Below are 56,005 nucleotides of genomic sequence, written 5' to 3' on the forward strand. Positions count from 1 at the left end.
GGCGGCTGGTACACCGAGATCCTCGCCCCGCTCACCCGGGCAAAGGGCAGCTATTACGCGGCAGTGGGCCCCGATTTCCCCAATGGCGGCAAGGCGGTCGAAACACTCAAGGCCAAGGACACGGCGCTCTACGGCCATGCCCAGCTCGTCGCCTTCCCTGCCCAGGCCGGCCAGCCCAAGGTGCCGGACGGCACTGCCGACGTCGTGCTGACCTTCCGCAACGTCCATAACTGGCGGATGGGCTACAAGCGCGGCAACGTGGATTACTCGCCCGAGGCGTTCGCCCAGATGTTCGCGATGCTCAAGAAGGGCGGCACGCTCGGCATCGAGGATCATCGCCTGCCCGAGAGCGCCAGCGCCGAGCGCGAGAAGACCAGCGGCTATATCAAGGTCTCGACCGTGCGCCGGTTGGCCGAGCAGGCCGGCTTCAAGTTCGTCGGCGCGTCGGAGGTCAACGCCAATCCGCGCGATACCGCGGACTGGCCCCAGGGGGTGTGGACGCTGCCGCCGAGCTACACGCTCAAGGACGTCGATCGCGCCAAGTACGCGGCGATCGGCGAGAGCGACCGGATGACGCTCAAGTTCCGGAAACCATGAGCAGATTCCACCGAAGCGGTTTCGACTCAACGCAGGATTAACCAATTCGGATTAGGCACTGGAACGTGCCGCGCCGAATTCGAACCCTTTTGTCGGTCCTCCGCGAGGAAGTGGACAGCTATGCCGCGACCAGCGAGGAGATCGCTGCGCGCACCAATCTGCTCGCGCTGAACGCCGCGATCGAGGCCGCCCGCTCGGGCGAGGCCGGGCGCGGCTTCTCGGTGGTGGCGCAGGAAGTGAAGGCGCTGGCCCAGCAGGCGCGCGGCGCATCGATCGAATTCCGCTCCGAAGTGCGCGAGCGCCTCGCCATGGGGGCGGGCATCGCCGATGAGATGGTCAGCGAGATCGAGGGCACCCGCCTGGTCGAGCTCGCCCAGGCGCTGATCCAGAATGTCAGCCGCCATCTCTATGGCCGCAGCATCGACCTGCGGGTGATGGCATCCGATTCCGAGGTGATCGCCGCGCTGGAAGATCCCTCGCCCGAGACGATCGCCGCCGCCGATGCGCGGCTGGCGATGCTGACCGGCATCTCGCCTTATTATGTCAACGCCTTCCTCGCCAACCATGAGGGCAAGGTGATCGCCGCGTCCGATCCGCATGCGCGGGTGCGCGGCGTCGACCTGGCGAACGCGCCGCAATATCTGAACGCGATGCGCAGCCACCGCCGCGACGAATGGTTCACCGACGAAGTGTGGCTCAATCCCTATTCGGACCACCGCGCGGTGCTGGTCTTCGTCAACGGCGTGCGCCCGCGCGGCCGCGACGGCCGGCCACTCGGCGCCTTCTATCTCGAATTCGACTGGGAGGGGCACATCCCCGCCATCATCTCGGACCGCTCGCTGTTCGGCGAGCGCGACTGGGGGCGGACGAGCATCTCGATCGTCGACGAGCAGGATCGGATCGTCGCGAGCTCCTCGGGCAAACGCCACGGCGAGCATGTCGCGCTGCCGCCCAATGCGGTGCGGGGTGCCGAGGTGCGCGGCGACAGCACGATCGCCTTCGCCAGTGCCACCGATTATCACGGCTTCACCGGCCTCGGACTGCGCTGCGTGATCGAGCAGAAGATGCCGACGCTGGAGGAAATCCGCGCGGCATTGGGTGGGCTGCGGGGGCGGGGTTAGTTCTAGAAAGCTCCCCTCCCTTCCAGGGAGGGGAAGCGATGATTATTTCGCCAGCTTCTCGATCTTGTCCTGCAGCCGGGCCAGCTCCGCCTTCAGCGCGGCGACGTCATCGCCCTCGCTGGCAGCCGGAGCAGCGGTCGGCGCGGCAGCCGCGCCCGGAGCACCCGGCGTCGCGCCAGGCTTGAACGCCTGGGTCGCCGCCTCGAAGATCTCCATGTTGCGCTTGGCCATCTCGGCGAAGGGCGAGTTGGCGAAGGCACCCTCGACCGCCGACTTGAACTGCTGCTGGTTGCGGCGGAAGCTCTCCATCGAGGCTTCCAGATAGCCCGGCACCATCGCCTGCATCGAATCGCCGTAGAGCGCGATCAGCTGGCGCAGGAAGTTGACCGGCAGCATGGTCTGTCCGCGCTGCTCCTCTTCCATGATGATCTGGGTGAGGACATTATGGGTGATGTCCTCCTCGGTCTTGGCATCGACGACCTTGAAATCGCGCCCCTCGCGCGTCATCGCGGCGAGATGGTCCAGCGTGATGTAGGACGAGGTTTCGGTGTTGTAGAGACGCCGGTTCGCGTACTTCTTGATGATGACCGGTCCCGTACCAGCAGCGCTTTTCTTCATCTAAGGCCCCCAGGTGAGTGAAACATATCTATCATCGTTTCATTCTGCGGCGCAACACGGACCGCGCCCCCTTCCGCTGTTCCTCTCGCTGTTGCGCAGCGAGACCGCAGCATCGCCCGAGCGGCGCGCCGCCGCGCTGGCCGGACTGAAGGCCTATCAGGAGGCGGAAAGGCCGCCCGAGCGCGCGCTCAAGCCCGCAATCGCCACGGCCGGCCGCGCGTCCCTGCGCGACTATGGCGGCGACGGGCCGCCGGTCGTCTTCGTCCCCTCGCTGATCAATCCGCCCTTCATCCTCGATCTTGCGCCGGGCAATTCGCTGCTCGAATGGCTGGCGACTCAAGGGCTTCGGCCGCTTCTTGTAGACTGGGGCACGCCTGATCCGACGGATCGCGACCAGGGCGTGGACGCGCATATCACCGCGCTGCTGCTCCCGCTGCTGGATGCGCTCGACGAACCGCCACTGCTCGCCGGCTATTGCCTGGGGGGCACGCTGGCGATGGCCGGCGCGGCGCTGCGGCCGGCGCGCGGGCTGGTGACGATCGCCGCGCCCTGGCGCTTCCGCCGCTATGGCGATCTCGCGCGCGCAGCCATTGCATCGCAATGGGAAGCCGCCCAGCCCGCCTGTGCGCAGCTCGGGCTGGTGCCGATGGAAGTGCTGCAGGCGGGCTTCTGGCAGCTCGATCCCGCCCGCACCATCGCCAAGTTCGAGCGATTCGCCCGAATCGAACCGGACAGCGACCAGGCCCGGGCGTTCATCGCATTGGAGGACTGGGCGAATGCCGGCGCGCCGCTGACCTATGCCGCGGGCGCGCAGATGTTCGAGCGCTTCTTCAAGACCGATCGCCCCGGAAGCGGCCGCTGGTGGGTGGAGGGAACGCGCGTCCTGCCCTCCCGCCTCGCCTGCCCCGCGCTCGAACTGCTCTCGACCACCGACCGGATCGTCCCCGCCGCCACCGCCGCGAACCTGCCCGAGCGGAGGAGCCTCGCACTCGGCCATGTCGGGATGATCGTCGGCGGGCAGGCGCGGGCAATGGTGTGGGAGCCCTTGCGCGACTGGCTTCTTGCCGCAGCGCACCCTAAATAGCCGCCAAACAACAGAACCACCCGCAGGAGTCCCGAGCATGGCCAACCCGAACGACGTCGTCATCATCGCCGCCAAGCGCACCCCGGTGGGCGCATTCCTCGGCGCATTTGGCAGCACCCCCGCGCACGAGCTGGGCCGTGTCGCGATCGAGGCCGCGCTCGAGCAGGCCGGCGTGAAGGGCGAGGAAGTCAGCGAGGTCATCCTCGGCCAGGTGCTCACCGCCGCCCAGGGCCAGAACCCCGCCCGCCAGGCCTCGATGGCCGCCGGCGTGCCCAAGGAAGTGCCGGCGTGGAGCGTGCAGCAGGTCTGCGGCTCGGGCCTGCGCGCCGTGGCGCTTGCCGCCCAGGCGATCCAGACCGGCGATTCGACCATCGTCGTCGCCGGCGGCCAGGAGAGCATGTCGCTCGCCAACCACGCCCAGGCGCTGCGTGCAGGTGCGAAGATGGGCGACGTCACCCTGGTCGACACGATGATCAAGGACGGCCTGACCGACGTGTTCAACGGCTATCACATGGGCATCACTGCCGAGAACCTGGCCGAGCAGTACCAGGTCACCCGCGTCGAGCAGGACGAGTTCGCCGTCGCCTCGCAGAACAAGGCCGAGAAGGCGCGCGCTGAGGGCCGGTTCAAGGACGAGATCGCCCCGGTGACGATCAAGGGTCGCAAGGGCGACACCGTCGTCTCCGACGACGAATATATCCGCGCCGGCGCCACGATCGACAGCGTTTCGGGCCTGCGCCCGGCGTTCAAGAAGGACGGCACCGTCACCGCCGCCAATGCCTCGGGCCTCAACGACGGCGCTGCAGCATTGGTCGTGATGCGCCGCGACGAAGCCGAGAAGCGCGGCGCATCGATCCTGGCGACGATTCGGAGCTGGGCGACCGCCGGCGTCGACCCTTCGATCATGGGAATCGGCCCGGTCCCGGCGTCGAAGAAAGCGCTCGAGAAGGCCGGCTGGAGCATTGCCGATCTCGACCTGATCGAAGCCAATGAGGCGTTCGCGGCGCAGGCGCTTTCGGTCGGCAAGGAGCTTGGCTGGGACGCCAGCAAGGTCAACGTCAATGGCGGCGCGATCGCCATCGGCCACCCGATCGGCGCCTCGGGCGCGCGCGTCCTGACCACGCTGATCTACGAGATGCAGAAGCGCGATGCGAAGAAGGGCCTCGCCACGCTCTGCATCGGCGGCGGTATGGGAATCGCCATGTGCGTCGAGCGCTGAGCGGCTTTCGCTGTGTATCGAAATGTTTCTGACGCAGCATGCCTTAGTGTGTTGATGCACTAGGTCACATTCTGAATGTTACATTAACCCGGCCATGCTTGAAATTTAGCGCGCCTGACAGTCTCTTTTCTGCAACAGTGACAATTGAATTACGCCGGGCAATGTTTCCCTCTCTTGCAGTGCGGAAACATGTCCGTCTCACTGTGTCCTTCGGGCATCCCGCCCGGAGGGGCATATCAATGAAACTCACCCGCCTACTTGGCGCGACCGCACTCGCGGGCTCCCTTCTTACCGTGCCGGGCATGGCCTGGGCGCAGGAAACCACAGAAGCCTGCACTCCCGGCACCGAGAACTGCCCGCCGACCGACGAAACGATTGTCGTTACCGGTTCGCGTATCCGCCAGCCCAACCTCGAAACCATCAGCCCGGTCACCACGATGACCGCTGAAGACCTCGCGGTCAGCGGCAGCGCCAGCATCGGCGACAAGCTCAACGAACTTCCGGCGCTTCGCTCGACCTACAGCCAGGCGAACTCGACCCGCTTCATCGGCACCACCGGCCTGAACCTGCTCGACCTTCGCGGCCTCGGCATCGAGCGCACCCTGGTGCTCGTCAACGGCCGTCGCCACGTCACGGCGCTTCCGGGCAGCTTCCTTGTCGACGTGCAGACCATCCCCAGCGACCTTATCGAGCGCGTGGACGTGATCACCGGCGGCAGCTCGGCCGTTTACGGTTCGGACGCGATCGCGGGCGTGGTCAACTTCGTCCTCAAGGATAACTTCGAGGGCATCAAGCTGAACGCCCAGAACGGTATCTCGAACCACGGCGACCGCAACATCTACTTCGTCTCGGGCACCGCCGGCACCAACTTTGCCGGTGGCCGTGGCAACATCGCCGCCAACTTCGAATATACCCACGCTGATGCGCTCTATAACAACCAGCGCGACGACATCACCGGTGCCTATTCGGGCCGCTGCCAGATGCAGCTGAACGATTTCACCACGGGCGAGCCGCAAAGCGGCGACGGCGTGCCGGACAGCATCTATCTGTGCGGCGTCCGCAACAACAACATCTCGACCGGCGGCACGATGCTCGCCAACCTGTCGGCCGCGAACTGCCAGAACGCAGCCTATGGCCCGAATGGCGCGAACGCCGCGATCGGCGCCGCACGCTGCCTCAATCCCGGCACGATCTACGGTCAGCCGCGCACCTTCCGCTTCAGCCCGTCGGGGCAGCTGCTGGAAGACGTGCCCTCGCTCGACTTCCGTCCCTACGGCTCGGGCAACGTCATCAGCAACCCGAACTCGGCGGTGCCGGGCACCACGCTGCGTGAAACCGGTCAGCTGGCTCCGGGCCTCGATCGCTACAACGCCAACGCGCTGTTCAAGTTCGAGTTCTCGCCGGCCCTCGAGGTCTTCGCGGAAGGCAAGTACGTCCACCTGAAATCGATCCAGGAAGGCCAGCCGAGCTTCTACCAGTCGATCGCCAACACGATCGGCCTGCCGAATCTCACCTGCGACAACGCCTTCCTGACGGCGGCCAACCTCGCCTCGCTCCAGGCGATCGGCTATTGCTCGGCCGGTGCGACCAACACCCAGTCGCTGCCGCTGGGCCGCTTCAACGTCGACTTCGGTGGCCGTAGCGAGATCGTCACCCGCGATACCTGGCGCATCGTCGCCGGCCTCCGCGGCAACTTCAACGACGACTGGCACTATGAGCTCTCGGCAACCTATGGCGAAGTCAAGATCCGCCAGGACGAGCACAACGACCTGGTGATCGCCGACACCGCCGGTAATCTCGACGGCTTCTCGCTCGCTTACGATGCGGTCCGCAATGGCGCTGGCCAGATCGTTTGCCGCGTGAACCAGGTGACCGTGACGCGTTCGGACTGCGTGCCGATCAACATGTTCGGCTATGGTGCTCCGAGTGCTGCCGCGCTCAACTTCGTCAACACCACTTCGTGGGTGAAGAGCAACGCGAGCGAACTCGACATCCTCGGTTACGTCTCGGGCGACAGCTCGCAGGTGTTCGAGCTTCCGGGTGGTCCGGTCGCGTTCGTGCTCGGCGGCGAATATCGCCGTGAGACCGCGTACCAGGTTGCCGATCCGCGCTCGGCCGCAGGCGGCACCTTCTTCAACGCGTTCTCGGAGTTCGATCCGCCCGCGTTCGAAGTGAAGGAAGTCTTTGGCGAGCTTTCGATCCCGCTCCTCAAGGACCTGCCGTTCGCGCGCGAACTGACGATCACCGGCGCGGCCCGTTACTCGGACTACAATACCAGCGCCGGCAGCACCTTCGCGTGGAACGCAGGCGGCACCTGGAGTCCGGTCCGGGACTTCCGCTTCCGCGTGAACTATTCGCGCTCGGTGCGTGTGCCGACGCTGGACGACCTTTACTCGTCGGCCTCGCAGAACTTCGCGTTCCTGCAGGATCCGTGTGATGCCCTCTACATCGGCAATGGCACCACCAACCGCGCCACCAACTGCTCGGCGCAGGGCATTCCGGTCGGGTTCATCAACGCTCCGGCGCGCGCGGCCAGCACCGGCTATCTCTCGGCAGGCAACCCGAGCCTGAGCGAAGAGCAGTCGAGCAGCTGGACGATCGGCGGCGTGTTCACTCCGTCGTTCATGCCGGGCTTCACCTTCACCGCCGACTATTACAACATCACGCTGAATAACCGTATCGAAGTCCTCGGTGCGCAGACCATCCTCAATCAGTGCTACGATCTGCCGCAGCCGAATGAGTATTGCGGCCTGCTCACTGCCCGTAACGCGGACTTCACCTTCCAGGATCCGGCCCTCACCTCGGCCGGCATCAACTTCGCGAAGGGCACCGCACGCGGCATCGACTTCGAGATGAACTACGCCAAGAAGTTCGACGACTTCTGGTCGTTCAACTTCCACGGCGTGCTCACCTATGTGATCGAGCGCGACAACTATGTCAGCCCGACCAACCCGACGATCAAGGATCAGCAGCTCCAGGAGCTGGGCGATCCGCAGTGGGCGGCCAATGCCACCTTCCTCGTCGGTGCCGGCCCGGCGACGCTCCGCTGGAACGTCAACTATATCGGCAAGCAGACGATCGGCGCGTACGAGAACTATTTCCCGCTCCAGGGCCGTCCGCCGCAGAATGCGGACGCCAACTTCCCGATCTGGTATCAGGATGTGTTCTACCATGCCGTGAAGCTGGACATTAAGGCGAACAAGCAGTTCACCTTCTACTTGGGCGTCGACAACCTGTTCGACACCAAGCCGCCGCTCGGCGAGCTCGGTGTGGCGGGCGGTTCGCCGTTCGACGCGATCGGCCGTTACTTCTATGCCGGCGTGAAGATCGGCCTCTAAGCCGATCCGCTACGACACAAAAAGGAAGGGGGCTGCTTCGGCGGCCCCCTTTTTTGTCCCGTATCCGTGCATGAAGGCGTGATGCCGCCCGGCAATAGCGAGCCCGTCGTCAGCCGGCGTCGATCGCTTCGAACATGGTAGTCACGGCACGGCGCTCACCCTCGTCCAACTCGGGACGCCAGATGTCGAAGATCAGCACCACGCGATCCTCGCCGCTGTCATTCCATGCTTCATGCTCGATCGTGTCATCGAAGATCAGGAGCTTGCCGACTTCCCATTCGCGGACTTCGTTGCCGACGCGGAAGCCGCAGCCCGGCGGCACGATGAGCGGCAGATGGCAGATCAGTCGCGTGTTGATCATCCCGTGATGCGGCTCGATCCGCGCGCCCGGCTGGAGCAGCGAGAACAGGATCGACGGCGCGCGCGTGGTGATGTGCGGCATCGGCACCTGCTCGAGTGCGGCAAAGGTCTGTGGAAACCGGTCGCGCGCGCCCGGCGTCGCTGCACCATTCTCCCACAGATAGAGCGTGCTCCAGGCAGGATTGTCGAGCAGTCCATGAAAATCATAGCTCGGCCGGTCGATGCGTGACTGGAGATACGGGCGAAAGCCGTCCTTTCCGGCCAGCGCGGCGTCAAGCTCGGTGCGGATCGCGCCCGCTGCAGCTTCCAGCGCCGCCGCCCAGGCGAACTGCTCGCGCTCGTAAAACTGGATTTGCGGCAAACCGGGGAAATAATAGGCGCTCGGCTGCTGGAGATAGATCTGCTTCTCCTCGCTCAGAATGCCCAGCGATTCCTCGAACCGGCGCGACCGGCGGGCCGCATCCAACCCGGCGGCATCGAGGCGGCTGGCCAGTCGCCGCCGAAACTCGCTCGAAATCGCACGTGCACGCTCGCCTCCGCGGCGCACCTCCGCTGCCAGATCGGCTGGAATCCCTTGCGTCGCCTCAGCCAGCCGGGTTGCCTTCAGATAGAAGCTCGATGCGCCCCGCGCGTCACCCAGCCCGTCGCGCGCGTCACCCTTGAGCACCAGCGCGCGCAGATTCGAGCCGTCGCGCGCCAGCACCGCATCGCTCGCCTGCTCTACCTCCGCCCAATCGCGGAGCTGCGCGGCAGTGTGCGCCAGCAACAGCCAGATCTGTGCATTGGCCATTCCGGTCCGCGTGACCTGCCGAAAGGCTTCACGGGCGCTCTGCAGGTTGCCGGACTGAAGCGCAGCGGCTCCCTGACGGACGATCTTCTCGGCTTCGGCTATGCTGGTCATCGCCGAGGCTTACCATGCCCGCCCGGCAGGGCAACGCCGCAGAGCGGCTCAGCGCCAGATCCGGTCGTAGCGCGGGCCGAGCCCGGTCAGCAGCTCGTATTGCGACAGCCCGCTCAGCGCCGCCGTCTCGGGCAGCGCATAGGACATCGCCACCCAGTCGCCTTCGCGGAGTCCCGGCAGCGCCGTCACGTCGATCGCGGTCAGGTCCATCGAGACGCGGCCGATCAGCGGCAGCGTGACGCCTTCCGCCCGCGCCAGCCCCTTGCCCGAGAAGCAGCGCAGATAGCCATCGGCATAGCCGAGGTTGAGGATCGCCACCTCGGTATCCGCCGGCGCGGTCCAGGTCGCATTGTACCCCACGCTCTCGCCCGCCCGCACCGTGCGGCGCTGGAGGATCTGCGCCTCGGGCGTCGCCACCTGGCGGATCGCGTCATGCCCGGGCCGCTGCCAGCCGCCATAGAGCGCGATGCCCGGCCGGGTGAGATCGAAGGCATAGTCGGCGCCGAGCGCGATGCCCGCCGAATTGGCCAGGCTCATCCGCTTCGCCTGGGTCTTCCCCTTGAGCGCGCCGAACGCCGCAAGCTGCCGTGCGTTGAGCGGCACGTCCTCGTCGGCGGAGACGAGATGGCTCAGCAGCGTCTCGATCGCCAGCCCGTCGAGCAGCCCCGCGCCGATCTCCTCGGCCGAGACGCCGAGCCGGTTCATGCCGGTATCGACCATCACGTCGCAGGGCCGCCCGGTCGGCTTCCAGCGCATCACCTGCTCCGCCGTGCTCAGCACCGGCCGGGCACAGGTCGCGTCGAGCGGATCGTCGGCGCGCAGCCCGTGCAGCACCGAGACCGTCAGCCCGAGATCGGCCAGCGCCTCGGCCTCGGCCCAGGTCGCGACGAAGAAGTCGCGGCACCCCGCCCCGGCCAGCCGCTGCGCCACCCCGCGCGAACCCAGGCCATAGCCGTTCGCCTTGATCGCGGCGCCGCACGCGGCGTTGCCGCTCAGCTTCGCCAGGTGCCGCCAGTTCGAGACGAGCGCGGCGCTGTCCAGCCGCAGGCGCAGGGGTGCAGTCATGTCCCTGCGGTTACAGGGTGCGCCCCCGGGCCGCAATGGCCCCGACCCATTCAAAGATGGTGATGGACCTTGCGCGGCGGTTTCACCGTCTCCTGCAATCCCAGCGCGGTCACCACCAGCGCCATCGCCACCACGGCGATCGTGTACCAGAGGCCCGCATAGGGATCGCCGGTCCGCGCGACGACATATTGGCTGATGAAGGGCAGGAAACCGCCGAAATAGCCGGTGCCGAGGTGATAGGGGATCGACATCGACGAATAGCGGATTCGGCTCGGGAACATCTCGCTGAGCAATGCCGCCACCGGGCCATAGGTCGCCCCCGCCAGCGCCATCAGCCCCAGCATCGCCAGCACGATCACCGCGATATTGCCCGCCGAGGGCACGATCCGCTCGAGCCGGTACCCCGCCGCCTCCAGCGTCGCGTCGAGCCCGGCCGGGCGCATGTCCGGCACCGGCACGCCGCCGATAGTGACCACCACCGCATCGGCCTTCATCGTCTTGTAGGCGATGCCCTTCTTGGAGAGATGGTCGAGGATCTGGCCGCAGGCATCGGCCTGCTTCGCGGCGAAGGGATCGTAGTTGCAGTTCGGGCCGCGCACCACGACCGGCGCCCGCTTGGCCGATTCCGCCAGCCCCGGATTGGCCGCCCCGCCGATCGTCCAGAACAAGGGGAAGAGCAGCACCAGGGTCAGCGCATAGCCGATCACGATCGGCTTCTTGCGCCCGATCCGGTCGGAGAGATGGCCGAACAGCACGAAGAAGCAGCAGCCGACCAGCGCCGCTCCGCCGCAGATCAATTGCGCAGTGGTCGGGTCCATCCGCATCGGCCCGGTGAGGAAGGACAGCACCGAGAACATCGAGGTGTACCAGATCACCGTCAGCCCCGCCGCGATGCCGAACAGGGCGACGAACAGGCGCGGCAGATTGCCCGGATAGGTGAAGCTCTCGAGGAACGGGTTGCTCGCGGTCTCGCCGGCTTCCTTCATCGCCTTGAACACCGGGCTCTCGGACAGCTTGAGGCGCATCCACAGCGACACGGCGAGCAGCAGGATCGAGAAGAGGAAGGGCAGCCGCCAGCCCCAGGCCTCCCAGGTCGCGGCCGGCATCGGCGTCTTGAACGCGAGCACCACCGCCAGGCTCAGGATGAAGCCGCCGACCACGCTCGCCTGGATGAAGCTGGTGTGGAAGCCGGCACGCCCGCCCGGCGAATGCTCGGCGACATAGATCGCCGCGCCGCCATATTCGCCGCCCAGCGCCAGCCCCTGCGCCACCCGCATGATCAGGATCAGCACCGGCGCGGCCACGCCGATCGCGGCATAGCCCGGCACCAGGCCGATCCCGGCGGTCGCCAGGCCCATCACGGTGATGGTGACGAGGAAGGTGTATTTCCGCCCCATCCGGTCGCCGAGATAGCCGAACAGCACCGCGCCCAGCGGCCGGAAGCCGAAGCCGACCGCGAAGGCGGCCCAGGCGAGCAGGCTCGCCAACACGTCGTTGCCGGCCGGGAAGAAGGTATGCTGCAGGATGCCGGTGGCGGTCAGCGTCCCCCAGATGAAGAAGTCATACCATTCGAAGATCGTGCCCAGCGACGAAGCGCCGATCACCAGCCGGATGTCCTTGCCCGTCGGCTCGCTCGCGCCGTCCGCCATTTGGGTGCCCTCTTCCCCTGAATTTGGGGCCAAGCTTAGCGGCTCAGGGCTAGGCGGCAAGACAGGTCCGGAAAGGTCCTATTGCCAGATCAGCATCGCCGCCGCCGCCGCGCCCATCACCAGCGTCGCCGCCCAGCCGAGCCAGAGCATCGGACCCTTGATCCGGAACTCGCCCATCAGGCTCTTGCGGGTGGCGATGATCATCATCACCGCCATGATCGGCACCGCCGCGAAGCCGTTGACCACCGCGCTCCAGAACAAGGCCTGGATCGGCGGGATGTCCGACCAGTCGAGCGCGATGCCGAGCAGCGTCGCCAGCGCGATCACCCCGTAGAAGCCCGGCGCCTCGCTCACCTTGTGCTCCAGCCCGCAGCGCCAGCCGCGCGCGTTGCTCACCGCGAAGCCCGCCGAGCCCGCCAACACCGGCACCGCGAGCAGGCCGGTCCCGATGATGCCGATCGCGAACAGCGCGAAGGCGAAGTCGCCGGCCACGGGCTGCAACGCCTTGGCCGCATCGGCGGCGGTGTCGATCTGGGTGACGCCCTGCTGGTGCAGCGTCGCCGCCGCCGCGATCATGATCGCCAGCGCGATCACGTTGGAGAAGGCCATGCCCACCAGCGTGTCGATCCGCATCCGCTTGATCTCGCGCGGCGCCTGGTCGGGCGCCTCGTTCAGCGGCTTCGCCTCGTCGTCGTCCTCGATCTCCTCCACCTCCTGCGCGGTCTGCCAGAAGAAGAGATAGGGGCTGATCGTCGTCCCGAAGATCGCCACCACCGTAGCGACCGCCTGCGGCCCGCTGAGCTTGGGCACCACCAGTCCGGTGGCCGCCGCCGCCCAGTCGACCTTCACCACGATCACCACCGCGGCATAGGCGAGCAGCGACAGGGTCAGCCACTTCAGCACACGCGCATAGCGGTGATAGGGCACGAACACCTGCAGCATCAGGCTGGCGAAGGCGAAGAAGATCGTGAACCAGTGGTCGCCCCATCCGGCGACCAGCTGCGCGGCATCGCCCATCGCGGCGATGTCCGCGCCGATGTTGATCGTGTTGGCGACGAACAGGATGGTGACGAGCAGGGTCAGCAGCCAGCGCGGCATCACCTCGCGCATGTTCTCGGCCAGGCCCTTGCCGGTCACCCGCCCGATATGCGCGCTCGCCAGCTGCACCGCCGACATCAGCGGATAGGTGAGCAGCATCGTCCACATCAGGCCATAGCCGAACTGGGCGCCGGCCTGGGAATAGGTGGCGATGCCGCTGGGATCGTCGTCCGCCGCCCCGGTGATCAGCCCGGGGCCAAGTTGCTTGGTTACCGAGGTTTTTTCGCTGTTCTTCTCGGTCATGCGGGCTCCGGGGATCGTGTCGATCGCACAACCTTATCGATTGCCCGACGTTCCCCGATCAACCCAGATTAAAGTGCTAGCACCCGCGCCGCACCGATCCGGACCCAATGCCGATTGCACCGTTTCGCGGAACCGGAGAGCCTCTCCACCGCAAAAGGGGGAGAGGCACATGTCCAGCGACAATCCGAGCTATCCGATCAGCACCAGCGCCGCGAGCTGGTTCGACAGCAGCCACGCGCTGCACATCCGCGTCTATTCGAGCGACGGTTACACGATCAGCGAGCGCTGCAACGACGGCCAGGGCTGGGTCGCCGGCGCCACCTTCCCGGGCTCGCAGTCCTCGGTCACGGTGTGGCAGGATTCGGCTGGCGAGCATATCCGCCTCTATGTGACCAATGAGAACGTCACGACCGAATATTGCAGCGATCCCGGCACTGCGGGCTGGACCAAGGGATCGTATACGCAGCCGTGATTCTCCCCGCCCATTCCATGTGCTCCTGCGAAAGCAGGAGCCCAGGGTGGCGAAGTACCGAACGGCCCTAGGCTCCTGCTTTCGCAGGAACACGGTGCTCCCCGATCCGATCTCAATCCAGGTTCGGCCGCAGATAGCGCGTCGCCAGCGCGACATCGATCCCGCGACGCGCCGCATAATCCTCGAGCTGGTCCTGCCCGATCCGCGCCACGCCGAAATACTCGGCCTGGGGGTGCCCGAAATAGAAGCCGGAGACCGCCGCGGTCGGCAGCATCGCGAAGCTCTCGGTCAGCGAGATGCCGGTCCTGTGATGCGCGTCGAGCATCTTGAACAGGATCGGCTTCAGGCTGTGCTCGGGGCAGGCGGGATAGCCCGGTGCCGGGCGGATGCCGCGATACTGCTCGCGGATCAGCGCCTCGTTGTCGAGCTGCTCGCCCTCGGCATAGCCCCATAGCGAGGTGCGGGTGAACTGGTGCAGGCGCTCGGCAAAGGCTTCGGCGAGACGGTCGGCCAGCGCCTTAAGCAGGATGTCCGAATAATCGTCGATCGCGTTCTTGAAGCGCGCGAGGTGCGGCTCGATGCCGTGGATCGAGACCGCGAAGCCACCGATCCAGTCGCCCTGGGTGTCGATGAAATCGGCCAGGCACATGTTCGCCCGGCCTTCCCGTTTCGCGATCTGCTGGCGCAGCATCGGCAGCGTGACATGCTCCTCGTCGCCGACATGGACGATGACGTCGTCGCCCTTGCGCCGGCACGGCCACAGCCCGGCGACGCCGCGCGCAGTCAGCCACTTCTCGGCGATAATCGTGTCGAGCATCTTCTGCGCGTCGGCGAACAACGACGAGGCGCTTTCGCCCACCACTTCGTCGGTCAGGATCGCCGGATAGTTACCCGCCAGTTCCCAGGCGCGGAAGAACGGCGTCCAGTCGATATACTGGCGCAGGTCCTTCAGGTCCCAGTCGTCGAAGCTATGCACGCCCGGCATGCGCGGCTTGCCGGGCTTGAGGCTCATGTCCGCCTCGAAGGCGTTGTCGCGCGCCTTGTCGATCGGCAGCAGCTCGCTCTGCCCGCGGCCCGCGCGCGCCTGGCGCACCTGCTCATATTCGGCCGCGACCCTGGCGACATAATCGTCGCGCTGCGTGTCCGAGACGAGCGCCGTCGCCACGCCCACCGCGCGCGACGCGTCGAGCACATGCACCACCGGCCCCTTGTACATCGGCTCGATCTTGAGCGCGGTGTGGACGCGGCTGGTGGTCGCGCCGCCGATCAGCAGCGGCATCGTCATGTTCGAGCGCTGCATCTCCTCGGCGACGGTCACCATCTCGTCGAGGCTCGGGGTGATCAGGCCGGACAGGCCGATCATGTCCGCGTCATTCTCGTTGGCGGCCTTGAGGATGTCCGACCAGGGCACCATCACGCCCATGTCGATAACTTCGAAGCCGTTGCACTGCAGCACGACGCCGACGATGTTCTTGCCGATATCGTGCACGTCGCCCTTCACGGTCGCCATGATCACGCGGCCCTTGGCCTTGGACCCTTCCGACTTCTCCGCCTCGATATAGGGCATCAAATGCGCGACGGCCTTCTTCATCACGCGCGCCGACTTCACCACCTGCGGCAGGAACATCTTGCCCGATCCGAACAGGTCGCCGACCACGTTCATGCCGTCCATCAGCGGGCCTTCGATCACCTGGATCGGGCGCCCGCCCGCGGCGAACACCGCCTGGCGGCATTCCTCGGTATCCTCGACGACATGCGCGTCGATGCCCTTGACCAGCGCATGCTCGAGCCGCTTCTCGACTGCCCAGCCGCGCCACTCCGCCGCCTGCTTCTCCGCCACCGCATCGGTGCCGCGGAACTTCTCGGCGAGCGCGACCAGCCGGTCGCCCGCCTCGGGATCCTTGTTGAGAATCACGTCCTCGCAGGCCTTGCGCAGCTCGGGCTCGATCTGGTCGTACACGTCGAGCTGGCCGGCGTTGACGATCGCCATGTCCATGCCCGCGGGGATGGCATAGTACAGGAACACCGAGTGCATCGCCTTGCGCACCGGCTCGTTGCCGCGGAACGAGAAGCTCAGGTTCGATAGGCCGCCCGAGATATGGCAATGCGGGCAGCGCGCCTTGATCTCGCGGCACGCCTCGATGAAGTCGACGCCGTAGTTGTTGTGCTCCTCGATGCCCGTCGCCACCGCGAAGACATTGGGATCGAAGATGATGTCCTCGGGCGGGAAACCGATGCCGACCAGCAGCTTGTAAGCGCGCTCGCAAATCTCGACCTTGCGCGCCTGGGTGTCGGCCTGGCCGGTCTCGTCGAACGCCATCACCACCACGGCGGCGCCGTACGCCATGCACTTGCGGGCATGCTCGAGGAACTGGTCGACGCCTTCCTTCATGCTGATCGAGTTGACGATCGGCTTGCCCGACACGCACTTGAGCCCCGCCTCGATCACGTCCCATTTCGAGCTGTCGACCATCACCGGAATCCGCGCGATGTCGGGCTCGGCCTGGATCAGCTTGAGGAAGGTGGTCATCGCCTCGTGCGCGTCGAGCAGGCCCTCGTCCATGTTGACGTCGAGCACCTGCGCGCCGGCCTCCACCTGCTGCAGCGCCACCTCGACGGCGGCGGCATAATCCCCGTTCATGATCAGCTTCTTGAAGCGCGCAGAGCCAGTGACGTTGGTGCGCTCGCCGATATTGACGAAACTGGTGGAGGAGGCGGTGGTCATTGGTCTTCTTCTTCAGCTCCCCTTCCGCTTGCGGGAGGGGTCGGGGGAGGGGCAGTAACATCTCGGGCGGAGCAGAGGAGGACAGCCCCTCCCCTAGCCCCTCCCGCAAGCGGAAGGGGGACTAGGCCGCCATCGTGAACGGCTCGAGCCCGGCCAGCTTGGTCCGCACCTCCGGCTTCGGGATCGGCCGCGCAGGCAGACCCGCAACGGCATCGGCAATCGCCTTGATATGCGCCGGGGTCGAGCCGCAGCAGCCCCCCAACACATTGACCTGCCCGGCATCGGCCCATTCCTTGACGAGGCCCGCGGTGGTCGCCGGCGCCTCGTCATAGGCGCCCAGCTCGTTGGGCAGGCCGGCATTGGGATAGACCATGATCAGCGTGTCGCAATTCTGCGACAGCGTCTTCACGTGCGGGCGCAGCTGCTCGGCGCCGAACGAGCAGTTCAGCCCGATCGTCACCGGCCGGGCGTGGCGCACCGCGTGCCAGAAGGCCTCGACGGTGTGGCCCGAAAGATTGCGCCCCGAAAGATCGGTCAGGGTCATCGACAGCATGATCGGCAGGTCGCGGCCGAGATCATTGGCCGCCTCGATCGCCGCCATGATGCCCGCCTTGGCGTTGAGCGTGTCGAACACCGTCTCGATCAGCACGAAGTCGATCCCGCCCTCGACCAGCGCGTCGATCTGCTCGCGATAGACGTCCTTGAGGTAGTCGAAGTCGATCTCGCGATAGCCCGGATCGTTGACGTCCGGGCTCAGCGACAGCGTCTTGTTGGTCGGCCCCAGCGCGCCGGCGACGAAGCGCGGACGGCCATCCCTGGCCTCGAACTCGTCGGCGATGCGGCGGGCGAGCTTAGCGCTCTCGACATTGATCTCGCGCACCAGATGCTCGGCGCCGTAATCGGCCTGGCTGATCCGGTTGGCCGAGAAGGTGTTGGTCTCGGCAATGTCGGCGCCCGCCTCGAAATAGGCGCGGTGGATGCTCTCCGGCACCTCGGGCTTGGTCAGCGCGAGGATGTCGTTGTTGCCCTTCTGGTCGTGGCTGAGCCCGAGATCGCCGGCATAGGCGGCCTCTTCGAGCTTCCAATTCTGGATCTCGGTGCCGAACGCCCCGTCGGTGATCAGGATGCGCTTGGCGGCCTCGGCCAGCAGTTTCTCGCGTGCAGTCATCATAACTTCCTTCTTCCTCCCCTTCCGCTTGCGGGAGGGGTCGGGGGAGGGCCTGTACTCTTAGGCGGGAGGGACAGCCCCTCCCCTAGCCCCTCCCGCAAGCGGGAGGGGAATAAGGAAATCTACGCCCCAACCAGCGCCGGCACCTTCGGCCGCACGCCCAGCAGATGGCAGATCGCGTAGCTCAGCTCGGCACGGTTCAGCGTGTAGAAGTGGAACTGGCGCACCCCGCCCGCATAGAGCTTGCGGCACAGTTCTGCCGCGAGCGTCGCCGCGACCAGCTGGCGCGCGGCAGGATGCGCGTCGAGCCCCTCGAACAGCCGGCCCATCCAGGCCGGCACGTCGGTGCCGCACATCGCCGACATGCGCTGGACGCTGGCGAAGTTCATCACCGGCATGATCCCCGGCACGATCTCCGCGTCGATCCCGGCCTTGGCGCAATCGTCGCGGAAGCGGAAGAAGGTCTCGGGCTCGAAGAAGAACTGGGTGATAGCGCGCGTGGCGCCCGCATCCATCTTGCGCTTGAGGTTCTCGATGTCCGCGCTTGGATTGGGCGAGTCCGGATGGCATTCCGGATAGGCCGCGACCGAGATCTCGAACGGATGCAGCTTGCGCAGTCCGGCGACGAGGTCGGCGGCATTCTCATAGCCGCCCGGATGCGTCGCATATTTCTCGCCGGCGCGGGGCGGATCGCCGCGCAGTGCCACGATGTGCCGCACGCCCGCCGCCCAATATTCCTGCGCGACCTGGTCGATCTCTTCCCTGGTCGCCTCGACGCAGGTGAGGTGCGCCGCCGCCGGGATGCCGGTCTCGCGCGCGATCCGCGCCACCGTGTTGTGGGTGCGCTCGCGGGTCGAGCCGCCGGCGCCATAGGTGACCGAGACGAAGCGCGGCCCCAGCGGGCTCAGCGTCTCGATCGACTCCCACAAAGTCTCCTCCATCTTCTCCGTCTTGGGCGGGAAGAATTCGAAGCTTACGTCGATATCGCCCGCCACGTCCGCGAAGAGCGGCGCCGCCAGCGGGTCAAGGATAGTCATGCGGCCCTCACCTTTTCATTCACCTGCCCGGTCTTGCGACCGAGCCACAATTTCACCGTCAGCTCGCCGCCCTCCAGCGTCTCGACCTGGACGGGCGCGAGTCCATGCGCCTCGAACCAGCCGAGCACCTGCTCGTCGGAGAAGCCGAGGCGGGTATGCGCGTCCTTGCTGCGCAGCTCCTCGCGCTCGTGCGGCGCGAAATCGGCGATCAGCAGCCGGCCGCCCGGCGCGAGCACCCGCGCCGCCTCGCCGATCGCCGCGCCGGGCTGCTGCGCGAAATGCAGCACATGGTGCAATATGGCGAGGTCCGCCCCGCCATCCTGCAGCGGCAGCGCATAAAGGTCGGCCTGGCGCAGCTCGGCATTGGCCAGCCCGCGCTCGGAAAGTTTGGCGCGCGCCAGCCGCAGCATCTCGCTCGACCGGTCGATGCCCAGCGCCCGCTCGGCCCGCGGCGCGAACAGTTCGAGCATGCGGCCCGTGCCGGTGCCGATATCGACCAGGCAGCCGACCGCGGCCTCGCCCAGCGCCCGCGACATCGCCGCCTCGACTTCGCTCTCGGCGACATGGAGCGAGCGGATCGCATCCCATTCGCCGGCATTGCTCTCGAACCAGTCCGCCGCCGCCGTGGCGCGATCGGCCCGGACCGCCGCCAGCCGGGCCTCGTCGGCGACCATCCAGTGATCCGCCTCGTCCCAGCGGTCGAGCGCGGCCAGCACCGGCTCGACCTTGCGCTCGGCACCGAGCCCGACGAACACCCAGCTACCTTCCTTGCGCCGCTCGAGCAGCCCGGCGTCGCACAGGATCTTCACGTGCCGGCTGACCCGCGGCTGGCTCTGCCCGAGCACCTGCGCCAGCTCGCCCACGCTCAGCTCCATCGAGCGGACGAGCGCAAGGATGCGCAGCCGCGTCGAATCGGCAAGGGCACGGAAGATGGCGAGAGCCTGCTGCATGGCGGTTATAGATATAAAGATATCTTTATATGAGGTCAACGCATCGCATGCGCCTTGCACGCGACTCCGCGCCCGATTAGCCCTGCGCGGGAGCAATTACGGCAAAAGGGACGCATCCATGCGCAAGATCTTCCTCCCGCTCGCGGCGGTCGCGCTGCTCGGCCTGTCGGCCTGCGGCAACAAGGCGAAGAACGAAGCCGCCGAGGCCAATGAATCGGTCGCCGGCGACAGCAACACGATGGGCGAAGCGGTCAGCGACGTGAACGCCGCCGAGAATGCAGCCTTTGGCGCCGCCGAGAGCAATTACGACCAGGCCGTGCCGGTCGGCAACGCCGCGGGCGAGGGTTCGGGCGACGAAGGCTCGGGCGACGAATAAGCCCATGCGCCTGGCCTCGCTCCTCCTGCTCCTCGCACTCGCGGCCTGTGGCGGCGGCGAAGGCTCCGATGACAGCCATGGCGGGTTGAGCGCCAGCCAGTCGCGCGATCTCGATGCGGCGGCGGCCGCAACCGACATCAACGCCAGCAACGGAAACCAGCAATGAGCAACCAGCGGGACCTTGGCGCGAGCGGCATCGAGACGCCGCCGCTGATCCTCGGCGGCAACGTCTTCGGCTGGACCGCCGACAAGGCGACCAGCTTCGCGGTGCTCGACCGCTTCGCCGAAGCCGGCGGCGCGCTGGTCGACACCGCCGATGTCTATTCGGCCTGGGTGGCGGGACATCAGGGCGGCGAGTCCGAGACGATCATCGGCGAATGGCTCCGGCAGTCGGGCAAGCGCGGCCAGGTGAAGATCGCCACCAAGGTCGGCATGCTCGACGGCGAAGGCGGCACCAAGCTCGCCCCGGCGCGCATCGCCGCCGCCTGCGACGCCAGCCTCAAGCGCCTCGGCGTCGAGACGATCGACCTGTATTTCGCCCATCAGGACGATGAGGACGTGCCGCAGGAGGAAGTCCTCGCCGCGTTCGACAGGCTGATCCAGGCCGGCAAGGTCCAGGCGATCGGCGCCTCGAACTTCCATGCGATGCGCCTCAAGTCCGCGCTCGACATCGCCACCCGCGACGGGCTGCCCCGCTACCGTGCGCTGCAGAACGAGTACCACCTGCTCAGCCGCCACAAGTACGAAGGCGAGCTGCAGGACCTATGCGTCGAGTATAATATCGGCTGCGTGCCCTTCTACGGCCTCGCCTCGGGCTATCTCACCGGCAAGTACCGCTCGGAAGCGGACCTCGGGAAGAGCGTGCGCGGCGGCCGGATGACTGCCTTCATGGAAGCCAAGGGCCCGGCGATGCTCGCCGCGATGGACGACATCGCCGCCGAGACCGGCGCCACCCTCGCCCAGATCGCCCTGGCCTGGCTCGCCGCCCAGCCCGGCGTCACCGCCCCGATCGCCAGCGCCACCTCGGTCGCCCAGGCCGAGGAGCTGCTCGGCTGCTGGAACGTGGCGCTGACCAGGGCACAGCTCGACCGGCTGACGGCCGTGGGGGCCTGAGCCCCCACGCCCGCCCGGCCGGCTAGGAAGCCGGCTGGAACTCGAACCGCGTCACGGTCACCGATTGCGGCCCCTGGGGCGCCGCACCGTGCATCAGCCACAGGTTGAGGTGCAGCCGCTCGCAACTGGTGTCGGTGTGATCGGGGATCAGCGTCGCAAAGGTCGAATTCTGCGCCGGCGCCCATTGCGCGATCAGGTCCGCCGCCGGCGGCGGATTCTCGAACGACCAATCACCGCTGTAGAGCGAATAGGCCGCAATGCGGTTCCCGCCCTGGTCGACATACCAGTCGTTGATGATCGTGATCATGCTCGTGCCCGACGGGATCTTGAAGAACTCCACCGGGTGGGGATCATAGGCGTCATAGGGCTGCAGCGTGAACTGCGCGTTCCCGCCGGCGTTGCGCAGCACCTCGAGAAAGTCGATCTCGCGGTGGACGTTCGGGCCGTTGCTCGGCGGCGCATCCGAATATTGGTAGAGGAACACCCCGAACACCGCATTGGGATCGAGGTCCGAGAAGGACCCGCCATCGGCGCGCGCAGTGATGAGGTATTTGCCATAGCCGAGCTTGTCCATCAGCACGACCTCGGAGGTCCGCCACGCCTTCGTCGGATCCGCATTGGGCAGGATCTGCAGCTGGATGCCGTCCGCGCCGTTCTGGATGATCGTCGGATCGAAGATCGACTGGAACGGCTCCCAGACATAGGTGCCCTGGTTCTGCGTCCAGTGATAGTTGATCCACCATTGCCTGCCGGCAAAAGTGATGAACGGATTGTCATTGGGACAATATGTCACCGCCTCCGGATTGTTGGTGTTCGCCGGCTGGAAATATGAATCGTCGTCGTAATTGGACATGATTCCCCCTCACACTGAAACGAATCCGGAAAATACCCGCCTTACATATTTTGGAAGGCCGTCCGCTGGCGATTCAATTTGCCACCGAAATGAAATCGACCCGGCGCATCCGAACCGCAAGATCGGTCGAGCGCGGCACGGGCCGTTGCGGCTAGCTGGCCACGCCACGAAGGAAGGAAAGATGACGGCGGCGCTTCGAAACTATCATAGCCGGATGCAGCGGGTGCTCGACCATATCGACCGGCATCTGGACGGCGATCTGGACCTGGAGGCGGTGAGCCGTGTCGCGGCCTTCTCCAAATTCCATTTCCACCGGCAGTTCACCGCCACCTTCGGGCTGTCGGTGCATCGCTATGTCCAGCTCGCCCGCATGAAGCGCGCATCGCACCAGCTGGCCTCCGGGGATGCCGACAGCGTCACCGAGATCGCGATGGATGCCGGCTATGACGCGCCGGACGCCTTTGCCCGCGCCTTTCGGCAACGGCTGGGGCAATCGCCCTCGTCCTTCCGCCAGTCTCCGGACTGGGTGCAGTGGCTCGCGGCCTTCGGGCCCTTCGACAATGCGAGGACCAAGCTCATGCAGACGATCTACACTCAGGACGACGTGACCATCCGCGAAGTGGCGCCCACCCCCGTGGCGATGCTCGAGCACCGCGGCGACCGGGCGACGCTCGGCGACACCATCCAGCGCTTCATCGCCTGGCGCAAGGCGGCGGGCCTGTCGCCGGAGACGAGCCCGACCTTCATGGTCTTCCGTTCCGAGCGGACGCCCGCGGACCCGGCCGACTACAGCATGGATCTGTGCGTCGCGACCGACCAGCCGATCGAGGCGAACGACCTGCAGGTGAAGGCCGGGACGATCCCCGGGGGACGCTGCGCAGTGCTGCGCGCCGCCAACGGTTCGTCCAACAATCTCGAGCCGGAAGTGCTCTACCTCTATCGCGACTGGCTACCGGCCAGCGGCGAGGAAGCCCGCGACTTCCCGGTATACAGCAAGCGCTGGCTGTCGCTCCTCCCGGAAGTGGCGATCCATGCGCCGGTCGCCGAGCTGTTCCTGCCGCTGAAATAGCCGCCGTTTCCCGGCCTAAGCAGAAAGCCCATGACATGCCTGTCGCCCTCATTTTTCAGCTGCAGATGCTCCTCGGCTATGCGGCATGGCTCGCCTGGCTGCTGAGCTATGGCCTGCCGCGCGCACGCGCGATGACGCCGGATGCGGTGCATCGCGCCATCGCCATGGTCCACGCCTTCCGCTTCTTCGGCCTGGTGTTCATCGTGCCCGGCGTGGTCGCCCCCGGCCTGCCCGGAAGCTTCGCCACCTTCGCCGCCTGGGGAGACCTGGCGACCGGACTGCTCGCCCTGCTGGCGCTCGCGACCTTCCGGGTGCGCTCCTTGTTCCGGGCCCTGGTCGTCGCCTTCAACCTGGTGGGTATCGGCGACCTGCTCGGAAACTACTACCATGCGGTCCGGCTCGGGCTTCCCGAAGTCGCCGGCCAGCTGGGCGCGGCCTATGCGATCCCCATCCTCTATGTCCCGCTGCTGATGATCACCCACATCCTCGCCTTTTGCCTGCTGCTTCGCCGTGCGCCCCGTGCCGTGCCGGTGACGCACGACGCAGGTGAGCGCTGAAGGCGCGGGGAGCGATGACGATGCCGCATCGAGACGAAACCGCGGCCCGACGCGCAGCAAGGACCGCGCGCCGACGCATCGTCCTGCTGTGCACCTGCGCGGGTCTTCTTTCCGCCGCATGCATGGCGGTCGATATCGAGGTCGCCGCCCGTCTGCTGGCGCTGGGCGCACCGGGGCCCCGCAGCGTCGCGCAGGCGTCACCCACCAGCCCGGTCGCGTATCGCAGTCAGATGATCGGCATCGGATGGGGGCAGCTGGTCATCGGCTGGTCCCGCGAGGACGGAGTCCGCCCGCCAGCGCAGGGCCCCTCGGCCTGCGCCGGCGGGGCAACCTAGTCCTTGAACCCATATTCCCAGCGATACGGCACGCCGGTCTCGCCCAACGCCGCCTTGACCAGCTTGGGGAAAGCCTTCTCGATCCGCACGTCATTGCCCAGGATCAGCACGCAGCGCTGGCCCTTCTCCAGGCAGACCAGCGTGTTCGCCGTGACTTCATTATGCCCGCCCTTCAACCAGCCCGCCCCCTGCGGCCCGGTGAAGGCAATCACGCCCAGCGCTGCCTTCGCGTCCGTCCCCTCGCCCGGGCCGGCCGGGTTGTTGAGCGTCGGGAACTGCGTCCGGCTCGGGATCTTCTGGGTGCCGCGGGCATATTCGACCCGCCACTGCTTCGGCAGGCCCTGGCCGCGCACCATCGCCGCCGCCATGATCGCCAGGTCGTGGATCGTGGTGTCCATCGATCCCGCCGCGCGCACACGGCTGCGGTCGTCATGCGGCTCGGTCTTGCCATTCTCGTCCCAGCCGTCCGCCAGGTTGGTGCCGAAGCTGTCCTGCCAGATCAGGCTGGTCCGGGTCATGCCGAGCGGCTGGAAGAAGCGGCGCTGCAGCTCAGCCTCGACGCTCAGCCCCAGCCCCTTCTCGACCCCGAACTGGAGGAGCGAGATGCCCTCGCCCGAATAGCCGTAGTTGCTGCCCGGATCGAAGTGGAAGCGCAGCTTGCCGTCGGGCTCGAGCACCGCGAAATTGGCGAAGCCGGTGGCGTGGTTGAGCACATGGCGCGGCGTGATCTTGCGCCAGCGCTCGTCGCCGGCCAGGTCGCCCCAATGGCCATAGGCGTCGAGATTGCCATAGCTGGGGATCGGCTGGGGCAGCATCGCCGCGATCGGCGCGTCGAGATCGAGCTTCTTCTCCGCCGCCAGCTGGGTGACCAGATAGCCGAACACCGCCTTGGTCAGCGATGCGCCGTACATAATGGTGTCGGCGGTCAGCGGCTCGCCCTTGGCGTTGCGCGCGCCATAGGTCTTGACCGAGACGACCTTGCCCTTGTCGATCAGCGCGACCGCCACGCCCTTCGCGCCGGTCTCGGCCATCGCCGCCTTGACCGCCGCATCCATGTCCGGTCCCTTGGCCGCGGCCGGCGCGGCGGCTCCCAATGCCAGCAGCCCCACCAGTCCGAAACGCATCGCTCGACGCATGAAACGCTCTCCCCTCTTTCAGGCGGCATCCTGCATGTTCACGGTGCTGCAGCAACAAAAACCGACGCTTGTGCGCGATTGCTTGCAACTTCGGTCGCCCGGCAAAGGGGGCCGACAAGGCGATATGCCGGTCCGAACGTTCCGGATTGTTGCCATTTGGCAACGCAACATGGCTAACCACCGCTGCGTCATCAAACTGTCGCGCCTCCGTAACGGTACCGTCCCCAACCCTGCCTAGCCGCCCGGTCGAGGGCGGCCAGCCGGTCGCCGGGATGGGAAAGATCACATGACCGAATTTTCGCGCCGCCGGCTGCGCCACGCCCACGCCTATGCGTTCCTGATGGCCTCCGCCGCGCTGGTGTCGCTCGCGCCCGCCGCGCACGCCCAGACTGCCGACAGCACCAGCGCCGTCGCCGATGCGGACAGCGGCAGCGACGCCACCATCGTCGTGGTCGGCAGCGGCCAGACCCGCTCAGTCTCGACCCTGCTGCCGTCGAACCTCGACACGCTGCCGCCGGGCACCAGCGTGCAGAAGGCGCTCAACTTCCTGCCGGGCGTGATGGCGCAGTCGATCGACGCGCTCGGCGTCAACGAGCAGTCGCTCTCGCTCCAGGTGCGCGGCTTCAACACCACCCATCTCGGCTACACGCTCGACGGCATGCCGCTGGGCGACGGCGCCTACAACAATTACAACGGCCTCACGATCAGCCGCGCGCTGATCTCGGAGAATCTCGGCCGCGCCGATCTGGCGACCGGCATCGCCGGCCTCGCCATCCCCTCGACCAGCAATCTGGGCGGCGCGCTCACCTATGTCAGCCGCGATCCGAGCAAGGACGCGGCGCTGGCGGTCAGCCAGACGGTGGGCAGCGAGAGCAGCCTGCGCACCTTCGTCCGCCTCGACACCGGCGAGCATGGCGGCTTCTCCGCCTATGTCTCGGGTCAATATGTCGAGCAGGACCTGTTCGTGAACCAGCCGGCCTACAACAAGTCGACCGGCAAACAATTCAACGCCAAGGTCCAGTACAAGGCCGACGGCATCAAGATCACCGCCTTTGCCGATGTCTCGCGCACCAACCAGGCCGACGACGCCTATCTGTCGAAGGACATGCTCAATCGGCTCGGCTGGGACTGGGGCGGCTATGCGCCCAACTGGCAGCGCTATCTCGGTGTCGCCGCCTGCACGGTGACCACGACGCCGACCAAGTGCGCCGCCGCACCCGCGCCGCAGAAGAATGCCGACGTCACCTTCACCAACGGCCAGATCCTGCGCAACGACAACCTGTTCTACCTGTCGGGCGATTTCGAGCTGGCCAAGGGCCTCAGCGTCCACACCCAGGTCTACCACCACAATGACAAGGGCGCCGGCAACAACTTCATCGCCGGCCTGTCGAACCAGGGCACCAGCTCCACCGCGGACGACGTGCCGGTCCAGATCCGCGACACCCGCTACACGATCGACCGCACCGGCGTGCTCGCCAGCCTGAACTGGCAGATCGGCTTCAACGAGCTCCAGGCCGGCCTGTGGGTCGAGGACAATACCAGCAGCGCCGCGCGCTACATCTGGACCAACGTCACCGGCCCGTTCAGCCTCGCCCAGTATCTGAAGGGCCAGCCCAACACCGCGCAATGGGTGCAGGAGACCCACTGGAAGACCCAGCAGTTCTTCGTGCAGGACACGGTGCGCCTGTTCGACGACGCGCTGAGCGTCGATTTCGGCTTCAAGAGCACCTATTCCAAGTCGGACGCCCGGGCGATCCGCGGCGTCGCCGCCTCGGCCCCGCCGGCCTCGAGCCAGTTCGCCAGCGGCGTGCTGGTCGCCAAGGACAATTTCCTCCCCGAGGTCGGCGTCCACTGGAACGTCGCGCCGGGCCATGAGCTGTTCGCCAGCTATGCCGAGAACATGGCGATGTTCCAGGGCGGCTTCAAACTCGGCCCGCAGTCGGTGTCGCAGGCGGTATGGGACGCGCAGGGCAAATATCTCAAGCCCGAGACCTCGAAGAGCGTCGAGGGCGGCTATCGCTATGTCAGCGGCCCGCTTCAGGTCGCGCTGTCGGGCTATTACGTGAAGTTCGACAACCGCCTGCTCCAGTACAACCCGTGCCCGACCAACCAGCAGCAGAATCCGGGCTGCGGCAACAGCTTCCACAATGCCGGCAGCGTCACCAGCAAGGGTGCCGAGCTCGGCGTGCTGTGGAAGGCGGCGCCCTGGCTGAGCTGGTACAATTCGGCCTCGTACAACAAGTCGACCTATGACGAGAATCTCAACTGGTGCACCACCAGCTGCGTGGTCAAGCTGACCGCCGGCAAGCAGCAGGTGGACACGCCCAAGACGATGCTCGCCAGCGTGCTGACCGTGAACAAGAGCGGCTTCTCCGCCTCGCTCCAGGGCAAGTATACCGGCCGCCGCTACTACACCTACACCAACGACCAGAGCTTCGGCCCGGTCACCACCTTCGACTTCGGCCTCAGCTACGATTACGGCTCCTTCGCCTATGTGCAGGATCTGAAACTGTCGCTGAACGTCACCAACCTCACCAACAAGCGCTACGCGTCGAACTTCGACAGCAGCGTGTTCGCGCCGGACGATGCGGCGGGCACCGTGCTGGTGTTCCACGCCTCGGCCCCGCGCCAGGCGTTCGTCACGCTCAGCGCCGGCTTCTGAAGCCGCTGCGCTGCGCAAAGCAAAGGCCGGGGTTCGCGCCCCGGCCTTTTTTCGTTTCCTCGTCATCCCCGCGAAGGCGGGGATCCAGAGCCAAAAGCAACAGACGTGCGGCTTACCTTACCCGTTCCGGAGAGCATGGGCTCGATTGCACCGGACATCCCGCACTACCCTGGATCCCCGCCTTCGCGGGGATGACGGGAAGTGGCTGGTCCGCAGCTCAAGCCTCACAAAATCCCCTTCTCCGCCGGCTCCTGCCACCAGGCATCGTGCAGCCCGTCGGCATAGTTGACCGGCGCCGCCTCCAGTTCCTCCAGCGGCACGTCGTCGAGGCACAGCACCTGCACCGACACGAACGCCCCGCCGATCGCCTCGACATAGCCGGTGCCGAACGGTGCGATGCCGCACTTGCTGCAGAAGCGATGATGCCCGCTCTTGGTGCCGAACTGATACTCGCCCAGCGCTTCCTCACCCGACAAAAGCCGGAACTGCTCGGGCTTGAGCAGCGCCCCCCAGTTGCGGCGCTTGCGGCAATAGGTGCAGTTGCACTTGCCGGTGCCCGCGGCGAGATCGATGTCCGCCTCGAAGGTCACCGCGCCGCAGTGGCAGCTGCCATGATAGGTCTTGGTCGTCATTTCCTGGCTCCCGTTTGATCTGACGGGACTCGACCTACTGCCATGCTGCTGCCAGCATGGTGTCAGCAGCATGGCAGTAGGAGTTGCGGCGCCGGGCCGCTCCCCCACCCGGCTTACCAACGCCAGTATTCTATGGGAGGCCGGGTGGGGGAGCGGGCTGATGCCGCAAAAGGAAAAGCAAAATGCGCAAGGCCGACCGCCTCTTCCAGATCGTCCAGATCCTGCGCCGGAGCACGCGCCCGATCACCGCCGACGCGATCGCCGCCGAGCTCGAGACCTCGAAGCGCTCGGTCTATCGCGACATCGCCGCGCTGATCGGCCAGCGCGTACCGATCCGCGGCGAGGCGGGGGTGGGCTATGTCCTCGAGAGCGGGTTCGACCTGCCGCCGCTGATGCTCACCGCCGACGAGATCGACGCGGTCGCGCTCGGCGCCACCTGGGTCGCCGGCCATGCAGATGAGCGCCTCGGCCGGGCCGCCACCGACCTGCTCGCCAAGATCGCCGCCGTGCTGCCCGAAGAGATGCGTCCGTTCCTCGGCAATCCCGCCGCCCGCGCCGTGCCGGCCTGGGACCGGCCGGTCGACGGCATCGACGCCGCCCAGCTGCGCGCCTGGATCCGCGCCGGCCGCAAGCTGCGCCTCGATTATGCCGATGGCGAAGGCCGCGCGACCCAGCGGGTGATCTGGCCGTTGATGATCGGCTATGCCGACACCACCCGCGTCGTCGTCGCCTGGTGCGAGCTGCGCACCGGCTTCCGCACCTTCCGCCTCGACCGCATCGCCGCCGCGGCGTTCCTAGACGACATGATCCCCGGCAGCACCGCGCAACTGCGCGCAAGGTGGCTCAAGGAAGTGCGGGAGAAGGATCAGGCGTCGCAGCGCGCACCTCATACTCCCCTCCCTGCAAGGGAGGGGTAAGGGGTGGGTTAGAAAAGGGCGGGCTCGACGCCCGGCCTTTTCTTTATCGCGAGCCGGTAGCTACGCTCGCTACGCTCGCCACCCACCCCCAGCCCCTCCCTTGCAGGGAGGGGAGCTGGTACCCCTAGAACGTCACCACCACGCTATCCGCCGAAATCTCCGCCGGCCCGTGGAACACCGCCTCGATATTATTCCCGTCCGGATCGATCAGGAACGCGCCGTAATAGCCGGGATGATAGGGCCGCTCGCCCGGCGCGCCATTGTCCACGCCACCCGCCGCCAGCCCTTCGGCATGGAAGCGCTCCACCATCGCCCGGTCCTTCGCCTGGAAGGCGATGTGATGCCTGCCGGTGAGCTTGCCCGCCGCCGCCGCGCTGTCCGCGGTCGAGATGAACAGCTCGTCCGCCCAGAAATAATCGTCGCCCTCGCCGGCGATCGGCACCCCGATCACCTCGAACACCTTGCCGTAGAAGCGCCGGCTCGCCGCCAGGTCGCGCACGACGAGCTGGATATGGTCGATCAATCGTCCGCGATGCAATTCCATGGCAAGCGCTCCTCTTTGCCAAAGGCAACCGGCAGCGCGCGCGAGAGGTTCCCTGCACTTGCATGCAGGTCCGCCCTGCGCTAACACTGAACCATATGGTTCACTATTCCACCGCCACCCGCCTCGACGCTTCCTTCGCCGCCCTGTCGGACGCCACCCGGCGCGGCGTGCTCGAGCAGCTGGCCTGGGCCGAGGCGTCGATCACCGACCTTGCCGAGCGCTTCCACATGACCCTCACCGGCATGAAGAAGCATGTCGGGGTGCTCGAGCGCGCCGGGCTGGTCGTCACCGAGAAGGTCGGCCGCGTGCGCACCTGCCGGCTCGGCGCCCAGGGCCTTGCCGAGGAAGCGGGCTGGATCGCCAATTACCACCAGCGCTGGCACGCCCGCTTCGATGCGCTGGACGATGTGATCGCCGAACTCAAAGCCATGGAGAACAAGGATGAGCCTGAACGCCACTGACCTCGGCGCCACCAAGGTGGAGCGCATCTCGGACACCGAAGTGGCGGCATCGCGCCTCTTCGACGCCCCGCCGCACCTCGTCTGGCGGGCATGGACCACGCCCGAGCTGTTCCAGCGCTGGTGGGCGCCCCGCTCGATGGGCGTGCCGATGCACGTCCGCGAGCTCGATGTCCGGGTCGGCGGCGGCTACCGCATCGAGTTCGACGGCGAGGGCGGCCAAGTCTGGGCGTTCTTCGGCAAATATCTCGAAGTCGAGCCCAACGCCCGCATCGTCTGGACCAACGAGGAAGGCGGCGACGCCGGCCCGATCTCCTCGGTCACCTTCGAGGAACAGGACGGCAAGACCCTGGTGACCTTCCAGGAACGCTACCCGTCGAAGCAAGCCCTGGACGACGGCATCGGCGCCGCCGAAGGCCTGCCCGAGCAGTTCGCCCAGCTGGCGGAACTGCTGGGGGAGATGGCGGGGTAACCTCCCAGAACACCACCACTGATCCCCGGCGAAAGCCGGGGCCCAGCTGTAATTTCATGCGTGAGGCTCCAGCGCCATCGACAATGCACCGAAACTGGGCCCCGGCCTTCGCGGCGGAAGCTTAAACTGCAACGCAGGCAGGAACCACCCGACGCTCGGGCACCAGCGGCGTACCTAAACAAACGACTGGAATTGGGCCGATTGCGGAACAGCAGCTTTCGGGCAGCAAAGAAGGAAAGCGGCCAGTCGAACGCTATGGCAGGTTCCTGTCGCGGGCCGACACAAAGTTGGCCGCGATGCGCCGGGGCGCATCGCGGGACTGGGATTACCGGGGCTTGCGAAGTGGCCGGAAGGCTTCGCGGATATCGTCGGTCAATAGGTCCGGCTGTTCCCAGGCGGCGAAGTGGCCGCCCTTGGCGTGACGCTTGTAGAAGATCAGGTTCGGAAATGCCTTGCGCGACCAGCTTTCCGGCGCGGTGTAGATCTCATCCGGGAAGGCGCTGACCGCGACCGGGATGGTCACGCCCTTCGGCGCGAAAAAGGCGAGCTTGCTTTCCCAGAACAGACGGCCGGAGGACAGGCCGGTCTTGGTCAGCCAGTAGAGCGAGATATTGTCGAGGATATCGTCGCGCGACAGGCCCTCGGAAGCCCCGTCGAAGACACGATTGATCAGCTTCTGGCTCTCGGGATCATGGTCGATCATCCACGCGGCAAGCGCGATCGGCGAGTCGTCGAGGCCATAGAGAGTCTGCGGCCGGGAACCCATCTCCAGGGCATAGCCGACGCGGTTCTTGTAGAAGAAATCGAGTTGCTTCCAGGCATATTCCTCGTCGCGGCTCAGCCCCTCTGGCTTCGGCCCGCCAGCCAATGCGGCCGAGATCGAATTGGGTAGCGTGCCCGGCATGTTTGTGTGGATGCCAAGCAGCCCGGCAGGCTTCTGGACCGCCATCTGCTCGTTCACCGCATCGCCCCAGTCCCCGCCCTGCGCGACGTATTTCTTGTAGCCGAGCCGATCCATCAGCATGGCCCATGCGCGCGCGACATGCTGTGGATCCCAGCCAGTCTGGGTCGGCTTGCCCGAAAATCCGTAGCCAGGAAGCGATGGAATGACGACGTCGAACGCGTCGGCTGCGGTGCCGCCATGGGCGGTCGGGTTCGTGAGCCGGTCGATCAGCTTCAGATTCTCGATGATCGAGCCGGGCCATCCATGCGTGATGATCACGGGCAGCGCATTCTTGTGCTTCGACTTCACATGGATGAAGTGGATGTCGACCCCGTCGATGGTGGTGACGAACTGCGGATACTGGTTGAGGTTGGCCTCGGCCCTGCGCCAGTCATACTGGTTTGCCCAATAGTCCGCGAGCTTCTGCATCGTCCCGAGGCGCACGCCCTGCGTGTCGTCCGCGACCAGTTCCTGGGTCGGCCAGCGGGTTTCCTTGATGCGGCGACGCAGATCGGAGAGCGCTTCATCCGAGACATGGACGCGGAACGGCCGGATGGCGGTGCTGTCGTTCGTCGCGGCCGTCGTCTGCTCGGTGGCCTGGGCGGCTGCGGGCTGGACCGGCGCCAGGGCCGCGATGGACGCGATAGCCGTGCTCATAGCGGCAAGGCGAACCAGACGGCGCCGGCTCTGCGAGGCGGCTGCGATAATGCTGTGGATCTTCATGTTTCTTCTCCTGGTTTGAAGTTCGGTATGGACCGGGCGCACGGGAGGCTCCGCGTGCCGCGGATCGATCGGGTCATCTCGGTAATTTGGAGGCGCGGCGCTCAGGCGCCGCAAAGGCGCTCAGGCGAGCGTCAGGGTCACGTCGATGTTGCCGCGGGTCATCTTCGAATAGGGACAGGTCTGGTGCGCCTGGTCGATGATGTGCTGCGCGGTCTCGCGATCCAGCCCGGGCAAGCTGACGATCAGGCGAGCCTGGAGCAGATAGCCCCCTTCGCTCGTGCCGAGATCGACTTCGGCATCGACCGCCGAGTCGGCAGGAAGCGTCACCTTCAGCGCGCGCGCCGCGATACCCATCGCGCCGATGAAGCATGCCGACCAGCCGGCCGCGAACAGCTGCTCGGGATTGGTGCCGGGCGCACTCGATCCCGGCGCCGAAAGCTTGACGTCCAGCCTGCCGTCGCTGCTGCATGCAGCACCTTCGCGGCCGCCAGTGGTGTGGGTGGAGGCGGTGTAGAGCACGTTCTCGATCCTGGTCATGATACGGTTCCTTTTATCGGGCGCGATTGCATCGGATGCGATCTATATGTTTCGTTCTTGAGAACGAGTCAAGCGGTTGCGAAACTATCGCATACGATTTAAATGAAGGGCCGCACGCGGATCGCGCGCACATGGAGACTGCAACGCCGTGAACGAGACCCAGGAAGCGCCGAAACTGGCCGACTATCTCTGCTTCGCCATTTACTCGGCGAACCTGGCCTTTGGCCGCGCTTACAAGCCGATCCTCGAGGATCTGGGGATCACCTACACCCAGTGGATCACCATCGTGGCGCTATGGGAGTCCGGCGAGCTCACGGTGGGGGCTTTGGGCGAGAAGCTGTTCCTCGAATCGAACACGTTGACGCCGATCCTGAAGAAACTCGAGGCCATGGGCTATCTGGAGCGCCGCCGCGCAGCCGCAGACGAACGCCAGGTCATCGTGCAACTCACCGATGCCGGGCGTGCGTTGCGGGACCGGGGTGTGCAGAGGGACCTTGTCGCCGCCACCGGCCTGGAACCAGAGGAGTTTAAGGCACTCCAGTCTGCGGTGACAAAGCTACGCGGCAACCTGATCGATCATACGCAGGGACGTCACGAACTGAAGTAGGTCGACAGGCGCGTCGCCAATGGTCCCGTGGCGACGGCAGCCTTTGAAGGGCGGCGGCCTGAACGACCGCTTTTATAAGCGCATAAGCGACCGATCTTGGGGCGCATACCGGCCATGCCCGCATTCCAATAGAAGCCCCCGCTAATCCCCCGCAAACCCGAACGGCGTGACCCCGCTCTCGCGCTCGTTCGCCAGCGCCGCGCGGCCCGCCGGCGGGGCCGAGCGCTGGGGGCAGTCCGGCCGGGTGCAGGCGCGGCAGCCCAGCCCCACCGGCACCGCCTCGCCGGCCAGGTCGACCCCGCGCGCCGCCGACAGCGCCCGCGCCTCGGCCGCCGCCAGCCCGATCCCCAGGGCGAACCGCGCCTTCACCCCCTGCGCGCCCTGCGGCGTCCGCGCCCGCGAAAGCGTGAACCAGCGCCCGCCCTCCTCGGTCTCGACCAGCTGGGCCAGCGTCTCGTCCGCCCGCCCGAACGCCTCGGTCAGGTTCCATAGCGGGCAGAGCCCCGGCCCCTCGACCAGAGGCGAACCGCTCGCCCCGGCAAAGCGCTTGGAGACCTGCCCCGCGCGATCCACGCGGATCAGGAAGAAGGGCAGCCCCCGCGCGCCCACCCGCTGCAAGGTGGTCAGCCGGTGCGCCACCTGCTCGAAGCTCGCCCCGAACCGCCGCTGGAGCAGCTCCAGATCATAGCCGCTCGCCTCGCACGCCCGCAGGAACCGGCCATAGGGCATCACCAAAGCCGCGGCGAAATAGCCGACCAGGTGCCGCGCGTAGAGCCGCTCGCCCGCCCGATCGAGCCCGGCGCCGCGCACCAGCGCGTCGATCTCGCCCCGCGCCTCCTGGGAAAGCCGCTCGGCCAGCGCGAAGGTGCGGCCCGGCATGTCGAGCAGCTCGGAAAGCTGGATCTGGCGCGCATGCAGGTCGAGCCGCTTGAGGAGACCCGGCATCACGTCCGCCGGCAGGATGCGCACCGACAATTGATGCTTCACCCGCAGCCGCTCGGCCATCGCGCCATAGGGATCGCCGGCGGTCTGGCGCAGTTCGTCGGCCAGCGCCTCGGCCACTGCGTCGAGATCGGCGAAATGGTTGCGCCACCGCTCGATCTCGCGGCGCACCTGCCGGCCGGGATCGCCCGCGCCCGCCTCCGCCACCGGGCCGCCCGCGCCGATCCGGTCATAGGCGCGCGCGAACGCCTCGGCCCCGCCCGGCGCGCCCGCCAGCCATTCCTCCATCTGCTGCCGGTCGATCTCGAGATCGGCGAACAGCGGGTCCGCCAGCCGCCGCCGCAGCGCCTCCATCCCGCCGCCGGGCTCGGCCGCGGCGAGCTTGCGCGGATCGAAGTCGTACACTTCCGACAGCCGCAGCATCAGCATCGCCGAGACCGGCCGCTGGTTGCGCTCGACCAGGTTGAGATAGGAGGCCGACACCCCCAGCGCCTCGGCCATCGCCGCCTGGGTCAGCGCCAGCTGCCGCCGGAGACGGCGGACGGCATGGCCAGCGAAGAGCTTCTGTTCGGCCATCCTAATCCGACTCCCCAACCGTCACCCCGGCCTTGTGCCGGGGTCCACTGTGCCGCGCGCTTTGCCCTCTCGCCTCCAGTCGGATGCCAAGCCGCCCGGTGGATCCCGGCACAAGGCCGGGATGACGGAATAGAGCCCTGTCCTACACGCCGCGTTCCCGATACGTTCACATCAACCGAGTCGAGCCATCTTGTAAAGAATTTACACCCTTTCAACGCGAGCGAAAGCCCATACGACACCCCAACCCTCGCAAGGCCATTCCCCGACTATCAAGATACTCAAGGAATCCGCACACAGACTGGGCAATCCAGTCAAGGAAATGACAATGTCGACCCGCTTCGAAGACCTGATCCCCGCCCCGACCGGCCGGTTCGACGGTATTGTCCGTCCCTACTCGCCGGAGGACGTCCAGCGGCTGCGCGGATCGCTTGCGGTCGAGCATACCCTGGCCCGCCGCGGCGCGCTCAAGCTGTGGGAGCTGCTGCAGACCGAGGATTACATCAACGCGCTCGGCGCCCTCTCCGGCAACCAGGCGATGCAGATGGTCCGCGCCGGGCTGAAGGCGATCTACCTGTCGGGCTGGCAGGTCGCGGCCGACGCCAACACCGCCGGCCAGATGTACCCCGACCAGTCGCTCTATCCGGCCAATGCCGGGCCCGAGCTCGCCAAGCGGATCAATGCCACGCTCCAGCGCGCCGACCAGATCGAGCACATGGAAGGCGGCGCGCAGCGCGACTGGTTCATGCCGATCGTCGCCGATGCCGAGGCCGGCTTTGGCGGGCCGCTCAACTGCTTCGAGATCATGAAGGCCTATATCGCCGCAGGCGCCGCCGGGGTGCACTATGAAGACCAGCTCGCCTCGGAAAAGAAGTGCGGGCACCTCGGCGGCAAGGTGCTGATCCCGACGCAAGCCCATATCCGCAACCTCGATGCGGCGCGGCTTGCGGCGGACGTCGCCGGCGTGCCGACGGTGATCTGCGCCCGCACCGATGCCGAGAGCGCGCGGCTGATCACGTCGGACGTCGACGAGCGCGACCGCGAGTTCCTCACCGGCGAGCGGACCCCCGAGGGGTTCTTCCGCCTCAAAGAAGGCACCGGCGTCGATCACTGCATCAAGCGCGGCCTCGCCTTTGCCGAGCATGCCGACCTGCTGTGGTGGGAAACCTCGAAGCCGAACATGGACGACGCCCGCCGCTTCGCCGAGGCGATCAAGAAGGAATACCCGAACAAGATGCTGGCGTACAATTGCTCGCCCAGCTTCAACTGGGAGAAGAATCTCGACAAGGACGACATCGCCCGCTTCCAGCGCGAGATCGGGGCGATGGGCTACAAGTTCCAGTTCGTCACCTTGGCGGGCTTCCACCAGCTCAACTACGGCATGTTCGAGCTGGCCCGGGGCTACAAGGATCGCGGCATGGCCGCCTATTCGGAGCTGCAGCAGGCCGAGTTCGCTGCGGAAGAGAATGGCTACACCGCGACCCGCCACCAGCGCGAAGTCGGCACCGGCTATTTCGATGCGATCGCCACCACGCTGGCGGGCGGATCGAGCAGCACCACCGCGCTGGCCGAGAGCACCGAGGCCGCCCAGTTCGCCACCCAAGCCGCCTGAAACCTGAGAAAGGAGTGATTGCCATGACCGAACCCCAGCGCAGCCGCGCCGTCTTCTCGACCGAGGACTTCCGCCTGATCCGCGATGCGGTCGCCACCCACCTCGAAAAGGTGAAGGACGCACCGGAGAGCGTGAAATACGCCAACCTCTATCACCGCCTGGGCCGCGTGGCCTGAGCCCTCGTCATCCCGGCGAAAGCCGGGATCTCAGGCGAAGGCGCGAGGAAAGAGCCGCACGAGATCCCGGCTTCCGCCGGGATGACGGATAAGGAGCCGCCGCCTGAAGTACGAATTTCCTGGGGAGGAAAGGATGTCCGCCGAGGGATCAGCCCTCGGCGGACATTTCCGTGCTTCGGCCAGCGAGCGCAGCCACCCGCGCCTCATGCTCGGCCTTGCCGAAGGGGAAGAAGCGGTAGAAGCCCGCCGCGGCGAAGGCGAGCACGCCGTAGAGGACGAAGAACAGCACCGTCAGCCGGTCCACCGTCGCCAGCGGCACCTGCCCCGGCCTGGCGGCGGCGGGGAAGTCGACCAGGTCGAGCAGCAGTCCGGTCGCCCAGATGCCCAGGCCGCTGCAGCATTTCTGGATGAAGAAGGCCCCGGCGAAGAACACGCCCTCGTTGCGCCGCCCGGTCTCGATCTCGGACTGCTCGACGACATCGGCCATCATCGAGGAACCGAGGATGGTCGCCGCGATGCTGCAGGTCACGTTCGCAGCATAGATGGCGAAGAGCGAAGGCAGCAGCCAGGGCGAGCCCGGCTCGGGGAATGCTCCGATGAGCCGCAGCACATAGGGCAGCGCCACCCAGAAGGCCGCCGCCGCCATCAGCCAGGTCGCGGCGCGCGGCTTGCCGATGCGGCGCGAGATCCGCGGCGCGAGCAGGAAGGCGAAGAAGGCACCGACCAGCAGCGAGAAGGCGATGATCGTGAAGTCCTGCCCCTCGAAGCGCCAGACATGCGCGTAGAGATAGCTCGACAGCGCGAAGCTGACGCCCTGGGCGGAATAATAGCAGAGCCCTGCCGCCATCAGGATCAGGAAGGCGCGGTTGCGCACCGTCTCGCCCAGCTCGGCGAAATGCTTGCCCAGCGACTGACGCTTCGTCGCCTCGGCCCGGGGCAGCCGCTTGATCTCGCCATGCGTCCCCGCGGCCGAGACGAGGATGGCGAAGACCATCAGCAGCGCGCTCGCCAGCGCGAAGCCGGGGTAGTTCTCCCGCACCAGCTGGCCGTTGGGATGGCCCGGCGTGGGGCCGAGCAGCCAAGCATAGGCGAGGATCATCATCCCCAGCCCGCCAGCCCAGCCGAACAGGAAGCGATACGCCATGATCCGCGTCCGTTCCTCGTAATCGGCGGACAGCTCCGGGGTCAGCGCCTGGCTCGGCACCTCATAGGCCGAGACCGCGGTGCGGACGAGCACCGACATGGCGAACACCCAGAGCAGCATGCCGCCATGCGACAGCGCGGGCGGGTTCCACAGCAGCAGCCAGCCGATCGCGATGGGAATGGCGGAGGCATACATCCAGGGATGGCGCCGCCCCCAACGGCTGCGGGTCCGGTCCGACAGGAAGCCGATCGCCGGATCGGCCACCGCGTCGAGCAGCAGCGCGCACATGATCGCGAAGCCGACCTCGGTCGCCGGCAGGCCGAGCACCTGGTTGAAGAAGAACAGCAGGAAGGTCGAGAAGCAGAAATCCTTCACGCCGTAAGCCACCGTGCCGAAGCCATAGGCGAGCATGATCGGGGTCCGGATTCGCCGCGTCGGAGGCACTGCCGCCTGGTTCGCTTCCATGCCGGTATGCTCCCTCTCCACCGATTTGGCGCGCAGCATAGGTGCCGGACCCCAAGGGTCAACCGGAACAGATTGGAACATCGGGTATGGCTTGCCCAACGCCCTGAGGGCGGTATAGCGTCCCGCTTCGAACCCGAGGAACGTGAAGCAATGGCGCTCGACCCCGAAGTCTTCGATGCCCTGATCGACACTATCCGCCGCTTCGTCGCCGAGCGGCTGCGCCCGCTGGAGGGCGAGGTCGAGGCCGCCGACGCCATCCCGGCGGAAGTCATCGACGAGATGAAGGCGCTCGGCCTGTTCGGCCTGTCGATCTCGGAGGACTATGGCGGCCTGGGGCTGACCATGCTCGAGGAGTGCAGGGTCGCCATCGAACTCGGCCGCACCACCCCGGCGTTCCGCTCGAGCTTCGGCACCAATGTCGGCATCGGCTCGCAGGGCCTCGTCATGGCCGGCACGCCTGAACAGAAAGCCGAGTGGCTGCCCCGCATCGCCAGCGGCGAGATCGTCACCAGCTTCGCCCTGACCGAGCCCGATGTCGGCTCGGACAGCGGCGCGGTGAAGACCCGGGCAGTGCGGGACGGCGATGTCTATCGCCTCACCGGCACCAAGCGCTTCATCACCAATGCCGACAAGGCGGAACTGTTCACCGTCATGGCCCGCACCGGCGACGAGCCCGGCGGCCGCGGCGTCTCCGCCTTCCTCGTGCCGCGCGACTTGCCGGGCGTCAGCATCGGCGAGCCCGAGAAGAAGATGGGCCAGAAGGGCGCTCGGGTGGCAGACGTCGTGTTCGACGACACCCCGGTCCCCGCCGCCAACCGGCTCGGCGCGGAAGGCGAAGGCTTCAGGATCGCCATGCAGGTGCTGGACCGCGGCCGGCTCCACATCTCGGCAGTGTGCGTCGGCGTGGCCGAGCGCCTGATCGCCGACTGCGTCGCCTATGCCAGCGAGCGCAGGCAGTTCGGCAAGCCGATCGCCGAGCATCAGCTGATCCAGGCGATGCTCGCAGACTCCAAGACCGAGGCACTGGCGGCGCGGGCATTGGTACTGGAAACCGCTGCGGCCAAGGACGCAGGCCAGAACACCACGATGGAAGCCGCCGCGGCGAAGTATTTCGCCAGCGAGATGGTCGGCCGCGTCGCCGACCGCGCCGTGCAGATCTTCGGCGGCGCCGGCTATATCGCCGATTACGGCATCGAGCGGCTATACCGCGACGTGCGCCTGTTCCGGATCTACGAAGGCACCAGCCAGATCCAGCAACTGATCATCGCCCGCGAAACGCTGAAGCGGGGCGGGTAAACAATCTCCCTCTCCCCGCCAGCGGGGAGAGGGCCGGGGAGAGGGGCATGGAAGAGCGGGCAAAGAGAGCCTCTCTCCCCTGCCCTCGCTCCTGAAGGAGAGAGGGAGTAATAATGGACACCACCAGCCTGTTCCGCCTCGACGGCCGCATCGCCCTGGTCACCGGCGGCTCGCGCGGCATCGGCAGGATGATCGCCGCCGGCTACATCGCCCAGGGCGCCAAGGTCTATGTCTCCTCCCGCAAGGCCGAAGCCTGCGAGGAGACCGCCGCCGAGCTCGGCCCGAACTGCATCCCGCTCCCCATGGACGTCTCTACCGTCGACGGCTGCAAGGCTCTCGCCGAAGCCCTTGCCGAGCGCGAGCAGCGGCTCGACATCCTGGTCAACAATGCCGGCGCCGCCTGGGGCGAGCCGTTCGAGGCCTTTCCCGAAAAGGGCTGGGACAAGGTGATGGACCTCAACGTCAAGTCGCCCTTCTTCCTCACCCAGGCGCTGTTCGACCTGCTCAAGGCCGGCGGCTCGGCGCAGCGCCCGGCCAAGGTGATCAACATCACCTCGATCGACGGCCAGCGGCTCAACCCCTGGGAGACGTACAGCTATCACGCGTCGAAATCGGCGCTGATCTACCTGACCAAGCGCATGGCCGCGCGGCTGATCCGCGACCATATCAACGTCACGTCGATCGCCCCCGGCGCCTTTGCCAGCGAGATGAACCGCGCCGCCCGCGACCATGGCGGTGAAGTGGCCAAGGCAATTCCCGCAAAGCGCATCGGCGTCGACGAGGACATGGCCGGCGCCGCCATCTACCTCGCCAGCCGCGCCGGCGACTATGTCGTAGGCGACACGATCACCGTCGACGGCGGCCTGGTCAACGCCTCGCTGGGGGTGAGCATCGACGGGTAGAAAAGCCCGCACGATATGATTAAATCATATCCGAGGAGATCGACATGGCCGCCAAGGCAGTGAGCGTGACGTTGGGCGAAATGGCCGAGCGTGCCGAGCGGCATCTCGCCTCGGGCCGCTTTTCCTCGATGAGCGAGGTGGTCCGCGCCGGGCTGCGCGCGCTCGACCGGGAAGAAGCCGCGCTCGATGCGCTGATGCGCGCCAAGGTCCAGGAAGCCCTCGAAGACGGGCGCCCCAGCGTCCCGCTCGCCGAGGCATTCGCAAGGATCCGCACGGCGACGACCGCCGGGGAATGAGCCACCAGGTCCGGCTCTCCGAGCTCGCGATATCCGATCTGGTCGCGCTCCACCGGTGGATCGCCGCGGAAGCGACCCCGGCAATCGCCGACGAATATATCGACCGGATCGAGACCCGGGTCGCTGCGCTCGCCGATTTTCCGGATCGCGGCACGCCGCGGGACGATCTCGCCCCGGGCCTGCGCACCCTCTCCTTCGAGCGGCGCCTGCTGATCGCCTACCGGGTCGATGGCGGGACGGCGCTCGTGCTGCGCGTGATCAGTGCACAGCGCGAGCTCGCCCCACTATTCGGCTAGCGCGCGATCCCGCCCGCCGCGAGCACCGCCAGCGTCACCAGCTCGCTCGCGGTCGCGGTCATCGGGGCGATCTGCACCGGCTTCTCCATGCCGATCAGCATCGGGCCGATCGTCGAGTCACCGCCCAGCTCGCGCAGCAGCTTGGCCGAGATATTGGCCGATTGCAGGCCCGGCATGATCAGCACGTTCGCCGGCCCCTTGATCCGCGCGAACGGATAATTGGCGAGCTGGCGCGCGTTGAGCGCGACGTCGGGCGACATCTCGCCCTCATATTCGAACTCGACCGCACGCCCGTCGAGCACCTTGATCGCGCCGCGGACATTGTCGAGCCACTGGCCCTCGGGATTGCCGAAGTTGGAGTAGCTGAGGAAGGCGACGCGCGGCTCATGGCCCATGCGACGTGCGACCGCGGCGGCACCCTCGGCGATGTCGGCCAGCTCCTCGGCGTTCGGACGCTCGTTCACCGTCGTGTCGGCGATGAACACGGTGTGCGACTGGCCGACCAGCACATGCATGCCGAACGGGGTCTGGCCCGGGCGGTGGTCGATCACGCGCTTCACCTGGCGCATCGATTCGGCCCAGGTCCGCGTCACGCCGGTGATCATCGCATCGGCATGGCCGAGCTGGAGCAGCAGGCCGCCGAAGATGTTGCGGTCGCGGTTGACCATCCGCTCGCAGTCGCGGCGCAGGTATCCGCGGCGCTGCAGGCGGCAATAGAGGAAGTCGACCATCTGATCGACCAGCGGCGAGTTGACGCTGTTGTGCAGCTCGAACTCGTCCGGATTGGCACCGAGCGCCTTCAAGCGGTCGTGCACGCTCTCGCGGCCGACCAGCACCGGCGTGCCGTATCCGCCATCCTTGAAGGCGATCGCCGCGCGCAGCACGACTTCCTCTTCGGCCTCGGCGAAGATCACGCGCTTCGGATTGGCCCGCGCCCCTTCATAGGCAAGGCTGAGCACCGAGGTGGTCGGGTTCAGGCGGGCGCGCAGCGACTGGCGATAGGCCGCCATGTCGGTGATCGGCTTGGTCGCCACGCCCGAATCCATCGCCGCCTGGGCGACGGCGGCGGGGACCAGCTCCATCAGCCGCGGATCGAACGGCGCCGGGATGATGTAGTCGGGACCGAAGCTGTGCTGCACGCCATACGCCGCCGCCACTTCCTCAGGCACCTGCTGGCGGGCCAGCTCGGCGAGCGCGGTCGCCGCGGCGATCTTCATCTCGTCGTTGATCGTCGTCGCCCGCACGTCGAGCGCGCCGCGGAAGATGAAGGGGAAGCCGAGGACGTTGTTGACCTGGTTCGGATAGTCCGAGCGGCCCGTCGCGATGATCGCGTCCGGGCGGGCGGCGCGCGCCTCGGGCGGGGTGATCTCCGGATCCGGGTTGGCCATCGCGAAGATGATCGGCTTCAGCGCCATGTGGTTGAGCAGCGCGGCGGGCAGCGCGCCGGCGGCCGACAGGCCCATGAACACGTCGGCGCCTTCCAGCGCATCGGCCAGGGTGCGGCGATCGGTGGCAACCGCGTGCGCCGACTGCCACTGGTTGATGCCCTCGCGGCCCTGGTACATCACGCCGGTGCGGTCGAGCATCAGCAAATTGTCATGCGGCAGGCCCATCGCCTTGATCAGCTCGGCGCAGGCGATCGCGGCCGCACCGGCGCCGTTCATCACCACCCGCGTCGTCTTGATGTCGCGCCCGGTCAGGTGGAGCGCATTGATCAGGCCGGCAGCGGCGATGATCGCGGTGCCGTGCTGGTCGTCATGGAACACCGGGATGTTCATCCGTTCCCGGAGAGTCTGCTCGATCACGAAGCATTCGGGGGACTTGATGTCCTCCAAATTGATGCCGCCGAAGCTCGGCTCCATCAGCTCGACCGCGTCGATGAAGCGGTCGACATCCTCGGTCTTCAGCTCGATGTCGATCGAGTCGACGTCGGCGAAGCGCTTAAAGAGGACGGCCTTGCCTTCCATCACCGGCTTGGAGGCGAGCGCGCCGAGATTGCCCAGGCCCAGGATCGCGGTGCCGTTGGAGATCACCGCGACCAGGTTGCCCTTGGCGGTATAGTCATAGGCCTTGGCCGGATCCTCGGCGATCGCGAGGACGGGCACCGCCACGCCGGGCGAATAGGCGAGCGCGAGGTCGCGCTGCGTCGCCATCGGCTTGGAGGCGATGACCTCGATTTTGCCCGGACGTCCCTCCGAATGGTAGAGCAGCGCCTCGCGCTCCGAAAACTGGACGTTCGCTTCCTCAGACATTCTTCTCTCCCGGGCGTCGCCCCACCCTTTAGGAGGACCATTCCGACGCCGCAATGTGCCGAATCCCGCAAATGGCACCGACTGGACCCAGTTTCTAGTCTGACTAATTATCGAACCGTGCGAAATCCCGCACATCGGGCTTTTCCCCAGAAAAGCGCACCCCGGGTGTTGATCGGCGGAGCCGTTCGGCTAGTCCGGGCCCGGCATGGCCTCCACCGCTCCCACTCCGATGATGGCGCAATATCTCGCCCTGAAGGCGGAGGCGGAGGATTGCCTGCTCTTCTACCGGATGGGCGACTTCTTCGAGCTGTTCTTCGAGGACGCCAAGATCGCCAGCGCCGTGCTCGACATCGCGCTCACCGCCCGCGGCGAGCATGACGGCGAGCGCATCCCGATGTGCGGCGTGCCGGTCCATGCGATGGAGGGCTATCTCGCCCGGCTGATCAAGGCCGGCCACCGCGTCGCCATCGCCAACCAGACCGAGACGCCCGAGGAAGCGCGCAAGCGCATGGGCTCCAAGGCTCTGGTCAACCGCGCGATCGTCCGCGTCGTCACCGCCGGCACGCTCACCGAGGAGTCGCTGCTCGACAGCCGCACCGCCAATTGGTGCGCGGCGATCGGCGAGGCCGGCGGCAGCGTCGCCATCGCCTGTGCCGACATCTCCACCGGCCGCTTCGAGATCATCGAGACCACCGCCGACCGCGCCGGCGCCGAGATCGCCCGCCTCTCCCCCGCCGAGACGGTGGTCGGCGACGGCTCGCCCTTCGACGAGCTCGCCACCGTCACGCGTCCGCGCATCGACTTCGACAGCGCCGGCGGCGAGGACCGGCTCAAGCGGCTGTTCGGCGTCGCCACGCTCGACGGCTTCGGGCAATTCTCCCGCGCCGCGCTCGCCGCAGCCGGGGGCCTTGCCGCCTATCTCGTGCATAATGCCAAGGGCGCGCTCCCCTTCCTCCGCCCGCCCCGCGTCACCCGCACCGAAGCCGCGATGGCGATCGACGCGGCGACGCGCGAGAGCCTCGAGCTCACCGTCAGCAGCGCCGGCACGCGCAAAGGCAGCCTGCTCGACAGCGTCGACCGCACCGTCACCGGCGCCGGCGCGCGCCTGCTCGGCAGCGACATCGCCGCGCCGCTGATGGACCGCCCGGGCGTCGAGGCGCGGCTCGATCTGGTCACCCATTTCCATGACGACGCCTTGCTGCGCGACATGGTCCGCGGCGCGCTGCGCGCCATGCCGGACATCGGCCGCGCGCTTGGCCGCCTAGCCGCCGGACGCGGCAGTCCCCGCGATCTCGGCCAGCTCCGCGACGGCCTCGACGGCGCCTGGCGTCTCGCCGAGCGGCTCGAAGCGACCGGCATCCCGCCGCTGCTCGGCGAGCTGCTCCCTCAGATGCGCGGCCACGGAGCGCTGATCGACCTGCTCAGCCGCGCGCTCGTCCCCGAGCCGCCGGTCGATGCCGCGAATGGCGGCTATATCGCCGAAGGCTATGACGCCGCGCTCGACGACCTGCGCGACGCCGGTGCCGGCGGCCGCCGCGCCATCGCTGCGCTGGAGGCCGAGTATCGCAGCCGCACCGGCATCGGCTCGCTCAAGATCCGCCACAACGGCGTGCTCGGCTATCATATCGAAGTGCCGGCGAAGAATGCCGATCCGCTGATGGCGCAGGACAGCGGCTTCACCCACCGCCAGACCCTAGCCGGCGTGGTCCGCTTCAACGCACCCGAGCTGCACGAAGTCGCGGTCAAGGTGACGCAGGCGGGCGCGCATGCCCTCGCCGCCGAGGCCGCGCATCTCGAGGACCTCACCACCCGCGCCCTCGCCGCCCGCGAGCCCATCGCGCGCACTGCGGATGCCCTGGCCCGGATCGACGTCTCGGCCGGCCTCGCCGAACGCGCCGCCGAGGGCGGCTGGGCCCGGCCGCATCTCGTCGAGCATGCCTGTTTCGAGATCGAGGGCGGCCGCCATCCGGTGGTCGAGGAAGCCGTCGCCAGGTCGGGCGGGCGCTTCGTCGCGAACGACTGCAACCTCTCCGAGAGCAGCCGCCTCTGGCTGGTCACCGGCCCCAATATGGGCGGCAAGTCGACCTTCCTGCGCCAGAACGCGCTGATCGCCGTGCTGGCCCAGGCCGGCAGCTACGTCCCCGCCGCCCGCGCCACGCTCGGGCTGGTCGACCGGCTGTTCAGCCGGGTCGGCGCCTCGGACAATCTCGCGCGCGGCCGCTCGACCTTCATGGTCGAGATGGTCGAGACCGCGGCGATCCTCGCCCAGGCCACCCCGCGCAGCTTCGTGATCCTGGATGAAGTGGGCCGCGGCACCTCGACCTATGACGGCCTCGCCATCGCCTGGTCGGTGGTCGAGGCGATCCATGAGGACAACCGGTGCCGCTGCCTGTTCGCCACCCACTATCACGAGCTGACCCGGCTGGCCGAGCGCTGCGACGCGCTCACCCTCCACCATGTCCGCGCGCGCGAGTGGAAGGGCGATCTCGTCCTGCTCCACGAAGTCGCCGAAGGCCCCGCCGACCGCAGCTACGGCCTTGCCGTCGCCCGCCTCGCCGGCCTGCCGCCGGTGACGATCAAGCGCGCCAAGGCCGTGCTCGACAAGCTCGAGGCCGGCCGTGCCGCGACCGGCGGGCTTGCCGCGGGCCTCGACGACCTTCCCCTCTTCGCCGCCATGGCGGTCGAGGAAGAAGCGCAGGTCGACATGCTGCGCAGCGAACTGGGCACGCTCGACATCGACAGCCTCTCCCCGCGCGAGGCGCTCGAAATGCTCTATCGGCTCAAGGGCCTGGCGGCGGAAGGCGCATGACCGCGCTCGACCTCACCGACCAGTTCCTCGCCATATTGCTGCGCGAGGTCGGCGGCACCCGCCGCCGCTGGCGCAACGTCATCGGCCCGGTGAAGCGCTACAGCGCCGCGACCCACCCGCATTGCAACTGGTCGATCACCCCCGGCGGCGAAGCGGAAGAGAACGCCGCCGTCGAGCGCATCGCCGACCGCCTGCGCGACAGATATCCGATCATCGACTGAGTCGGTCGCCGTGCCGAACCGCCGGCGCCCCGTAATCGTCGCCCGGTTCCAAACCCCGTCCCACCCCAACTCGTGAGCCCGGCCCACTCCGTCATCCCGGCAAAAGCCGGGATCTCAGGCGGAGGCGCGACGAAGGAGCCGCACGAGATCCCGGCTTTCGCCGGGATGACGGATGAGGGCTGGCACTTTTCGCTTGACATTACGAACCATATGGGTTACGAGCCTCGCCATCCCTCGTACCAGGCCAGCACGAAGGATCACGAAGGCCGGCGCTTGCACGTGGCAACGCCGGAGGACCGGTGGCGGAATCGTTCGGCAGCGTAAGTCGAAGCTTCGCCAGAGCAACCGCAGAGCCCCTCGCCTTAAAATACACCCCTGGCTTCTCTTTTGGCTGCAATACAGGGGGAGGCACGCCGCGGATAAGTTAAGTCTCGACGCGACACACACTCGAATACCAACTGCCAATCGTCGTCGAGCCCGAGCGTGATCGAGAAGTGGAACGCCCCGGTCCTTTCCTTCTGCCCATCCCCCGGGTGCCAAAGGCACGCCGGGCTGAAGCCATTTCTCCCAAACCGTCATCCCGACGAAAGTCGGGATCTCAGGCGATGGCGCGGGCACAGGGACAAGAGCCGCACGAGATACCGGCCCTTCGACTTCGCTCAGGAGAGCCTTCCGCCGGGATGACGATTGTGATCGATCTCAAGCCTTCCCCACGCTACCCTCCCGCCAAAACCAGACAGAGAGGACCGCCCGGATGAAGAAGCTCGCGCTCGCCTTGCTCGCCTGCATGACAACGTTGCCAGCATCGGCGCAGACCTTCCTGCGCGCCGATGGCCAGCGCATCGTCGACGAGAGCGGCAACCCCGTCCTGCTGCGCGGCATGGGGCTGGGCGGCTGGATGCTGCAGGAAGGCTATATGCTCCAGCTCGGCCAGCTCGGCTCGGGCCAGCAATATCGCATCCGCGCCGCGATCGCCGATCTGATCGGCGAGGAGAGGACGGCGGAGTTCTACCGCGCCTGGCTCGACAACCACACGCGCAAGGCGGACATCGACATGATGGCGCGCTGGGGGATGAACTCGGTCCGCCTGCCGATGCACTACAACCTCCTCACCCTGCCCGCGGAGAAGGAGCCGGTCGCCGGCAAGGATACCTGGCTCGAGGACGGCTTCCGCCGCATCGACGCGCTGCTCGCCTGGACCAAGGCGAATGGCATGTACCTGATCCTCGACCTGCACGCGGCGCCTGGCGGCCAGGGCACCGACCTGCCGATCGCCGACCGCGATCCCGCCAAGCCCTCGCTGTGGCAGAGCGCGGAGAACCGCCGCAAGACGATCGCGACCTGGCGCAAGCTCGCCGAGCGTTATGCCGACGAGCCCGGCATCGGCGCCTATGACCTGCTCAACGAGCCCAATTGGGACTTCTCCGCCCCCGGCGGCGAGCATGGCTGCAAGGAGACGGGCAACGCGCCGCTCAAGCAGCTCTACACCGACATCGCCGCCGCGATCCGCCAGGTCGACAAGCGCCACATGCTCATCATCGAGGGCAATTGCTGGGGCAACAACTATCAGGGCCTGCTGCCCTTCGCGGACAAGAACACCGCGCTCAGCTTCCACAAATACTGGAACTACAACGACGAGGCGGCGATCGCCCCGTTCCTCAAGCTGCGCGAGACGTACAACATGCCGCTCTGGCTCGGGGAATCGGGCGAGAACTCCAACCGCTGGTTCCGCGACGCGATCGGCCTGGTCGAGAAGCACGACATCGGCTGGGCCTTCTGGCCGCTCAAGAAGATCGGCTTCAACAATCCCTATGAGATCGCCCCCAATCCGGGCTGGCCGAAGCTCGTCGCCTGGTGGACCGGCAAGGGCCCGCGCCCGGGCGCCAATGAGGCCTATGCCACGCTGATGCAGCTCGCCCGGCACGACATCCGCCACGAGAACAATGTCTTCCACCAGGACGTGGTCGACGCGATGCTGCGCCAGCCGCACGATCCGAGCCCGCGCCCCTCGGCGCCCCTGCAGGTCACCGCGGAGGGCGGCGCGTTCGACGCGGTCGACTATGACATCGGCCCGGCCGGCGTCGCCTATCACGACAGCGACGATGCCAATTACCATGTCTCCACCGGCAAGGCCCGAAGCCAGTGGAACAATGGCCGTACCTGGCGCAACGACGGCGTCGACATCGCCCGCGCGGCCGACGAGAGCCTGTACGTCAGCGACTTCAAGCCCGGCGAATGGATGCGCTACTCGCTCTCCGCAGAGGGCGGCGGCCGCTACACGATCGAAGTCGAGGCGAAGGCCGACAAGCCCGGCACGCTGACCCTCACCCTCAACGGCGGCACGCCGTTGACGCTCGCCGTCCCCGCCGGCCCCGGCTGGCAGAAGCTGCGCGTCACCGCACCCGCCGCCCTGCTCGACGGCAACAACCTGCTGGTGCTGGGCGCGAAGAGCTTCGACGGTGGCGTGCGAGCGATACGGTTCGAGCCCGGCCGCTAGCCGCCCCGCCCGCCAGCCGGTTTTTTCCGTCCGGATCGGCGCGACCCGCTTTCGCGCCGATCGCCCATGCTAGGTTGCGCGCGCGCAATGAATTGCCGCTTTCCATGTAGCAGGGGCCGACCCGATGAGCATCAACACAGCCGACTGGATGGGCCAGGCCCTTCTACACAACAGCGGCGTCAGACAGATCCCGATGTGCCAGTTTCCCCTGCCCGGCAGCCACGATGCCGGCTCCTATGGCGGCATCAACGTCAAGAGCAAGACGCAGCATTTCTCGATCTACGAGCAGCTCGAGCACGGCGTGCGCTATTTCGATTTCCGGGTGCGCGTCGACAGGGGCGTGTTCTTCTCGCACCACGGCGCCGATGAATCGCGGGACAATCCCTACACCGCGAACTCGATCCAGACGGGAACGACCTATCTCTTCGGCGAGATCACCCGGTTTCTACGGGCGCATATCGGCGAAGTGGTGGTTCTCAATTTCAAGGACTTTACCGCGGTCACGGGCCAGGATTTCACCGCGACCGACGCCGCTGATTTCATGGCCTGCCTGCTCAGGGACTTCGGCGCCGTCCCGTCGCAGAACGACCTGCTCTATGTCCCCGGCGACATCCCCACCTATGGAAGGTGCATCGACCTGGGCCAGCGCATCATCCTGCTGATCAACGACGAGGCATGGCCGGGCGAGTGGAGCAACTGGGCGCTGCCTACCTCTACCACGCTGCGCGAGCGCTTCTCGGACTATAAATACGCGCTGCATTCCTGGAACACGCTGGTCGACGACACACTTGCCGATCAGCAGAATTATCTCGCCGATACCGGATCGGACGGTCGCGATCCCGGCCTGTTCTGGGTGAGCCAGGCGGTGCTCGGCTATACCAACATGACTACGCCCAATGGCGGGAGCCAGAACAAGGAGGGCGCCTCGCATCTCAACCCGGTCTTCGAGACGGCCTATGGCCAGTGGTGGGCCGGCAAGTCGGCGATCCCGGGTGTCACGCAGAACGTCCAGCAGCCCAATGTCCTGCTGCTCGACTATTCCGGCTTTTACGACGATTTCGCCACCATCTGCTACAATCTGATCACCTGACCAGACGAAAGCCGCGGACGCTCGCGGTCACGCATATCTTATGCGTGGCCGTGAGGATCCGGCAGGGCTAGAGCAGCGTCCATGCCACTCGACCTGCTCTGCCTCGATGCCGACGACACGCTCTGGCACAACATGCGCCACTTCGACGCCGCGGAGCGCGCCTTTGTCGCGATGATGGCGCCGTTCGCGGCCGAGGGCGTGACGCGCGAGCGGCTCGAGGCGATGGAGAGCGCCAATCTCCGGCTCTACGGCTATGGCGCCAAGAGCTTCACCCTCTCGATGATCGAGACCGCGACGGAGCTGTGCGGCGATTCGCTCACCCGCGAAACGGTCGCCGCGATGCTCGCGGCAGGGCGCGACCTGCTGTCGCATCCGGTCGAGCTGCTCGACGGGGTCGACGAGACGATCGAAGCGCTGGCGGATCGCGTGCGGCTGGTGCTGGTGACCAAGGGCGACCTGCTCCACCAGGAGGCCAAGCTCGCCGCCTCGGGCCTGGGCGAGCTGTTCCACGGCGTCGAGATCGTCAGCGACAAGACCCCCGACACCTTTGTCCGCCTGTTCACCCGCTATGGCGTCGCGCCCGACCGCGCCGGCATGGCTGGGGATTCGATCCGCTCGGACATCGCGCCGGTGCTCGCCGCAGGCGGCTGGGCCGCTTTCCTGCCGCCCGAACTGTCCTGGTCGCACGAGCGCGCCGCGGTGCCGAGCGAGCATCCGCGCTTCACCCAGCTCGATCGCTTCGCCGAACTTCCCGGCTGGCTCGACCGGATCGGCTAGCTGCGCGCCCAAAATAAAACCCCCGCTCTCGCAGGGGCCACGCGCATCGCGCTTCCTCGAAACTGAAAGAGGCCGCCGGGGCGTCTCCCGACGACCCGGCGACCTCCGACATGGTCACAGCGGCCGGTTGCTCCAGCCCGGGAGACCATGCGGACCGCTTTGCTTCGGACCGGCGCCGTTGATTGGAGGAGAATACCTCCCGTGCGCCTTACGATCGGAGGGCTTCCGATCGCGCCCAGAAGCTCAGCGGTGCGTCTCCCGAACGAACTGAACCGACCCCATTGCTGAACCATGAGACATCGGATCACCTCCTTTCGCTAGTTGAAGAAGCCCGTACCCTCGAAGGGTACGCCAACTATTTGAATCACCGCGAGTCGCAGAACAAGTCTTGTATAAAATCTTTTTCTGAGCGATTCTGGAATTCTGGGCCGGAAACCGTCGCACCGCCCTTCCCACAGCATCCGCCAGATCGTTTCGGGCCCGTCGCCGGGCCCGGCTCAATGGCGCTTGAAATACTGCACCTCGCGCTCGTGCTTCTCGGCCGCCGCGCGCGTGCCGAACGTGCCGAGATTGCGCCGCTTGTGCGTGTCGGGATCGACCTTGCGCGAATAGAGCCGGTATTCGCCCGACTTGAGCTTGCGGATCATCGCCTCTCTCCTCTCGCACGAGTCAATGCGCGAGGGCGGGCGATCTATCCGCGGCAATCCTCGGCGACGCGCAGGATCTCGGCATAGGCGGGCACGACCAGGGTCGGCAGGCCATTGCCCTGCACCAGGAAGCGCCCGCGGCTATAGCCCATCGCATCGAGGATGGAATCGCGCGGCCCCAGATCGGCGGCCAGCCACGGCGTCGCACCCGCCGGAAGCGGCTGGACGGGAAGCTGGCGCAGCGTGCTGGTGGTGCGCACCGTCAGGTTCGCCACGCCCTCGCCCCTGCGCGACAGCACCACGCGGCCGCGCCCGGCATCGCAGCGCAGGATCAGCTCGGCCTCGCCGCCCGCCACGCCATAGAGCGCAGCCGAGCCCCGCCCGTCCTGCTTGTACACCCAGTTGCCCGGCGTCAGCGGCCAGTCGCGCCAATCGGCACCTAGCGTCGGTGCGGGGGCGGGAGCAGGCCTGGGCGCCGGGGTCGGTGCGGGCGCGGGAACCGGCCGGGGCGCCGGCGGCGGCACCATGCGCGGCGTTTCCGAACAACCCGCAATGGCGAGCGCGGAGGCGAAGACGAGCAGCTTGCGATGCATGGCCGGCCTTATGGGCGAAGTGCCCGGGCGGCTCAACCGCTGCGGCGACGAAACGGCGCACCGCCACGCCGCCGCACGCTCCAGGCCCGACTTATCCGCCCGCCGGCAGATAGGCGGAGACCGCCATATAATTGTTCGGCCAGGGCAGGCCCGGGCAATGCCAAGCGGCGCGGAACTGCTGCCAGCTCAGGCGATGCACCTGCCCCTCGTCCGCCAGCAGCACCTGCGCATCGGACCAGCCGCACACCACGCCCCAGCGCAACTGGCCCTGCGCGAAGATCTGCGCGGCATCGAGCAGGCACGCCACCGGGATGCGATAGCGGGAAAGCCAGTCGCGCAGACCCGCCACCTCGGCCTCGCCATCGCCAAAGGCCGCGGAATGGGAAATGATCGTCCTCAGCCCGAAATGCTGGAACGCCCCTGCCATCTCCTCCTTGTTCGGGATCGGCGCGCCGAACAGCCCGCCGGTGGGAACCTGCTGCGCCACCGTCACGGCATATTGCGGCGGGAAATGGAGCCGGCCGTCATTGGCGTCGCCCATGCCCTGCACCGAGCGCCCGAAGCCCAGGCTCGGGCCGTTGCCCGCCCAGAAATCGACGATCGTGGCCACCGCCAGTTCGCCCGAATTGAGCCCCGGCACCTGCGCATAGCTGAAGAGCCGGCTCATGCCGTGGAAAAGCTCGAGATGCACCGGCCCCGCTGCGCGCAGGCCCGGCGCATCGGCATGTGCTTCGACGGGACGCGCGACATCAACGGTCAGGTCGAAGGCGGCACCGGGCTGTTTTTCGATCGTGTCAGACATTGGCCGATTCCCCCAATATTGGCGTGGATGCGGCCCGATGGTTCCGACGGTGTTCCAGATATCCCGCAGTCGACGAGCGACCGGAATATTTGGGACTCGCGGTTTATATTATCGCTCGACCATGCCGCAATTCTGGCATCGGCTCAATATTGCAGAGCAGGCAGGCGCGATCAGCGCCCGCCGCCCCATTTGCGCTGCGTCTTGCCATAGCGCGTCTTGCGCGTCCCCGGCTTGCCCTCGTTGCTGCGCCCCATGACCGGCGCCTTGCGCTGGTCCTCGGGCAGGCCGAGTTCCTCCGCCTCGAGCCCACGGATCTCGTCGCGCAGCCGCCCGGCTTCCTCGAATTCGAGGTTCGCCGCCGCGTCGCGCATCTTCTTCTCGAGCTCCTCGATATAGGCGCGCAAATTGTGGCCGACCATGTGCGGGCGATCGGCATCGATCTCCACCGTCACCTGGTCCTTCGAGGCGACATGGGCGATGATGTCGCCGATATTCTTCTTCACCGTCTCCGGCGTGATGCCGTGCTCGGTATTGTACTCCTGCTGCTTCTCGCGGCGGCGGCCTGTCTCGGCGAGCGCGCGCTCCATGCTGCCGGTCATGCGATCGGCATAGAGGATCACCCGGCCCTCGACGTTGCGCGCGGCGCGGCCGATCGTCTGGATCAGCGAGGTCTCGCTGCGCAGGAACCCCTCCTTGTCCGCATCGAGGATCGCGACCAGCCCGCACTCGGGGATATCGAGGCCCTCGCGCAGCAGGTTGATGCCGACTAGCACGTCGTACACGCCCATACGCAGATCGCGGATCAGCTCGATGCGCTCCAGCGTCTCGGTGTCCGAGTGCATGTAGCGGACCTTCACGCCCGCCTCGTGCATGTATTCGGTCAGGTCCTCGGCCATCCGCTTGGTGAGCGTGGTCACCAGCGTGCGATAGCCCTTTGCCGTGGTCGCCTTGCACTCCTGGATCAGGTCCTGGACCTGCTCCTCGACCGGCTTGATCTCCACCGGCGGATCGATGAGTCCGGTCGGGCGGATCACCTGCTCGACGAACACGCCGCCGGTCTGCTCCATCTCCCAGCCCCCCGGGGTGGCCGAGACATAGACGGTCTGCGGCCGCATCGCTTCCCATTCGTTGAAGCGCAGCGGCCGGTTGTCGATCGCGCTCGGCAGCCGGAAGCCGTACTCGGCCAGCGTCACCTTGCGGCGATGGTCGCCCCGCGACATGCCGTTGATCTGGCCGATCGTCTGGTGGCTCTCGTCGACGAAGAGCAGGGCGTTCTCGGGCAGATATTCGAACAAGGTGGGCGGCGGCTCGCCGGGCAGGCGGCCGGTGAGGAAGCGCGAGTAGTTCTCGATGCCCGCACAGCTGCCCGTCGCCGCAATCATCTCGAGATCGAAGTTCGTGCGCTGCTCCAGCCGCTGATGCTCGAGCAGCTTGCCCTCCGCCTCCAGCTCCTTGAGCCGCTCGGTCAGCTCATGGCGAATGCCCTCCATCGCCTGCTTCATCGTCGGCCCGGGCGTGACATAGTGCGAGTTGGCAAAGACGCGGACATAGTCGAGGCTCGCCACCTTCGATCCGGTCAGCGGGTCGAACTCGGTGATCTCCTCGATCTCGTCGCCGAAGAAGCTCACCCGCCAGGCGCTGTCCTCATAGTGCGAGGGAAAGATCTCGAGGCTGTCGCCGCGCACCCGGAAGGCGCCGCGCCCGAAGGCGGCATCGTTGCGCTTGTACTGGAGCGCGACCAGCTTGCGGATGATCTCGCGCTGATCGACCACCTGGCCCTTCTTCAGGTCGAAGATCATCGCCGAATAGGTCTCGACCGAGCCGATGCCGTAGAGGCACGACACCGACGCCACGATGATCACGTCGTCGCGCTCGAGCAGCGACCGGGTGGCGGAGTGCCGCATCCGGTCGATCGCCTCGTTCACCGAGCTTTCCTTCTCGATATAGGTGTCGGACCGGGGCACGTATGCCTCGGGCTGGTAATAGTCGTAATAGCTGACGAAATACTCGACCGCGTTCTCCGGGAAGAACGACTTCATCTCGCCATAGAGCTGCGCGGCCAGGATCTTGTTCGGCGCCAGCACCAGCGCCGGGCGCTGCAGCGTCTCGATCACCTTGGCCATGGTATAGGTCTTGCCCGAACCCGTCACACCAAGGAGCACCTGGTCGCGCTCGCCCTGGCGCGCCTGCTCGACCAGCTCGGGGATCGCGAAGCGCTGGTCGCCCGAGGGCTGATACTCGCTGACGAGCTTGAACAGCTTCCCGCCCTCGGACTTCTCCGGGCGCTGGGGACGGTGCGGGACGAAGCTCTGCCCGGTCTCGGGCTCGGCCAGGCTGGTGCGAATCTGGATTGCCATCGCGGGGAATATGGGGTGTGGCTGGCACATACGCCAACCCCAGGGGAACATCATGCGTCTGACGATTCTCGCCGCCGGAGCATTGCTCCCGCTCGCCGCCTGCAATCAGGGTCCTTCGACCGAGGAGAGCGCGCGCAGGACCGGCGAGGTCCGGCTCGAGAACGCCTCGATGGAGGAAGTCGCCAAGCAGAGCGCCGCGGCCGACAGCAAGGCGCCGAGCCAGCCCGGCATGTGGGAAGAGACGATGCAGCTGACCGGCTTCGAGCCCGGCGGCGCGCCCGAGGCGCAGGTCGCCCCGCTCAAGGCGCAGGTCGGCAAGCCGCCGCAGACGCAGCGCGGCTGCCGCACCGAGCGCGACGGCAAGCCGCTCGACGTCTCGAAATTCCCGGCAATGGCCAAGTCCTGCCGCTTCGCCAAATATGTCACCGCCGGCGGCAAGGTCGATGCGGCGATGGATTGCGACACGCCGCTCGGCAAGTCGCGCGTGTCGATCACCGGCACGCAAACCCCTGCGGCCTATGACCTGGTGATGAAGCAGAGCCAGACCGTCCCCGGCCAGACCAAGGAAACCTCGATGACCTTCCGCGTCACCGGCAAGCGCGTCGGCAAGTGCAAGGCGTGATCCCCCGCCTGGCCCCGTTCGGAGCCGCCGCCGCGCTGGTGCTGCTCACCGGCGCGG

Annotated in this window: 52 protein-coding genes (2 of these 52 running past the window's edge); 30 read left to right on the top strand and 22 right to left on the bottom strand. The window is 66.9% G+C overall.

The features are described 5' to 3' along the window. Both J2W22_RS00280 and J2W22_RS00285 read left to right on the top strand, forming a co-directional pair. A protein-coding gene (locus J2W22_RS00280) for a class I SAM-dependent methyltransferase (protein ID WP_307116272.1) crosses the window boundary here: on the top strand, nt 1-597 show its 3' portion. Its footprint begins 225 nt before the window's first position; 597 of the gene's 822 nt are visible here — the last part of the coding sequence; its start codon lies off the left edge, out of view; it ends in the stop codon at nt 595-597. A gap of 89 nt (nt 598-686) precedes the next feature. Next, nucleotides 687-1,718 carry a methyl-accepting chemotaxis protein gene (locus tag J2W22_RS00285; RefSeq protein WP_307116273.1) on the top strand — a complete coding sequence of 344 codons (1,032 nt, stop codon included), beginning with the start codon at nt 687-689 and terminating at the stop codon, nt 1,716-1,718. A gap of 42 nt (nt 1,719-1,760) precedes the next feature. Here J2W22_RS00285 and phaR read toward each other — a convergent pair whose 3' ends face one another. Further along, entirely contained in the window at nt 1,761-2,336 is a 576-nt protein-coding gene (gene phaR / locus J2W22_RS00290) for a polyhydroxyalkanoate synthesis repressor PhaR (protein WP_307116274.1), read from the bottom strand. An 88-nt stretch (nt 2,337-2,424) separates the two neighbouring features. Between phaR and J2W22_RS00295 the strand changes: the two genes are divergently transcribed. The 3 genes from J2W22_RS00295 (at nt 2,425) to J2W22_RS00305 (ending at nt 7,977) form a co-directional block, all read left to right on the top strand. Continuing rightward, entirely contained in the window at nt 2,425-3,420 is a 996-nt protein-coding gene (locus J2W22_RS00295; protein WP_307117959.1) for an alpha/beta fold hydrolase, read from the top strand. Between the two features lie 37 nt (nt 3,421-3,457). After that, the gene (locus J2W22_RS00300) at nt 3,458-4,639 is read left to right on the top strand and encodes an acetyl-CoA C-acetyltransferase (protein ID WP_307116275.1); all 1,182 of its coding nucleotides are present in this window, start codon (nt 3,458-3,460) and stop codon (nt 4,637-4,639) included. Nucleotides 4,640-4,878: 239 nt separating this feature from the next. After that, on the top strand, nt 4,879-7,977 hold the full coding sequence (locus J2W22_RS00305) for a TonB-dependent receptor domain-containing protein (protein ID WP_307116276.1): 3,099 nt from the start codon (nt 4,879-4,881) through the stop codon (nt 7,975-7,977). A gap of 109 nt (nt 7,978-8,086) precedes the next feature. Here the strand turns inward: J2W22_RS00305 and J2W22_RS00310 are convergent, their stop codons facing one another. From J2W22_RS00310 to J2W22_RS00325, 4 genes are all read right to left on the bottom strand, one after another. Beyond that, nucleotides 8,087-9,238: an aspartyl/asparaginyl beta-hydroxylase domain-containing protein gene (locus J2W22_RS00310; protein ID WP_307116277.1), complete on the bottom strand. Its 1,152-nt coding sequence runs from the start codon at nt 9,236-9,238 to the stop codon at nt 8,087-8,089. 48 nt (nt 9,239-9,286) lie between these two features. After that, complete coding sequence (locus J2W22_RS00315; protein ID WP_307116278.1) at nt 9,287-10,303, bottom strand: alanine racemase; 1,017 nt, start codon at nt 10,301-10,303, stop codon at nt 9,287-9,289. A 50-nt stretch (nt 10,304-10,353) separates the two neighbouring features. Continuing rightward, complete coding sequence (locus tag J2W22_RS00320; RefSeq protein ID WP_307116279.1) at nt 10,354-11,952, bottom strand: MFS transporter; 1,599 nt, start codon at nt 11,950-11,952, stop codon at nt 10,354-10,356. A 78-nt stretch (nt 11,953-12,030) separates the two neighbouring features. Continuing rightward, nucleotides 12,031-13,293 carry an Nramp family divalent metal transporter gene (locus J2W22_RS00325; RefSeq protein ID WP_307116280.1) on the bottom strand — a complete coding sequence of 421 codons (1,263 nt, stop codon included), beginning with the start codon at nt 13,291-13,293 and terminating at the stop codon, nt 12,031-12,033. A gap of 169 nt (nt 13,294-13,462) precedes the next feature. On the opposite strand from J2W22_RS00325, the gene J2W22_RS00330 reads away from it, so the two are divergent. Beyond that, nucleotides 13,463-13,765 (top strand): hypothetical protein, encoded by a 303-nt coding sequence (locus J2W22_RS00330; protein ID WP_307116281.1) that lies wholly within the window; start codon nt 13,463-13,465, stop codon nt 13,763-13,765. A 112-nt stretch (nt 13,766-13,877) separates the two neighbouring features. Here the strand turns inward: J2W22_RS00330 and metH are convergent, their stop codons facing one another. The 4 genes from metH to J2W22_RS00350 all read right to left on the bottom strand — a co-directional run bounded on the left by metH (nt 13,878) and on the right by J2W22_RS00350 (nt 19,645). Next, entirely contained in the window at nt 13,878-16,490 is a 2,613-nt protein-coding gene (gene metH / locus J2W22_RS00335) for a methionine synthase (RefSeq protein WP_307116282.1), read from the bottom strand. A 121-nt stretch (nt 16,491-16,611) separates the two neighbouring features. Then, the gene (locus J2W22_RS00340) at nt 16,612-17,658 is read right to left on the bottom strand and encodes a homocysteine S-methyltransferase family protein (protein WP_307116283.1); all 1,047 of its coding nucleotides are present in this window, start codon (nt 17,656-17,658) and stop codon (nt 16,612-16,614) included. A gap of 122 nt (nt 17,659-17,780) precedes the next feature. After that, on the bottom strand, nt 17,781-18,695 hold the full coding sequence (metF, locus tag J2W22_RS00345) for a methylenetetrahydrofolate reductase (RefSeq protein WP_307116284.1): 915 nt from the start codon (nt 18,693-18,695) through the stop codon (nt 17,781-17,783). Continuing rightward, nucleotides 18,692-19,645 (bottom strand): ArsR/SmtB family transcription factor, encoded by a 954-nt coding sequence (locus tag J2W22_RS00350; protein WP_307116285.1) that lies wholly within the window; start codon nt 19,643-19,645, stop codon nt 18,692-18,694. Before J2W22_RS00350 ends, metF begins: the two co-directional genes overlap by 4 nt. A gap of 118 nt (nt 19,646-19,763) precedes the next feature. Between J2W22_RS00350 and J2W22_RS00355 the strand changes: the two genes are divergently transcribed. Genes J2W22_RS00355 through J2W22_RS00365 form a run of 3 tightly spaced genes read left to right on the top strand, consistent with a single transcriptional unit; the run spans nt 19,764 to nt 21,134 of the window. Next, a complete protein-coding gene (locus J2W22_RS00355; RefSeq protein WP_307116286.1) occupies nt 19,764-20,021 on the top strand; it encodes a hypothetical protein in 258 nt (85 codons plus the stop codon). A 4-nt stretch (nt 20,022-20,025) separates the two neighbouring features. Continuing rightward, on the top strand, nt 20,026-20,187 hold the full coding sequence (locus tag J2W22_RS00360) for a hypothetical protein (RefSeq protein WP_307116287.1): 162 nt from the start codon (nt 20,026-20,028) through the stop codon (nt 20,185-20,187). Then, complete coding sequence (locus J2W22_RS00365; RefSeq protein WP_307116288.1) at nt 20,184-21,134, top strand: aldo/keto reductase; 951 nt, start codon at nt 20,184-20,186, stop codon at nt 21,132-21,134. The genes J2W22_RS00360 and J2W22_RS00365 overlap by 4 nt, the downstream gene beginning before the upstream one ends. A 22-nt stretch (nt 21,135-21,156) precedes the next feature. Here the strand turns inward: J2W22_RS00365 and J2W22_RS00370 are convergent, their stop codons facing one another. Next, nucleotides 21,157-21,987: a hypothetical protein gene (locus J2W22_RS00370; RefSeq protein WP_307116289.1), complete on the bottom strand. Its 831-nt coding sequence runs from the start codon at nt 21,985-21,987 to the stop codon at nt 21,157-21,159. Nucleotides 21,988-22,168: 181 nt separating this feature from the next. On the opposite strand from J2W22_RS00370, the gene J2W22_RS00375 reads away from it, so the two are divergent. From J2W22_RS00375 to J2W22_RS00385, 3 genes are read left to right on the top strand one after another with little or no spacing between them, the layout of a single operon-like run. Beyond that, nucleotides 22,169-23,056: an AraC family transcriptional regulator gene (locus tag J2W22_RS00375; RefSeq protein WP_307116290.1), complete on the top strand. Its 888-nt coding sequence runs from the start codon at nt 22,169-22,171 to the stop codon at nt 23,054-23,056. A gap of 35 nt (nt 23,057-23,091) precedes the next feature. Then, nucleotides 23,092-23,613 carry a hypothetical protein gene (locus J2W22_RS00380; RefSeq protein ID WP_307116291.1) on the top strand — a complete coding sequence of 174 codons (522 nt, stop codon included), beginning with the start codon at nt 23,092-23,094 and terminating at the stop codon, nt 23,611-23,613. Between the two features lie 14 nt (nt 23,614-23,627). Then, entirely contained in the window at nt 23,628-23,948 is a 321-nt protein-coding gene (locus J2W22_RS00385) for a hypothetical protein (protein ID WP_307116292.1), read from the top strand. Here J2W22_RS00385 and J2W22_RS00390 read toward each other — a convergent pair. Continuing rightward, nucleotides 23,945-25,084, bottom strand: coding sequence for a serine hydrolase domain-containing protein (locus tag J2W22_RS00390; RefSeq protein WP_307116293.1), 1,140 nt, complete (start codon nt 25,082-25,084; stop codon nt 23,945-23,947). The genes J2W22_RS00385 and J2W22_RS00390 overlap by 4 nt on opposite strands. A gap of 286 nt (nt 25,085-25,370) precedes the next feature. Here J2W22_RS00390 and J2W22_RS00395 point away from each other — a divergent pair, with 286 nt between their 5' ends. Beyond that, a complete protein-coding gene (locus J2W22_RS00395) occupies nt 25,371-27,746 on the top strand; it encodes a TonB-dependent receptor (RefSeq protein WP_307116294.1) in 2,376 nt (791 codons plus the stop codon). 224 nt (nt 27,747-27,970) lie between these two features. On the opposite strand, the gene J2W22_RS00400 is transcribed toward J2W22_RS00395, so the two are convergent. Beyond that, nucleotides 27,971-28,378, bottom strand: coding sequence for a GFA family protein (locus J2W22_RS00400; protein WP_307116295.1), 408 nt, complete (start codon nt 28,376-28,378; stop codon nt 27,971-27,973). 182 nt (nt 28,379-28,560) lie between these two features. Between J2W22_RS00400 and J2W22_RS00405 the strand changes: the two genes are divergently transcribed. Beyond that, on the top strand, nt 28,561-29,295 hold the full coding sequence (locus J2W22_RS00405) for a helix-turn-helix transcriptional regulator (protein WP_307116296.1): 735 nt from the start codon (nt 28,561-28,563) through the stop codon (nt 29,293-29,295). Between the two features lie 124 nt (nt 29,296-29,419). On the opposite strand, the gene J2W22_RS00410 is transcribed toward J2W22_RS00405, so the two are convergent. After that, nucleotides 29,420-29,839 carry a VOC family protein gene (locus J2W22_RS00410; RefSeq protein ID WP_307116297.1) on the bottom strand — a complete coding sequence of 140 codons (420 nt, stop codon included), beginning with the start codon at nt 29,837-29,839 and terminating at the stop codon, nt 29,420-29,422. Between the two features lie 95 nt (nt 29,840-29,934). Between J2W22_RS00410 and J2W22_RS00415 the strand changes: the two genes are divergently transcribed. Together J2W22_RS00415 and J2W22_RS00420 are read left to right on the top strand one after the other, a co-directional pair. Beyond that, on the top strand, nt 29,935-30,300 hold the full coding sequence (locus J2W22_RS00415) for an ArsR/SmtB family transcription factor (RefSeq protein ID WP_307116298.1): 366 nt from the start codon (nt 29,935-29,937) through the stop codon (nt 30,298-30,300). After that, entirely contained in the window at nt 30,281-30,769 is a 489-nt protein-coding gene (locus tag J2W22_RS00420; RefSeq protein ID WP_307116299.1) for an SRPBCC family protein, read from the top strand. The genes J2W22_RS00415 and J2W22_RS00420 overlap by 20 nt, the downstream gene beginning before the upstream one ends. A 325-nt stretch (nt 30,770-31,094) precedes the next feature. Here the strand turns inward: J2W22_RS00420 and J2W22_RS00425 are convergent, their stop codons facing one another. Continuing rightward, nucleotides 31,095-32,435, bottom strand: a complete 1,341-nt coding sequence (locus J2W22_RS00425) for an epoxide hydrolase family protein (protein ID WP_307116300.1) — start codon at nt 32,433-32,435, stop codon at nt 31,095-31,097. A 120-nt stretch (nt 32,436-32,555) separates the two neighbouring features. After that, complete coding sequence (locus J2W22_RS00430; protein ID WP_307116301.1) at nt 32,556-32,972, bottom strand: organic hydroperoxide resistance protein; 417 nt, start codon at nt 32,970-32,972, stop codon at nt 32,556-32,558. 148 nt (nt 32,973-33,120) lie between these two features. Between J2W22_RS00430 and J2W22_RS00435 the strand changes: the two genes are divergently transcribed. Then, complete coding sequence (locus tag J2W22_RS00435) at nt 33,121-33,579, top strand: MarR family winged helix-turn-helix transcriptional regulator (RefSeq protein ID WP_307116302.1); 459 nt, start codon at nt 33,121-33,123, stop codon at nt 33,577-33,579. Nucleotides 33,580-33,720: 141 nt separating this feature from the next. Here the strand turns inward: J2W22_RS00435 and J2W22_RS00440 are convergent, their stop codons facing one another. After that, complete coding sequence (locus J2W22_RS00440) at nt 33,721-35,097, bottom strand: helix-turn-helix domain-containing protein (protein ID WP_307116303.1); 1,377 nt, start codon at nt 35,095-35,097, stop codon at nt 33,721-33,723. 325 nt (nt 35,098-35,422) lie between these two features. Between J2W22_RS00440 and aceA the strand changes: the two genes are divergently transcribed. Together aceA and J2W22_RS00450 are read left to right on the top strand one after the other, a co-directional pair. After that, a complete protein-coding gene (gene aceA / locus J2W22_RS00445) occupies nt 35,423-36,706 on the top strand; it encodes an isocitrate lyase (protein ID WP_307116304.1) in 1,284 nt (427 codons plus the stop codon). Nucleotides 36,707-36,729: 23 nt separating this feature from the next. Next, on the top strand, nt 36,730-36,882 hold the full coding sequence (locus tag J2W22_RS00450) for a hypothetical protein (RefSeq protein WP_180147184.1): 153 nt from the start codon (nt 36,730-36,732) through the stop codon (nt 36,880-36,882). A gap of 148 nt (nt 36,883-37,030) precedes the next feature. Here the strand turns inward: J2W22_RS00450 and J2W22_RS00455 are convergent, their stop codons facing one another. Next, the gene (locus tag J2W22_RS00455) at nt 37,031-38,530 is read right to left on the bottom strand and encodes an MFS transporter (protein ID WP_307116305.1); all 1,500 of its coding nucleotides are present in this window, start codon (nt 38,528-38,530) and stop codon (nt 37,031-37,033) included. Nucleotides 38,531-38,641: 111 nt separating this feature from the next. Between J2W22_RS00455 and J2W22_RS00460 the strand changes: the two genes are divergently transcribed. The 4 genes from J2W22_RS00460 (at nt 38,642) to J2W22_RS00475 (ending at nt 41,281) form a co-directional block, all read left to right on the top strand. After that, a complete protein-coding gene (locus J2W22_RS00460; protein ID WP_307116306.1) occupies nt 38,642-39,787 on the top strand; it encodes an acyl-CoA dehydrogenase family protein in 1,146 nt (381 codons plus the stop codon). A 113-nt stretch (nt 39,788-39,900) separates the two neighbouring features. Then, a complete protein-coding gene (locus J2W22_RS00465) occupies nt 39,901-40,689 on the top strand; it encodes an SDR family oxidoreductase (RefSeq protein ID WP_307116307.1) in 789 nt (262 codons plus the stop codon). A 44-nt stretch (nt 40,690-40,733) separates the two neighbouring features. After that, nucleotides 40,734-40,985 (top strand): type II toxin-antitoxin system ParD family antitoxin, encoded by a 252-nt coding sequence (locus tag J2W22_RS00470; RefSeq protein WP_307116308.1) that lies wholly within the window; start codon nt 40,734-40,736, stop codon nt 40,983-40,985. Then, nucleotides 40,982-41,281 (top strand): type II toxin-antitoxin system RelE/ParE family toxin, encoded by a 300-nt coding sequence (locus tag J2W22_RS00475; protein WP_307116309.1) that lies wholly within the window; start codon nt 40,982-40,984, stop codon nt 41,279-41,281. The genes J2W22_RS00470 and J2W22_RS00475 overlap by 4 nt, the downstream gene beginning before the upstream one ends. Here J2W22_RS00475 and J2W22_RS00480 read toward each other — a convergent pair. Beyond that, nucleotides 41,278-43,533, bottom strand: coding sequence for an NADP-dependent malic enzyme (locus tag J2W22_RS00480; RefSeq protein WP_307116310.1), 2,256 nt, complete (start codon nt 43,531-43,533; stop codon nt 41,278-41,280). The two genes, J2W22_RS00475 and J2W22_RS00480, sit on opposite strands and share 4 nt — an antisense overlap. A 229-nt stretch (nt 43,534-43,762) precedes the next feature. Here J2W22_RS00480 and mutS point away from each other — a divergent pair, with 229 nt between their 5' ends. The 5 genes from mutS to J2W22_RS00505 all read left to right on the top strand — a co-directional run bounded on the left by mutS (nt 43,763) and on the right by J2W22_RS00505 (nt 50,927). Further along, nucleotides 43,763-46,342 (top strand): DNA mismatch repair protein MutS, encoded by a 2,580-nt coding sequence (mutS, locus tag J2W22_RS00485; RefSeq protein WP_307117960.1) that lies wholly within the window; start codon nt 43,763-43,765, stop codon nt 46,340-46,342. After that, nucleotides 46,339-46,563, top strand: a complete 225-nt coding sequence (locus tag J2W22_RS00490) for a hypothetical protein (protein WP_307116311.1) — start codon at nt 46,339-46,341, stop codon at nt 46,561-46,563. Before mutS ends, J2W22_RS00490 begins: the two co-directional genes overlap by 4 nt. 754 nt (nt 46,564-47,317) lie before the next feature. Then, nucleotides 47,318-49,060 (top strand): cellulase family glycosylhydrolase, encoded by a 1,743-nt coding sequence (locus tag J2W22_RS00495; protein WP_307116312.1) that lies wholly within the window; start codon nt 47,318-47,320, stop codon nt 49,058-49,060. 124 nt (nt 49,061-49,184) lie between these two features. Continuing rightward, on the top strand, nt 49,185-50,150 hold the full coding sequence (locus J2W22_RS00500) for a hypothetical protein (RefSeq protein WP_307116313.1): 966 nt from the start codon (nt 49,185-49,187) through the stop codon (nt 50,148-50,150). Nucleotides 50,151-50,231: 81 nt separating this feature from the next. Further along, on the top strand, nt 50,232-50,927 hold the full coding sequence (locus J2W22_RS00505; RefSeq protein ID WP_307116314.1) for an HAD family hydrolase: 696 nt from the start codon (nt 50,232-50,234) through the stop codon (nt 50,925-50,927). A 497-nt stretch (nt 50,928-51,424) separates the two neighbouring features. On the opposite strand, the gene J2W22_RS00510 is transcribed toward J2W22_RS00505, so the two are convergent. From J2W22_RS00510 to uvrB, 4 genes are all read right to left on the bottom strand, one after another. Further along, nucleotides 51,425-51,574 (bottom strand): hypothetical protein, encoded by a 150-nt coding sequence (locus J2W22_RS00510; protein WP_307116315.1) that lies wholly within the window; start codon nt 51,572-51,574, stop codon nt 51,425-51,427. A 44-nt stretch (nt 51,575-51,618) separates the two neighbouring features. Beyond that, nucleotides 51,619-52,167: a hypothetical protein gene (locus J2W22_RS00515; protein WP_307116316.1), complete on the bottom strand. Its 549-nt coding sequence runs from the start codon at nt 52,165-52,167 to the stop codon at nt 51,619-51,621. A 91-nt stretch (nt 52,168-52,258) separates the two neighbouring features. Next, nucleotides 52,259-52,969 carry a hypothetical protein gene (locus J2W22_RS00520; RefSeq protein WP_307116317.1) on the bottom strand — a complete coding sequence of 237 codons (711 nt, stop codon included), beginning with the start codon at nt 52,967-52,969 and terminating at the stop codon, nt 52,259-52,261. A 170-nt stretch (nt 52,970-53,139) separates the two neighbouring features. Beyond that, entirely contained in the window at nt 53,140-55,326 is a 2,187-nt protein-coding gene (gene uvrB / locus J2W22_RS00525) for an excinuclease ABC subunit UvrB (protein ID WP_307116318.1), read from the bottom strand. A gap of 52 nt (nt 55,327-55,378) precedes the next feature. Here uvrB and J2W22_RS00530 point away from each other — a divergent pair, with 52 nt between their 5' ends. Both J2W22_RS00530 and J2W22_RS00535 read left to right on the top strand, forming a co-directional pair. Further along, nucleotides 55,379-55,948 carry a DUF3617 domain-containing protein gene (locus tag J2W22_RS00530; protein ID WP_307116319.1) on the top strand — a complete coding sequence of 190 codons (570 nt, stop codon included), beginning with the start codon at nt 55,379-55,381 and terminating at the stop codon, nt 55,946-55,948. Further along, a protein-coding gene (locus tag J2W22_RS00535; RefSeq protein WP_307116320.1) for a DUF3617 domain-containing protein crosses the window boundary here: on the top strand, nt 55,945-56,005 show its start. It continues 503 nt past the right edge of the window; 61 of the gene's 564 nt are visible here — the first part of the coding sequence; the start codon lies at nt 55,945-55,947; the stop codon falls past the right edge of the window. Before J2W22_RS00530 ends, J2W22_RS00535 begins: the two co-directional genes overlap by 4 nt.

It is taken from the genome of Sphingomonas kyeonggiensis (assembly GCF_030812785.1).
Classification (GTDB): domain Bacteria; phylum Pseudomonadota; class Alphaproteobacteria; order Sphingomonadales; family Sphingomonadaceae; genus Sphingomonas; species Sphingomonas kyeonggiensis_B.

Coding starts and splice junctions, on each gene's coding strand:
- phaR (WP_307116274.1), bottom strand. CDS start 2,336: ATGAAGAAAAGCGCTGCTGGTACGGGACCGGTCATCATCAAGAAGTAC.
- J2W22_RS00300 (WP_307116275.1), top strand. CDS start 3,458: ATGGCCAACCCGAACGACGTCGTCATCATCGCCGCCAAGCGCACCCCG.
- J2W22_RS00305 (WP_307116276.1), top strand. CDS start 4,879: ATGAAACTCACCCGCCTACTTGGCGCGACCGCACTCGCGGGCTCCCTT.
- J2W22_RS00310 (WP_307116277.1), bottom strand. CDS start 9,238: ATGACCAGCATAGCCGAAGCCGAGAAGATCGTCCGTCAGGGAGCCGCT.
- J2W22_RS00315 (WP_307116278.1), bottom strand. CDS start 10,303: ATGACTGCACCCCTGCGCCTGCGGCTGGACAGCGCCGCGCTCGTCTCG.
- J2W22_RS00320 (WP_307116279.1), bottom strand. CDS start 11,952: ATGGCGGACGGCGCGAGCGAGCCGACGGGCAAGGACATCCGGCTGGTG.
- J2W22_RS00325 (WP_307116280.1), bottom strand. CDS start 13,293: ATGACCGAGAAGAACAGCGAAAAAACCTCGGTAACCAAGCAACTTGGC.
- J2W22_RS00330 (WP_307116281.1), top strand. CDS start 13,463: ATGTCCAGCGACAATCCGAGCTATCCGATCAGCACCAGCGCCGCGAGC.
- metH (WP_307116282.1), bottom strand. CDS start 16,490: ATGACCACCGCCTCCTCCACCAGTTTCGTCAATATCGGCGAGCGCACC.
- J2W22_RS00340 (WP_307116283.1), bottom strand. CDS start 17,658: ATGACTGCACGCGAGAAACTGCTGGCCGAGGCCGCCAAGCGCATCCTG.
- metF (WP_307116284.1), bottom strand. CDS start 18,695: ATGACTATCCTTGACCCGCTGGCGGCGCCGCTCTTCGCGGACGTGGCG.
- J2W22_RS00350 (WP_307116285.1), bottom strand. CDS start 19,645: ATGCAGCAGGCTCTCGCCATCTTCCGTGCCCTTGCCGATTCGACGCGG.
- J2W22_RS00355 (WP_307116286.1), top strand. CDS start 19,764: ATGCGCAAGATCTTCCTCCCGCTCGCGGCGGTCGCGCTGCTCGGCCTG.
- J2W22_RS00360 (WP_307116287.1), top strand. CDS start 20,026: ATGCGCCTGGCCTCGCTCCTCCTGCTCCTCGCACTCGCGGCCTGTGGC.
- J2W22_RS00365 (WP_307116288.1), top strand. CDS start 20,184: ATGAGCAACCAGCGGGACCTTGGCGCGAGCGGCATCGAGACGCCGCCG.
- J2W22_RS00370 (WP_307116289.1), bottom strand. CDS start 21,987: ATGTCCAATTACGACGACGATTCATATTTCCAGCCGGCGAACACCAAC.
- J2W22_RS00375 (WP_307116290.1), top strand. CDS start 22,169: ATGACGGCGGCGCTTCGAAACTATCATAGCCGGATGCAGCGGGTGCTC.
- J2W22_RS00380 (WP_307116291.1), top strand. CDS start 23,092: ATGCCTGTCGCCCTCATTTTTCAGCTGCAGATGCTCCTCGGCTATGCG.
- J2W22_RS00385 (WP_307116292.1), top strand. CDS start 23,628: ATGACGATGCCGCATCGAGACGAAACCGCGGCCCGACGCGCAGCAAGG.
- J2W22_RS00390 (WP_307116293.1), bottom strand. CDS start 25,084: ATGCGTCGAGCGATGCGTTTCGGACTGGTGGGGCTGCTGGCATTGGGA.
- J2W22_RS00395 (WP_307116294.1), top strand. CDS start 25,371: ATGACCGAATTTTCGCGCCGCCGGCTGCGCCACGCCCACGCCTATGCG.
- J2W22_RS00400 (WP_307116295.1), bottom strand. CDS start 28,378: ATGACGACCAAGACCTATCATGGCAGCTGCCACTGCGGCGCGGTGACC.
- J2W22_RS00405 (WP_307116296.1), top strand. CDS start 28,561: ATGCGCAAGGCCGACCGCCTCTTCCAGATCGTCCAGATCCTGCGCCGG.
- J2W22_RS00410 (WP_307116297.1), bottom strand. CDS start 29,839: ATGGAATTGCATCGCGGACGATTGATCGACCATATCCAGCTCGTCGTG.
- J2W22_RS00415 (WP_307116298.1), top strand. CDS start 29,935: ATGGTTCACTATTCCACCGCCACCCGCCTCGACGCTTCCTTCGCCGCC.
- J2W22_RS00420 (WP_307116299.1), top strand. CDS start 30,281: ATGAGCCTGAACGCCACTGACCTCGGCGCCACCAAGGTGGAGCGCATC.
- J2W22_RS00425 (WP_307116300.1), bottom strand. CDS start 32,435: ATGAAGATCCACAGCATTATCGCAGCCGCCTCGCAGAGCCGGCGCCGT.
- J2W22_RS00430 (WP_307116301.1), bottom strand. CDS start 32,972: ATGACCAGGATCGAGAACGTGCTCTACACCGCCTCCACCCACACCACT.
- J2W22_RS00440 (WP_307116303.1), bottom strand. CDS start 35,097: ATGGCCGAACAGAAGCTCTTCGCTGGCCATGCCGTCCGCCGTCTCCGG.
- aceA (WP_307116304.1), top strand. CDS start 35,423: ATGTCGACCCGCTTCGAAGACCTGATCCCCGCCCCGACCGGCCGGTTC.
- J2W22_RS00450 (WP_180147184.1), top strand. CDS start 36,730: ATGACCGAACCCCAGCGCAGCCGCGCCGTCTTCTCGACCGAGGACTTC.
- J2W22_RS00455 (WP_307116305.1), bottom strand. CDS start 38,530: ATGCTGCGCGCCAAATCGGTGGAGAGGGAGCATACCGGCATGGAAGCG.
- J2W22_RS00460 (WP_307116306.1), top strand. CDS start 38,642: ATGGCGCTCGACCCCGAAGTCTTCGATGCCCTGATCGACACTATCCGC.
- J2W22_RS00465 (WP_307116307.1), top strand. CDS start 39,901: ATGGACACCACCAGCCTGTTCCGCCTCGACGGCCGCATCGCCCTGGTC.
- J2W22_RS00470 (WP_307116308.1), top strand. CDS start 40,734: ATGGCCGCCAAGGCAGTGAGCGTGACGTTGGGCGAAATGGCCGAGCGT.
- J2W22_RS00475 (WP_307116309.1), top strand. CDS start 40,982: ATGAGCCACCAGGTCCGGCTCTCCGAGCTCGCGATATCCGATCTGGTC.
- J2W22_RS00480 (WP_307116310.1), bottom strand. CDS start 43,533: ATGTCTGAGGAAGCGAACGTCCAGTTTTCGGAGCGCGAGGCGCTGCTC.
- mutS (WP_307117960.1), top strand. CDS start 43,763: ATGATGGCGCAATATCTCGCCCTGAAGGCGGAGGCGGAGGATTGCCTG.
- J2W22_RS00490 (WP_307116311.1), top strand. CDS start 46,339: ATGACCGCGCTCGACCTCACCGACCAGTTCCTCGCCATATTGCTGCGC.
- J2W22_RS00495 (WP_307116312.1), top strand. CDS start 47,318: ATGAAGAAGCTCGCGCTCGCCTTGCTCGCCTGCATGACAACGTTGCCA.
- J2W22_RS00500 (WP_307116313.1), top strand. CDS start 49,185: ATGAGCATCAACACAGCCGACTGGATGGGCCAGGCCCTTCTACACAAC.
- J2W22_RS00505 (WP_307116314.1), top strand. CDS start 50,232: ATGCCACTCGACCTGCTCTGCCTCGATGCCGACGACACGCTCTGGCAC.
- J2W22_RS00510 (WP_307116315.1), bottom strand. CDS start 51,574: ATGATCCGCAAGCTCAAGTCGGGCGAATACCGGCTCTATTCGCGCAAG.
- J2W22_RS00515 (WP_307116316.1), bottom strand. CDS start 52,167: ATGCATCGCAAGCTGCTCGTCTTCGCCTCCGCGCTCGCCATTGCGGGT.
- J2W22_RS00520 (WP_307116317.1), bottom strand. CDS start 52,969: ATGTCTGACACGATCGAAAAACAGCCCGGTGCCGCCTTCGACCTGACC.
- uvrB (WP_307116318.1), bottom strand. CDS start 55,326: ATGGCAATCCAGATTCGCACCAGCCTGGCCGAGCCCGAGACCGGGCAG.
- J2W22_RS00530 (WP_307116319.1), top strand. CDS start 55,379: ATGCGTCTGACGATTCTCGCCGCCGGAGCATTGCTCCCGCTCGCCGCC.